The organism is Bacillus sp. UNC41MFS5, assembly GCF_000686805.1.
On record NZ_JMLP01000012.1, the window covers coordinates 173,015 to 230,685 of the forward strand.

Below are 57,671 nucleotides of genomic sequence, written 5' to 3' on the forward strand. Positions count from 1 at the left end.
GGAGGTAATCGTCCCATGTCCTATCTCTACACCCGTGTAGTTGCTGATGACTCCGAAGGCACCGAAAATTGCAATCAGCGCTGCTTTAGCGGTAATTCCGTGTTCATTATGTATAATTTGACGGAATGATTTCATCCTTGAGAGAAGAAACGCTACTATGATAAGAATACCAACACGTTCAAGCATGAGAGGCAATAATTCAATCATGGTATCTCACCTTTCGTCTATACTTCCCTACTACAGTACCAAAAAAATAAACCAACTGTCTCTAGCGAGTTTTTCCCGTAAAACTCCCATAATAAATATAACATTTTCGATCTTCATCAATCTCCCTTGAATCTAGGTTGAATTCCAACCACTTTCCATCTCTTTGGATGTAAATAAAATCGGAATGAAGAAGAGTCAGCACTTCTTCATGATTCCAAACTTCCTTTTGCTCGATAAGAACAGACCCGTTTCTTTGAAGCTCTCTCACCTCAAAACCTATATGTGAATAATTTTTCTCCGTGACATCCGTGTAGGCATCTTCTTTTTTTACATAAAGGACAGTCGTTCCATCAGGATCGATGGCAGTGGCCGTTACCACATACGTTTCTCCTTCTTTCACGAAGTATTCACATGACATTCTTGCTACAGCCTCACTCACCGTCAAGTGTTGATAATTCCAAAGGGCAGGAAACTTTTGATATTCGTCATCCTTTCGATATTCCAACCTCAAATTTCATCACTCTTTCTTTTTCTTTTCATTTTACCATTGTTTTCCCAAGGTTTGCTTTTATAATTAGATTATCAATTAAAAAAGGAGCGTGAAATGGTGAAGAAAACCCAATGGTTAGTGACTGGTGTCATCACTTCACTCGTAGCCGGCACCCTTTCTGGCTGTTCAAGCGATCGCCCGCCCAAGCCAGACGACAGCACCTGCCGAGACTGGGACTGGGACGATGATCAAGGGGTTTGGGAATGTGATGATACCCATTCGTCCCATTATGGTCATTATTTTTATGGAGGAAGTTATTATCGCAATAAATCATCACTCTTGAAATCCTCGGCTTATAAGTCCTACAAATCCTCATCGAGCTTTAAAGGTGGTTTCGGAAGTGGGTCAAAGGGTGGTTTCGGAGGATAAATATGTCGCAGTATTCACTGAAAAGAAGAAGTTTTTATTCGCAATTCCCAACCTTTTGGTCTGATTTATACGAAGGCGAGTACAGCCTATATCACGTTTATCCTATTTCTGAACAAACCAACAAGCGATTACATGAAGCAACGGAGCGAATGGGTATCGTTTTTTTCAAAACTGCTCGTCTTTTACGGAGTCTTACAGATGAACAACTCCTTGAATTTGGATTTCCACCGGCGAGTCTCCCATTTTTGAGGTTAAAAAATCTTTACCCTGAAACGATTATTGGCAGATTTGATTTTGTATTAACTGAGAATGGGTTCAAATTGCTGGAGTTCAACAGTGATACACCCACGTTTATTGTCGAATGTTTTCATATGAACGAACAGGTTTGCAAGGAATTTGGTTATCCGGATCCAAATGGCGGCGGAGAACGACTGCTTTCATCAGGAATTACACGTGCAGTGCTCGAGGCATCGAAAGGAAAACGAGATCCTAACGTTGTGTTCACAGCCCATTCTGACCATATTGAAGACTGGAATACCGTTCAATATTTAAGCAAGTTGTGTCAGGTTAACAATCGGACCGTACCATTGTCCGCACTTCGAATTATAGACGGTATCCTTGTTGATGAGGAGGATTATCCAATTGATGTATTGTATCGCCAAACCTATCCACTTGAACATCTGGTTAACGACCGGGACCCAATAACAGGAGATTTAGTTGGAATCGAATTATTACACCTGGTCAAGGCAGAGAAACTTTCCATGTTAAATCCTGTCTCCGCCTTTTTGCTGCAGCCAAAGTCAATCCAATGCTTAATTTGGGGGTTGGCGGAACAGGGCGCCTATTTTACAACGGAAGAGCAGGCGTGGATTAAAGAATATATGCTTCCCACGTACTTTGAAGCAGAGGAATTTTCCGGGCAGAGCGCTTATGTTCAAAAACCAACGTTCGGCAGAGAGGGAGACACGGTAACGATTTGGGATCAACATGCCAATGTAACTGCTCAAAATACCTTCCAAACCTATAAAGAGGAAGTTTCTGTCTTTCAACAGTATGTCCCTCTCCCTACTGTTTCACTGGAAACAGAAAAGGGAATCGAAGAACTTTCATTAGTATTCGGATCATTTCTTATTGCAGGTAAAGCCAGTTGTATCGGCATTCGCGCTGGCGGAAAAATTACAGGGAACGAATCTTATTTTTTACCAGTAGGTATTCAAAAACAGGGGGGAATGTAAATGACAAATTTCTTATTATATTTAGCCATTTCAATTGGTCTATTATTCGTAGGACTGGTTCTTATGGAAGTAACCACCAAGGTCAAGGAGTTTTCCTTAATGGCGAAAGGAAATAAGGCAGCGAGTTATGTCCTGGGCGGAAGACTTCTTGGGCTTGCCATTGTCTTGTACTCTACTGCTGCTAATTCCATTTCACTTATGGATATGGCGGTATGGGGAGGAATTGGAATTGCGGCCCAGATTGTGGTCTTTTACCTGGCTGAATGGCTGACACCTCGATTTAACGTAAGTCAAAGTATCGAGGAAGATAACCAGGCAGTTGGGCTTTTTCTCATGTTACTCTCAGTATCGATCGGTATCGTTATTGCTGGATGTCTAACCTATTAAAAAAACGCATCTCGAGGATGCGTTTTTTTGTTTTAAAGTGAATGATATGTATTCTTATCGCAGATCACAAACAACCGTGCCTCTTTAGGTATGGGTTCACTCCATTTTTTTAAAATATTTAAATCACTTCGATCGGCAATAAGCTGGGCACCCTTTTTCTTGAGGGACTCATAAGCATCTCCGTATGTCTTCCAGTCGAATCTTACTTCCACTTCCCATAAATCACTTCCCCCATCCCCATCCTTACGACTTAATAATTGTGTAAACAAATGGCTGGCCCCTTTTGTCTGCGCAGATTTTGCCATCAGGTTAGATACTGATTCATGAGAAAGAATAAATTCATCAATTTTGACATGTTTGAAGTTGCCGACATGCTTTTCATTTAGTATCTCTGCAATTGTATAAATATTTTTTTCCGTCCCTTCATCATATCGCTCGATCGAGGACGCGGTTAAAAGCGTTTTCCCATCTGCTAAATCCGCATTATTGATGCCATCCGGAGCAAAAAGCAGTACCGCTTTTGAACTTTCAATTTTCGCCCTTTTTAAGGTATCTTCATCCGTTGGACTCCCCTGAATATACAGAAACCTTTCATGTTCATATGGTGTCTTCTCTAATTCATCAATTAACACGACTTCCGTTTTGTTATCACCAATAAAAAGCTCCTTGATCGTGTTTTTACTTTTGGCGGTCCAGCCGACCACGACATAATGATTTTCTCCCCTAAAAGTCATTCTTCCTTCCTCCTTCATCCGTTTGTACTGTGTCACAGTATCGACAATCATCCCAATGACCACACCAAAAAGCCCAATTCCCGCTGTATAGACAATAACCATCGCCCAAATTCTTCCTAACTGTGTCGTTGGGTACACGTCTCCGTAGCCTACTGTGGTCATTGTCGTTAGAATCCACCAAACGGCATGGAAGGTGCTTTCAAATGTTGTCGGTTCAAGTACTTTCATAACTACGGCATTTATAAAAATATAAAGCGTTGTTACTAACAACACCGTCCGGTACCGATATTTAGATGCCGTTAGAAACAATCTTCGAAAAAATATCATCGCTAACCCTCCCCCATTACAATTGTTATAGAATTATATTTCTACTGTTTCACTTGATATTCCTTTAAACAAAAACAGTTGACACCAGCTCCAGATTACTGTAATATAAACATTTGTGCTTCACATTCATGTAACTTGTAATTTATTAGATAACGCAAAGTAAGAATTTTTTCTGGCATTCTGCTTATGTTTTAAAATAAAAACTTATTCACACTGGATCGGCTTCGGAGCCGTTAGGATGTAAGAGAGGTAGGGCTTACGTCGTTTAGGTATAAAACCTTCAGGTGGAAAAATAACCGCGGCAAACTTGTTTTTATAAACAATGATTATTTAAGTTTTTACTTGCGATAGCTGACAAGAACTACAGCAACCAATCACAAGTTACGATAAGAATTCTTTAATGAATTCAACAATGAAGGCAGAGGGATATTTATTCCTCTGCCTTCGCCCATTTTAGAATCTAAAAAAGTCCATGTGAAAAGGCCTGATTCCACATCAGACCTTTTCGTTCTTATTTTTTGATAACAATCGCTTGTTTCCCCATTTGCTCCCAAGCTTGGATAAAACTAGCTCGATTTAATTTCTGATTTTTTTCCCCATAAGGATTGTTAATATAAATATAATTTTCATCGTATCCCGTAATCACAACACTATGCTCACTAAAGGTAATATCGATTTTCCCCTGCGGTGTATCCCATGTTTGAAAAACAGACACTGGTGCGAAGCTTGATGTCGTGATAATCCAGACTGGAAGTCCTTGACCTACTTCTTCTAAAACTTCATCAAACGAATGATTAGTTAAATTAACTGCCCGATTACCAACGTATTTTTGCGCAAGTTCTAATACGGGACCATTATAAACCCCTAGTCCTGGACCATTCGCCATATCGCCGACAAACCCTGCATTAGGATTGCCCTTTTTCCCGTTACTATAAGTTAATGGGACAGTTTTAACCTTGTTAGCTAACTCATTTTTTGTCACTTCTATTCCGTGATAGTTAAGAATCATCGCCAGGCTGGTTATTTCACAGCCATTATAGAGTTTTGGTGCGTCCATTTGATTGATTAACGGCACATCCAGTTTGATACTATCAGGCACTTTCGGAGCCTCTTTGGCAAAGAGTGCAAGTGTCCGTGTTTTTAATGATGCAGCCTCGGTAACTTGTGCTGTTGCTGGACGTTCAAACCTTACCTTAAATATCGTTATGCCACTAATCACTATTATGAAGACAACGATTATAGAAATTACAATTTTTCTCATAAATGATTGTACCATTCCTTGTATTAGTCTTTGCTGGAGATTCTAGTAATATACTATTATATTACCTACTAAAATAGTTCAACGCAAGAAAGGAAAACATTTTCCAATTTATGATATCAATTGAATCTTAATTTTTTCTTAACTTAATTAAATTCCCCTTTAGTATATGACTAAAAGGGAATTTAATTAGGCTTTCACCTTATGTTGTCTAAATTTTTTCGTTATTTGATTAATTACCTCAGAGAAAACTAGCCCAAAGGCGATTGACCCCGCAAGCATGAAAACTTTTGCAGCCAATGTAACCGCTGAATAATAATCATTCTCCACAAAATTCCGCATCGCATCATAGGCGAGACCTCCCGGTACGAGCGGAATAATCCCTGCTACACTAAAAATGATTACTGGCGTTTTATAGAACTTTGCTAGTTCCTGACTAAGAACAGCTATAAAAATAGTTGCAGCCAATGTTGCTAAAATGGCATTATCTGAATAGTCTTCCAGGAGGAAATAAATTAACCAGCCACCCATTCCGATCAGCCCGCACTTGATTAGTGATTCTTTCGGGGCATTAAAAAGAATCCCAAAGGCGCCTGTAGCAATAAAACTGGTGATTGCTTGTGCAAGAACAGCCATGGTAAATCCACCTCACTTCACAAAAAAGATAATACGACGGCAATCCCTGCTCCAATCGCAAACGCGGTCAGAAATGCCTCAGCACCCTTAGATAATCCCGAAACTAGATGACCCGCCATTAAATCTCGGATGGCATTGGTCACTAGTAGACCTGGAACTAACGACATCACGGAGCCAATAATGATTTTATCTAATTGTTGACCAACTCCAAATTGGACAAACAAAAAAGAAAGTAAGCCAATCACAAACGATGCTAAAAACTCCGAGAAGAACTTAATCGGAACAAATCGATGAAAATAGACGAAACTAAGGTAACCCATTCCTCCTGAAATCATCGATGGTATAAAATCATTCCATCCGCCTTCAAACATGATCATAAAACAACCGCTTGCTAATGAGGCGGCAGCCACTTGGATCATAAATGGAAATGTTACATTGAGAGAATCAATTTCCTTTAAATGCTCCCAGGCCTCTTTCAAATTGATTTCACCACTGCTAATTCTTCTTGATATGCTATTTACCATCGAAACTTTTTTCAAGTCTGTTGAACGGTCTGAGATTCGAATCAGCTTGGTCTTCGTCGGTTCTGACCCCTCTGCTGAAAAAATAATTCCCGTTGGGGTTACATAACTATGCGTATGTTCAATACCAAAGGCAGCCGCCATTCGCATCATTGTATCCTCGACACGATAAGTCTCGGCCCCGCTTTGAAGCATGATTTTCCCCGCCAGTAAACAGACCTCCATAATTTCATATGTTTGTTCTACTTGATTTCCCATTGTTCACACCACACACAATTCTACATTTGTTACTTAGTTTAAATTAAAACTCACATTTAATCAAAATTGATTGGCCGTTTAGTTTATTAATTGATAATCTGTTTGTTTTTTCATAAAAAATAACCTATCCGCTATGTGAATAGGTCCAAAATAGTTCAACTATTTTTGCTTATAATAAGTAATCGCTAGTGCAAAAGCCAAGACGGTTCCTTTGACAATATCCATCGCATAATATGGGACCGACATCATCACAAGTCCGTTTTGTAGAATCCCAATCAGGACGGCTCCAACAAATGTTCCAAACGCATTGGCTTTCCCGGCCCCCAGTACAGAAAAGCCAATATAGGCGGCGGCCACTGAGTCCATTAGGTAAGGTGCACCAGAGTTAATTTCTGATGTCAACACCCTTGAAGCCAGTACAATCCCGCCAATAGAAGCAAACAATGCCGAAAGTAAGTACGCAGCCACTTTATATTTATTGACAGGAATTCCTGAAAGTCTGGCTGCTTCTTTGTTTCCACCAATCACATACATATAGCGACCATGCTTTGTATAATTCAAAAATATATGCACAAGAATCACCGTGACTGCCATAATAATGATAATCCATGGAACTTCGCCGATTTTTGTAAAAAATGGACTAATCAGACCTGTTGCCATCGAGCCATCAGACATAACCATATTTTGTGAAACGGTTGCTCCTTTTGTATAAGTCAGTGCGGTCCCTTGAATGATAAACATAGTTGCAAGCGTCATCAGCATGTCTGGAATTCTTAATTTCACAATCATAAATGAGTTTAATGCACCTACAACTAAGGATGCCGCTATTGCAGAAATGATTGCTACCAGGGTATTTTGCGAAAACCAAACAAACATCGAAATAACAATCGCGTTTGATAAGGAAGCGACTGACCCTACCGATAAATCAAAACCATCTACTGACAAAGATATGGTAATCCCAATCGCGATAATTGTTACAATCGAGATGGAACGTAAGATATTGATAATATTGCTGCCTTGGATAAAGGTAGGATTGGCAGCCGAGAAAATAATAATAAGTGCAAGAATCGTAATAATCGTTCCATACTTATATAAAAATTGAAATATCTCAAATCCTTTTTTGGCAGGGGCTTCCTGCTTCTTTGCTGCGATATTTGCTTCCATTCTATCTGCCCCCTGTTGAATAAAATAATAATTCTTCTTCGTTGGTTAGTTTTGTCTCAACTTCCTTAACGGACTTTCCGTCATATAAAACATAGACTCGATCGGTAATTCCAATAATCTCCGAAAGTTCGGATGAAGCATAAATAATCGCTTTGCCTCGGTTGGCCAACTCATTAATTAACTCAAAAATATCCTTCTTTGCTCCCACATCGACACCTTTAGTGGGTTCATCAAAAATATAAACGTCAGCCTCAGCTACAAGCCATTTTCCAATTGCTACCTTCTGCTGGTTTCCTCCAGAAAGATTCTGCACTTTTGTTTCTTCTGATGGTGTTTTAATTCCGAGACGGCGGACCAAGTGTTTAGCGGTCTCTTTTTCCTTTTTTCGATTTAAAAAGCTAAACACCTTTGTGAAATCCCCTAAATTCGCTGCCGTTAAATTGGTTTCAACAGATTCCAGTACAAGAATTCCTTCTTTTCTCCGTTCTTCCGGTACTAGAGCAATTCCCTTCTTAACTGCATCATAAGGGCTTTTTAATTTTAATGTGTGCCCATTAAGAATAACCGCTCCTGCTGTTATTTTCTCAGAACCAAATAACGCTTTGCACAATTCTGTTTTTCCAGCACCCACCAGGCCAGCAATGCCAATGATTTCTCCCGCTTTTACATGAATATGCAAATCCTTTATCTTTCCTTGGTCAGACAAGCCTTTTACTTCTAGGATCGTGTTTCCAATCTGATTGTTCTTAACGGGAAACTGTTCCTCCAATTTTTGGCCCAACATATACTCGACCACTTTGTCAGATGTTGTATCTACAATCTTCTTCTTTGCAACAAATTCACCGTTCCTCATGACGGTCACTTCATCACAGATTTCAAAAATCTCTGGCAAGCGATGGGAAATAAAGATAACACCTACATTTTGCTTTTTTAAATCACGAACAATCCTAAATAATTCGGTTGTTTCGGTATGACTCAAGGGTGCTGTCGGCTCATCTAAGATGAGAAACTTACATTGATTTGAAACCGCCCTTGCAATTAAAATCATTTGTTTCTCCGCTAATGTTAACTCACTGACAAGCTTCTTCGTTGAAAGGGAAATATTCATATTCGCTAATATTTCCGCTGCTTTTTGATGAAGATTCTTCCATTTCATCCATTGCTTTTTCCCCATGTTGTGTACGGTATCGAGCAGCAAAATATTTTCAGCAACTGTTAAATAAGGAATGAGTGCGGTATCTACCTCTTGATAAACGATTTGTATTCCTGCATCCTGTGCATTTTTTGGAGAACGAATCTTCAGATCCTGCCCATCGAGCTGGATTTCACCGGTATAGTGATTATAAGCACCGGAGAGAACCTTCATTAATGTTGATTTCCCTGCGCCATTTGCCCCAATCAAGGATTGGATTTCTCCAGTTTTCATTGAAAAATCAACTTGATTCAGTGCTTTCACTCCCGGAAATTCTATCGAGATGTTCTTCATCTCCAATGTTGCGCTCATTAAATTCCACCTCCGTAAGCAAACACTCTCTTAATCTATTGAAAAAGAGAGTGTCTAGTTGTAATCGACTATTATTTATAATGGTTCTTTAATGTCTTGATCCAATCCTCTTCAAATGCAGTCGATTGCCCCCAGCCAGGGATAATTTTTGCAAGATTAACCATGTTTACAGGGTCTTTAGACTTTTGAAGAATATCTTGTGAAACAAGTGATGCTTCTAAATCAAAGGTCTGAGGTGTTTCTTCACCTGCAAGTTTCTTCGCAAGGATCCTCATATCAACAGCACCGATTAGTTTAGGATCGACCGCCGCTGTATTTGTCCATGCACTGCCTTTTCTTTGTATTTCTTGAAGATCCGCATTGGAAACATCAATACCATAGATTTTTACTTCTTCACGACCTGCTTCTTTCAGCGCACGCGCTGCACCAATAGCGAAAGCATCCCAAGTTGCAAAAATGGCATCCAGTTTGCCTTTTGGATATTTATTTAACATTGCTGCAACAGCATTCTGCGTTTGAACACTTGTATCTGCAGCTGCCACACCAAAGCGTTCCACTTCTTTAAGACCAGGATTTTTTGAAAGCACATCTTGATAAACCTTATTACGTCTAACCATTGCAGGGAAACCATCAACCCATAAGTAGGCAATATTTGCTTTACCATTTGTATTCTTTACAAGTTGTTCGAGGGCTAATGTTGCTAACGCTTCATCATCCTGTGAAGTTAGTGTTACTCCGTCTACATTCGCTATATTTGGATTAGAGTCAAATGTAACAACACTTTTTCCCTTTTCAACTATCTTTTTTACATCATTAACAGTCGCTTCATCATCACCATGAGAAATAATAAATCCATCATAATCTTGGTTTAACGCTTGATTAATGGCATCATGGAATTTAGCAGTGTCACCATTTGCAGTAAACACGTCCACCTTAAAGCCCAGGGCTTCTCCTTCTTCTTTTGCTCCGGCTAAGAATTGAGCAGTATGATCGTCTCCGCCAATTTTACGAATAACCTTAATTTTCAGTTGGTCCCCATTCGTAAACTTTTCTGGTACACCTTCAAGCGTTACCTTTTTACCGCTAGCTTGTTTGGTTTCTTCCCCTGACGCACAGCCAGTAAGTAAAAGTGTGGCTGCCAGTGCGGATACGAGCGTACTTTTTAAGATATTTCTCTTCATTTTAAAAACTCCCCCTTTTTGATTTCTATCAATATTCCATTACTCCTATTGGAAAAGTTGGTTTTTATTAAAATAAAAAACCTCTCCAGAAAAGAGAGGTTTCATCACAAGTTAAGGGACTACTCCTCTCTTATCTTTCAAAACAAAAATTGTTTTGCAGGATTTAGCACCAATTCCAAACGGAACGGTTGCTGGGCGTCATCGGGCCAGTCCCTCTGCCACTCTTGATAAGAGAACGTAATATTCTGTTAAGTAATAAATTTGATTTTAGTCTCCTATTAACAAGTTGTCAATAGTGTTTTGAATATTTTTAATAAAGTTATTTTTCTCTATCTGGCAAGGTCACTGAATATTAGCAATGATTTTTCCCAACTTAAATGATAGGGTATCCCTTTCTAATTATCAGAAATTTCGGTATGATAATATTTAGAAAACCGAAATATATTTCAGAAAGAAGTGTTATTTATTGTGACTCAACAGGAACGGGCAAAACGTAATTTAATCATCATGTGGTTTGCGAACTTCTTTGTTGCCGGTAGTATGACGATGGTTATGCCGTTTATCTCGTTGTACATTGAGACATTTGGAGACTTTACGGAAAAATATGTCCAACATTGGTCAGGAATCACATTTGCAATTACGTTTATTTCCGCATTCGCCTTCTCTCCAATTTGGGGTCGAATAGGTGATCGGTATGGACGAAAAAAAATTCTTATCATTTGCGGATTAGGAATGGGGTTATCCATTTTTCTCATGGGTTATGTCCATTCTGTTTGGCAGCTGCTGCTCCTCCGTTTTTGCATGGGGTTCTTTTCGGGTTTTATTCCGATGTCGCAGGCTTTTATTTCTACGCAAACACCACAAGAGATTGCTGGACGCGTGCTAGGAACCTTACAAACAGGCAGTATTACAGGATCTTTATTAGGGCCTATGCTGGGCGGAATACTTGCAGATTCACTTGGCTATTCTACCACCTTTAAATGGACGTCCATTTCTATTATCATTTCTGCCTTGCTTGTCATTACAACAAAGGAATTTATGATTGAAGCTAAAAAAGGAACAAAAGTTCATTATTCAAGCAGAGAAGTGGCTAGACATATTATCCGCAATCCGGTTTTATTAACCGTGTTGCTCATCTCTGCCCTTGTACAGGTCGCCCATTTCAGCATCCAGCCAATTTTATCATTATTCGTTAGTGACTTGCATGGACCAGCAAATGTTGCCTTTTATTCAGGAATTGCCTTTTCTGCTGCCGGACTTGGCAATTTATTAATGTCACGAAATTGGGGAAAGATTGCCGATAAGTACGGCTATATTAAAATCCTAATCATTCTTCTTTTCCTAGCAGGAATCGTCTACCTGCCAGGTGCAGCGGTCACTAATTTTTGGCAGCTAGTTATTATCCGTATTGCTCTTGGTGTCACGATTGGCGGAATTATTCCTGTCAGGGTTGCCTACATTCGTCAGGAAGCACCGCTTACCATGCAAGGCGAAGTTCTCGGCTACAATACGAGTTTAAGATTTCTAGGAAATATCATTGGACCTATGCTGGGTGGATTTATTTCTGGATACTTTGGATTCTCAGCAGTTTTTATCTGCACCAGTGCATTATTAATTGTAAGCGGGATTATCTTGTACGTTTCCATGCATCGCCATCCGAAACTGGTTAAACACACCATTTAATCCGTTGACTAAATGTACAAAAGGCCCTTGACCAGGGCCTTTTCATTTTAATTTCTTATAATTTTATTCTCTTGACTAATAAAGTCTACCTCTTGGTAATAACTATTCTTCACTAAAATATTGGGACCAAGACATTTAACTGCTGGACAATGACAACTTAAATCCTTGGCTATAGAGGATGCCTGCCATGCTTGATAAGCATTTACTAGATTTGTAGTTTGGATATTGCCTAGTGGTGGGGTATCACCAAAATCAGTCACAATAATATCACCGTTAAAAATATTCACATTCAATCGCGAACGGCCATCTGGATCATTTCTGACAGTAACATTTTTACTATTATACAAACGTTGTAAAAGAGCTTGATCCTCTTGAATATCGCTGCAGGCATAAAATGGAAGTGTCCCAAACAACATCCAGACCCTCTCATCTCTTACATCCAGTAAGTGATGTATTGCTTCTCGAATTTCATTTAGTGATAAGGTTTCAAGATTGCTAGCAAAGTCACTTGGGTACATAGGATGAATTTCATGTCGCTGACAAAGCATTTCATCGACAATCTGACGATGGATTTTCTCTAAATGAGGTAGAGTGCGCTTGTTTAGCATCGTTTCAGCAGAAACCATCACTCCTGCTTTAACCAATTCTCTACTATTTTCTATCATTCTGTTAAAATATTTTTCCCGTTGTACATATTCTGGCTTCCGTTCCATTCTGGCAAAACCGCCCTCAACAAAATCATCCACCGTCCCCCAGTTATGTGAAATATGTAAAACATCTAAATACGGAACAATTAATTCATAACGGTCTAGTTCCAGGGTCAAATTGGAATTAATCTGGGTCCGAACGCCGCGCTCATGAGCATATTTTAAAATCGGTACCACATAATTTTTAACAGAGGATAAGGACAGCATCGGTTCTCCTCCGGTAATACTAAGCGAGCGTAAAGTTGGGATTTCATCCAACCTTTGAATTATTAGTTCAAGAGGAAGAGCCTGCGGATCCTTTGTTTGAAGTGTATAGCCCACAGCACAATGCTCACAGCGCATATTACAAAGAGTTGTAGTGGTAAATTCGATATTGGTGAGCTGCGGCTTACCATATTGCTCGATATCTAAATAGGCTTCCCATGGATCATATGAAGGGGTAATTTTTTTCAATGTCGACATAATATCTCCTTAAAATCAGTCTTCAAAAAACCTCTCTATTATATCTGATTTCCGGATGTTTTTGCTATTTTCAACCATTACAAAAGTTTATGTATGAAAAAATATAATTATTCTAAGCTTGTTTGATGAAAAATTTCCCTATCAATACATAACTGCTCCCTATTCGATAAAAAATAAACGGATATTATTTAATCGGATTGGTGGGAATAACAATATGGAAATGCAGCCTTTAGGAGAAGCAGAGAAACTCGCTCTAAAAAAGATGAAAATCTTTCGGCAAAGCATACTTCGTTATATTTTACGTGCAATGCTTGCAAGTATGTTTATTGGTTTTGGTGTCATCGTAGCCTTTAAAACAGGGAACTTCTTCTATATTGTGGATAACCCACTCGCCTATCCGATGGCGGCACTTACCTTCGGGGCAGCGATCATTTTAATTGCATATGGGGGCGGTGATTTGTTTACCGGAAATACGTTTTATTACACCTATGCCGCTCTTCGCAAGAAGATGAACTGGGCAGATGTCTTTAAGCTATGGGTTTGCAGTTACGGAGGAAATATTCTCGGAGCTGCAGTTTTTGCTTTTATTATTTTTACGACAGGCCTTTATGAAAGTTCAGAGGTTAACGGCTTTTTACTTCATGTTGTCGAGATAAAAATGCAGGTACCAACGACTGAGCTATTCTTTCGGGCCATTCTCTGTAATTGGCTTGTCTGTATGGCCTTCTTTCTTCCAATGGGATTGAAAGGGGATGGACCGAAGATGTTTACCATGATGCTTTTTGTCTTTTGTTTCTTTATTTCCGGCTATGAACACAGTATCGCTAATATGTGTACGTTTGCGATTGCCTTAGTTTTAAATCATCCTGGGACCATTTCTTGGAGCGGTGTAATACACAATTTGGTGCCTGTCACGATTGGGAATATGATTGGCGGTTCTGTTTTTATGGCAATGATGTACTATTATGCAAACAAGCCTTTCTTAGATGAATATGACAAAGAACAGGGCAGCTAAGTTTTAAGGGGCTCTGTTCTTTTTTATATTAAGTGGGATATCGACAAATTCCCGGGGAAATATCAACAAGATCAGAGGGCAATCGACAACTATTATGAATATTCTAAAAATAAAGATAATTATAATCTTTCATTTCAAGAATTACTTCTAAAGTGCATTTTAATATGATGGATTTAAAGAAGGCACACATCAGGTGAGATTCACTAATATGTGCCTTTTCTTATTTCTTTTTGCTAATAAAATATACATAGGCTTTAATCATAAAATAACTAACTTCATCTGGAAGCAGTTCCTTGATTGGTTTTAATCGCTCCCGGCCAGCTTCCGCCAAGGCATTTTCCAAAAGCGTCATATATTCGGTCGGAATATACTTCGTAAAATCTACCTCTAAACCATGTTGTGCACTTTGAAGCAAGTGATTTTCTACTGTGCTTACCGCTAAATCACGCTGCTCGGCAATCTCCTCAATTGATAAATTTTCCTGATGCAGTTTTAATGTCTCCAAATGCGAATCAGTTACCCCAGGTTTCTTGGCAGGCTTCTTTGGGGCTTTCTCAACAGGTGCCAATTCACTCTGATAGTCTGAATTGGTTTCGCAGAAGGTCCGGATCGCTTGAATAAATTCTAGACCATATTTTTTTAACTTCAGTTCCCCTACGCCGCTCACCTGTAAAAATTCTTCCGTCGTCTTAGGCAGCCTCGCACACATATCCTTTAAGGAAGCATCAGAAAAGATCACAAACGGCGGTACTTTCTCAGTTTCCGCAATTTGCTTCCGAACCTCTCTTAATACCTCAAATAATGGGTCATCTTTGGCTACCTGTTTCACTTGTACAGTTTCGCGGCGATGGACCTGTTGCTTACCTAAGAGGATATCTTTTCCTTTTGGAGAGACGAACAGGGTAGGAAATTGCCCTTGTTCGATTGCTATTAACTCCTGTGATATCAAAAATTCTATGAAGTCACTGACATCCTTTGAGCTTCTATCCTTCATGATTCCATAGGTTGGCAGCCTGTCGAAATTCATCTCTGTTACCTTTTTATTTTTCGACCCCGTTAGCACTTGGGCCGTAATGGTTTTTCCAAAGCGCTGCCCCATCCGAATGACGCAGGACATCACCATTTGTGCTTCCTTCGTTACATCGATGCTTGTCCTAGTATCCAAACAGTTGCCGCATCTGCCGCATGGCTCAGTCTCTGTTTCACCAAAGTACTTTAAAATGAATTCCTGGAGACAGTTTTCTGTATGGCAATAATCGACCATTAGTTGGAGTTTTTCTAATTCTTGAGTCATTCGGCTTCGATCACTGGACTGATCAATCAAAAAACGTTGTATCTGGACATCCTGTGAGGAATGGAGAAGAATACATTCGCTCTTCAAACCATCCCTGCCGGCACGGCCAGCTTCCTGATAATAACTCTCCATATTCTTTGGCTGCTGGAAGTGAATCACATAGCGGATATTGGATTTGTCAATCCCCATACCGAACGCAGAGGTCGCAACCATCACCGTTGCATCATCTGCTAAGAATCGTTCCTGCTCCCGGTTCCGCTCCACATCACCCATCCCGGCATGATAACGTGCTGCCTTAATATTAGCTTTTATAAGTCTTTCATAGAGTTGGTCGACATTCTTGCGGGTTGCAGCATAGATAATGCCTGCTTCTTTATCATTCCTCTTCAGATAGTCTTTGATAAATTTGTCCCGATCCTGACCCTTGATGACAGTAAATGATAAATTTTCACGTTCAAATCCGGTAATAATCGTATTCTCTTCATCAATGCCTAATAAATCACAAATATCTTCCCGAACCTTTGGTGTGGCTGTAGCAGTAAGAGCTAATACCATGGGTCTTTGTGGAAGGCTATTAATTAACTCTTGAATATGGCGGTAGCTTGGTCGAAAATCATGGCCCCATTGTGAAATACAGTGGGCCTCATCCACTGCAACTAATGGGATGTCCATGCTGTAAAGGTCTTCAAGGAAATCATGGGATTCCAATCGTTCAGGTGCAAGATATAAAAGCTTGTATTTTCCCTGGACAGCTTCATTCATCCGCTTATTTGCTTCTCCATAACTTAACGAACTATTAATAAATGTCGCGGGAATACCGACTTGAATGAGGGCATCTACCTGATCCTTCATTAAAGAAATTAGTGGGGAAATAACAATCGTGGTACCCGGTAAGACAAGTGCAGGAATCTGATAACAAATCGATTTCCCACCACCCGTTGGCATGACAGTGATTGTATTTTTGCCAGATAAAACGGAACGAATGGCCTGCTCTTGCCCTGTCCTAAAGGAGCTATAACCGAAGTGGGATTCTAGTAAGGGTAATGCTTTTTCAAACAACATTTTTTCCTCCTTTCATTTTTCAGCTTACTCTATTATACTGCTAGTCATTCGATTTTTAAAAAGCATTTATGCTATAAAAATAAGTAAATCTTTGCTAAATTTGCGACAAAAATAAGAAATTTATTTATAATCAAACTACTAAATAACTTTGTGAATCACAAGAATGGAGGAGACCATGGCCATTAAAGCTGTGATTTTTGATTTTGATGGAACAATTATTGATACGGAGACAATTTGGTTTCAGGTATTTGAGGAATTGTTAAAAGATAAATTCAATATTGATTTGCCGTTAGAGGAGTTTGCGATAAGTATCGGGACGACTGATTAAGCTTTTTTTCAATACATTGAAGTTCAGACAGGGATGAAGATTGATGAGAAGGAAATAAATCAATTAGCGAGGGAACGTTTTTTAGAAAAAAGGGGAATTTTAGAAGTGCGTGAAGGTGTTGTTGAAAAATTAGAGGAGGCAAAGGAGCTTGGTTACCGAATTGGACTCGCCTCTAGTTCCTCGAGAGAATGGGTAGAAGGATTCCTAAGGCAGTTTAATCTTTGGGAATATTTCTCTGTTGTTAAAACCAGAGAAGACGTTGTTAAAGTTAAACCCGATCCTGCGCTATATCTAAAGGCTTTAGAGGATATGCAAGTGGAGCCGCATGAGGCACTGGCAATTGAAGATTCCCTTAATGGAGCCATGGCTGCAATCGAAGCTGGAATGAAATGTATAGTGGTTCCGAATCAGGTTACATCTTTTTTAACCTTCCATGAAAAAGCGTTTCGGTCAGAAGCCTTTGGTGGTTTTAGCTTTAAGGAAATCAAATAAACCTGAAACTATTACAATTACAATTAATACTATAGAATAGACTGCCAATGTATCCTTGGCAGTCTATTTTCTCTTTTTATATTAAGATATTACTCAATATTTCATCTTTATGTTCGTTCTTTTGGGGCGGCGGGGCAATGGATTGCTGCTCCAGGTCACTGTGCATTTTTACTTGATAGTCTCCCCAGGATGAAGCAAAGATCAGTTCTTTTTCTCGGAAGTAGGGGTTGGTATCTAATTCCCCAATTTCTAGCACAGGGGCCATACAGCAATCGACCTTTTGGGCAAATTCAACCCACTCATAGAAGGTTTTCCTTTTAAAAAGAGCAGTGAGTTCCAGAAAAACAGGGTTAGTCTCATCTGTTAAGGAATAATGGGCTTGGATCCATTCTTCACGACCATGAGCCCGGCAAAAATTAATCCAAAACTTTGGTTCGAGTGCGCCAATGCTCATGAACCTCCTGTCGCTTGTTTCATATAAAGCATAAGACACAATGCTTCCGTTAAGTACATCAATGCCATTTCCTACTCCGGTTTCTTGTTCAACCAGGACATGGTTCCCTAATAACGATACAAGTTGGTCGGTAATGGAGATAGAATGATAACTTCCTTTTCCGGTTAAGGTTCTGGAAACGAGCCCAGCTAAGATCCGTTCATTAGCCGCGAAGCCCCCTAAATAATCGCCCAAAGTAATCGAAGGATGGACAGGTTTGCCTACTTTGTCTTTAAACTGGGCCAAAACCCCGCTTAACGCCATATAGTTGATGTCATGATTACCCAGTTTACTTAATAGCCCTTTCTGTCCATAACCGGATATCGAGCAGTAGACAATATCCGGCCTTACCTTTTGAACCGCCTCATATCCTAAACCGAGCTTCTCCATTACTCCTGGTCTAAAGCTTTCGAGGACGACATCAGCATGAGCAATTAATTTAAGTGCGGTGTCGTACCCATCCTTCTCCTTTAAGTTAAGGATAATGCTTTTTTTCTGACGATTGTTAGCTAGAAAAACGAAGCCGTCCCCCTGCTTAGAGATCCCTGTATGTCGTGCAGGATCCCCTTCGGGCGGCTCCACTTTAATGATATCTGCACCCAGTTCCGCTAATCGTAAGGTTGCGAATGGGCCTGGCAAATAGTTTGTGAAATCAATGACTTTAATACCTTTTAACATATTAGGACCCTCTTTTACGAATTTGTAGTGCCTGGAGTAAAAAGCTCCTCCAATTGTTTTCTTAAAATGAATTTCATAATCTTTCCACTGGCATTTCGTGGCAAAGCCTCACAGAATATATACTTTCGCGGACGTTTATAATTAGCGAGCAGGTCACTATTTTTGCAGTATTCATCCAGTTCCTGCTCCGTGACCTTTGCATCTTTTTTGACAACAAACGCCGTAACTGTCTCACCCCAGCGGTCATTCGGCTGGCCAACAATTGCCACATCCAGGACACCAATGTGGGCATGTAAGACGTCTTCCACTTCCCTTGGATAAATATTTTCACCGCCGCTAATAATCATGTCATCGACACGGTCATTGACATAAAGATACCCCTCGTCATCAAGATAACCGATATCTCCGGAATGGTACCAACCCTTATACAATGCTTTTTCCGTCGCTTCTTCAAGTTTGAAATAACCAACCATCATACATGGTCCTTTCACAATAATCTCACCGGTTTCTCCGACTGGTACAATGTCATCTGGATCTGATGGACCGTCTTCTCTCGTACGAACCACCCGAATGTCATGGCTAAGGGCTGCTTGACCAGCAGAACCTGCTTTCCTCAATTGGTCAGTCTCTGAAAGGAAGGTAATGGCTGGGCCCATTTCAGTCATTCCATAGGCCTGAATTAATGAGATTCCTAGATTGTCATGGAGCGCATGAACAAGTGCTGGTGCCATTGGGGCCGCACCGTATAATCCAAGTTGTAGACTTGATAAGTCATACTTGCCTAGGTCCTCTTGAAGGAGCATATTCCACATGGTGGGCGCGGCAAAGAATTTTGAGATTTTTTCTTGTTCAATTAACTGGAGAATCGCTTTTGGATTGAATTGATGCAAAATGACATTACTGGCTCCTGCATGAATCCTTGGCAGAAAGGCGCAATGTAGTTCAGCGCAGTGGAACATCGGTGCTGTGACGAGACCTACATCTTCTGCTCTAAGTTTGCATGATGCAATACAGAATACGCTTTGGTCTACCATATTACGGTGGGTGTGCATGACTCCTTTGGGCCTTCCCGTTGTCCCGCTGGTATAAATAAAGGCATACAAATCGGTTTCCTTCACGTCTGCTTGAATATTTTCAGTTGAAGAGGCGGCCAGTTTTTCTTGGTAGCTTTGTGCGTACGTTGGCGTTCCTTCATCAATAAACCAAAAGGAGGTTTTCTCAAAGCGACTGGCGATTGCTGAGATGACTGGCTCTAACGCCTTTTCAAAAAGAACGGCTTTTGGAGTTGCATCTGAAAGAATATAGGCAACTTCTTCTGACGTTAATCGGAAATTAATAGGATTGAAGATAGCCCCGATTTTTGCACAGGCGAAAAAAGCTGTCCCTAATTCTTCGGTATTAAACATGAAGGTAGAGACACGGTCGCCTTTTTGCACTCCTTCTTTTAAGAGGGCATTAGCAAGTCGATTCACCTGCTCGCTCCATTCCTTATACGTATAGCGGACATTTTTTCGGACATCGTAAATAGCTTGTTTGTTCGGATACTTTTTCACCGTCAAATCAAAGATTTTACCAATCGTTGTCGTCATTGGATTGCCTCCGTTACCGAATTTAATTTGGTTTATCAGCTATTTCTACTGGTCTATCGGCGAATTTTGCTGGGCTATCAGCGAATCTTGCTGGCCTATCAGCGAATTTTCCTCTCCAATCAGCGAATTTTGCCGGCCTATCAGCGAATTTTGCCGGCCTATCAGCGAATTTTCCTCTCCAATCGGCGAATTTTGCCGGCCTATCAGCGAATTCCCCTGTTCTATCAGCGAATCTAAAAATCTCTTAATCTAAACGCTCAATAATCGTGGCATTTGCCATCCCATGACCTTCACACATAGTTTGCAATCCGTAGCGCCCGCCAGTTCGCTCCAATTCATGCATCATCGTCACCAATAGACGTGCACCGCTGCCGCCTAGTGGATGTCCGAGGGCTATCGCTCCGCCATTGGGATTTAGTTTCGCAGGGTCTGCACCTGTCTCTTTCAGCCAAGCAAGTGTGACAGGGGCGAAAGCTTCATTGACTTCAAACACATCAATATCATCAATGGATAAGCCGGACTTTTCTAGTGCCTTTTGTGTAGCTGGAATCGGTCCTGTCAGCATCAAAGTAGGATCTGAGCCGACCACCACGCGTGTGTGAACACGGAAGCGCGGTTTCAATCCAAGTTCTTCTGCTTTCTCAAGAGACATGAGCAGTACCGCTGCTGCCCCGTCACTTATTTGGCTGGAATTTCCGGCATGAATCACTCCATCCTCTTTAAAGGAGGTACGAAGTCCAGCCAATGCCTCTAAAGATGTTCCTTTTCTCGGCCCTGAATCATCCTTGATAACGGTGGAGGTTCCGTCTGGAAGCTTTACCTCAATCGGGAAAATCTCCCTTGAAAAATACCCCTCTTCCTGTGCTTTTAGTGCTTTTTGATGGCTTTCGAGGGAAAATTGATCAAGTACCTCACGGGTAAACCCATATTTTTCTGAAATCCGCTCGGCTGATAGTCCCTGATGGATCATTTCATACTTTGACCTTAAATTAGGGCTAAAAGGATCCTCAGCCCCTTTGTAGTTGGAACCCATTGGAACACGCGACATGCTTTCTACACCGCCGGCTATCACCACGTCCATATCACCGGCCAAGATTGCTTGTGCAGCAAAATGTACGGCTTGTTGACTTGAACCACATTGACGGTCAATCGTTGTCCCCGGGACTTCAATTGGGAAGCCCGCGATTAACGCAGCCACTCTGGCAATATCCCCTGCTTGCTCCCCTGCTTGAGTCACACACCCCCAAATGACATCATCCACAAGCGCTGGGTCAATCCCCGCTCGATTGACTAGTTCCTTTAACGTCAACCCTGATAAATCATCCGGACGGATATCTTTTAGGACGCCATTTCTTCTTCCAACTGGTGTACGGACACCTTCCACAATTACTACTTCACGCATCTTAATCTCCCTCTCTATAATCCTAGATTTTTGGCAATAATGGTTTTCATTATTTCGTTAGTTCCGGCGTAAATGCTAGAAACAGGAATATCACGGAATCGTCTCGCAATCTCGTATTCTTCCATATATCCATAACCGCCATGGAGCTGCATGCATTCTGCGGCAACCCTTTTTGCAATGTCGGTTAGTTTCCATTTGGCCATTGAGACCTTGGTAACAACGTTTTTCCCTTCAATATGTTCAGCAATTAACTGATCCAAAAAGGCTCTGCCCATTTCAATTTCCGTAGCCATTTCTACGATTTTGAATTGGGTGTTTTGGAACTGGCTGACTGGTCTTCCAAACGCTTCTCTGCTTTTTACATAGTCAATAGTCATTTTCAGCATTACTTCAGCCGCCGTTTGCGCCCCAATTGCTACAAGTAGACGTTCCTGTTGGAGTTTTTCCATTAAATAGAGAAAGCCTTTGCCTTCCTCTCCGAGCAGGTTTTCCTTCGGGACACGGCAATCTTCGAAGATCAATTCGGCTGTATCTTGGGAATGAAGACCGACTTTGTTTAACTTTCTCCCCCGTGAAAATCCAGGTGCATCTCTCTCAATGACGAGCAGGCTGACTCCTTTATGCTTTGGCACAGCATTTAGGTCCGTTTTAACGGCGACAACAATGAGGTCAGATTGGATTCCATTGGTAATAAACGTTTTTTGGCCATTAACAATATAGTGGTCACCGTCAAGTTTAGCGGTTGTTTTAATGTTCGCTAGGTCAGATCCTGTGCCTGGTTCCGTCATGGCAATCGCAGTAATGATTTCACCTGTCACACATTTCGGCAGCCAGCGCTGCTTTTGTTCTTCTGACCCATAGGCAGTGATGTAAGGGACGACAATATCATTATGGAGGCCAATCCCGACTAAACCTGAGCCGACTCGTTCCAGCTCATCATTAATGACCACCGCAAATCCCCAGTCGACCTCACTGCCTCCATACTTTTCATCGATATCTGGGCAAAGAAAACCCTGTTCGCCCATCTTCTTCCAAAAGGAGCGCGGAATCATCCGGTCCTCCTCCCACTTCTCATAAAAGGGATATGCTTCTTTGTCCAAAAACTTTCGCAAGGATTTGCGAAATATTTCATGTTCTTCATTTAAGTAAGGATGCTTCATATAAAAAAACCTCTCTTTCTAAGTGGTAACGTTTACATTTTTTTAAAGTACGCCGAGTTTTTTTAGGAAATTACGATTTTTTACGTAAACTTAGACTTTTTTTACAAAATTACGTTTTTTTAGACGTAAACTCGGATTTATTTTACAAATCACAGATGCTTTTATACAGTTATTAGAAAAATTCCCCAAACACATCTCTAAATCGTTACATTTCTCATCTTCTCACGCAGTTGATATTTAAGGACTTTACCCGAAGCATTCCGCGGCAGCTGCTTTTCTATAAAAATTCTCCGAGGAACCTTATATCCTGCTAATTTTTGACGGCAGAAGTTTCTTAATTCCTGTTCATCAATTATTGAACCTTCCTTCGGCACAATAATTGCACAGACCGCCTCGCCCCAAACCTCATCGGGCAACCCAATAATGGCAGCGTCAAGTACATTTGGATGTTCAAAAAGAACCGATTCCACTTCAACAGAGTATACATTTTCACCGCCTGAGATAATCATGTCTTTTTTACGATCCACTAATGTGATATACCCATCTTCATCAATTGTTGCTAAGTCACCGGTATAGAGCCAGCCATTTTTCAACGTACTCTTCGTTTCCTCCGGTTTTTTATAATACTCCTTCATCACCATATCGCTCCGAACGATAAATTCGCCAATCACCCCAGGTAATACATCCTTGCCTTCTTCGTTGACAACTCTTGTTTCTGTTAAGAAAATGGGTTTCCCACCTTTACCAAGATGGAATTCGTGACCTTCTGGATCAAGAAGAATTCCGCCTGGACCTGCTTCTGTCAAGCCGCACAGGTTATAAAACTGATCGGTTTTAAAGAGCTGAATACTCTTTTTAACCAGTTCCGGTGCCATTGGCGCGGCCCCGTAGCCGACTCTTTTTATAGAAGATAAATCATAATCTGCTGCATTAGGAACTTGTAGAAGGAAGTTATACATGGCTGGAACGGCAAAAAGGTGAGTGATTTTGTGTTCTTGTATCGCTTGGAGTGTTTTGACTGGATGAAAATCGCGATGGATAATGTGTTTGGCACCAAGTGCTACGCCTGAAATAAGAAAAAGGTTTAATTGGGCTGAGTGAAAAAGTGGAGCGAGATGGAGAATTCGTTCATGTTGCCGAATCCCCATGTTGATAACGACAGCAATTCCTACTTTAAAAATTTGACTATGATCAAACAATGCACCTTTCGGACGTCCTGTTGTCCCTGAAGTATACAGGATTTCTAAATCATCCTGCTCAGACACCTGCACATCCGGTTCCAACTTGTTTTCCGATAAAATTCCTTGATAAGAATAGTAGCCTGTGGTTTCTGGTTCCCCAACGGTAATAACCAACCGGACATCCGTACCTTGTTTCGCCGCGGCAATGATGGGTTCGAATTCCTTATCACACACAACCAACGACGTATCAGATTGGTCTAAAATGTAGTGAACCTCTGAAGCAGTGAGGCGGAAGTTAACTGGGACGGCAACGGCACCAATCCTTGCAGCAGCAAAAAAGGTAAATACAAAGTGATCTGAATTCTTCATCATCAATGCGAGCTTGTCACCTTTATTGACGCCCTGCTTCAACAACCCGTTAGCAAGTTGATTTACTTCCTCATTAAATTGGCGATACGTATAGCTTCGCCCTTCACATTCAATCGCTAGTAATTCAGGGAACTTGCGGGCATTTTGGGCTAGTAAGCTTCCGATATTCATAAATGAATCCCCCTTTTAAAAAAGACTACTCTAGTGTTTATGCAATATTTATGCCAATATATTAGAAATCATGTTGTAGTTCAGTAGTCCTGAAAAAGCGTCAACTTTCAATAACGAGATGTGTATCTTCCAAACATAGCGGACAATATAATGTCCATTTTCTGGACACTCTTCTTCCTATGTAGGCAGTTTATATTTTTTAATTTTTTCATATAAACCAGATCTGCTGATTCCTAGTAATCTAGCTGCTTGAACCTTATTTCCTTGGACCTGGACGAGTGCCTTTTTAATTGCTTCTAGTTCAGCGTTTTCAACTAATGATATATTTTGAGAAGGATTTATCATAGCGACCTGCTTTACTAAATAATCGGGAAGGTCCTCAAGCATGATTTTCCCATTTTCGGCAAAGGTCATGGCCCGTTCCATCACATTCCGTAATTCGCGAACATTTCCAGGCCAAAGATAACTTAGCATCGCTTCTCTTGCTCTAAGATCCACTCCCGTAATGCTGGTGCCTAATATTTGATTTAATTCAATCATAAACCGCTCAATTAAATGATCTATATCATACAGTCGATCGCGAAGTGGCGGGACATATAATGAAATGACATTGAGACGATAATATAAATCCTCTCGAAACAGGCCCTCTTTAACCATTTCTTCCAGGTTCCGATTAGTGGCAGCAATGATCCGGACATCCACTTGAATTCTTACCGTTCCACCAACCCGATAGAATTCTCGTTCTTGAAGCACGCGGAGGAGCTTGGCTTGTAAAGAGATGGACATATCGCCAACTTCATCGAGGAAAAGGGTTCCCCCATTAGCCAAATCAAACTTTCCAAGTTTGCCTTTTTGCCTTGCACCCGTAAAGGCACCTTCGTCATAACCAAAAAACTCCGATTCTAACAAATCCTCTGGAATTGCTGCACAATTTACGACAATAAACTTTCCAGTACTTCTTGCACTACTATTATGAATAGCTTGGGCAAACAACTCTTTACCCGTGCCGCTTTCTCCGCGAATAAGAATGGTGGATCGGCCCTTTGCAGCTTTGGCTGCACTTTTCTTCAATTTTTCCATATAGGGATCAACCGTTAAAAGGTGCTCCCAGGTAAATCTAGCAGACTCCGACTTTTGAAATTGCTGATGGTAAAAGCTCGCCCTATTTTCCGCTTTCTGTAGCTTTTTAAATAATTCACTGACCTCGTTTAATTGTCTGAACACTATTTTTCCAATCGCTCCGATGACTTTTCCATCCTCTAAGATAGGTATTCGATGGACCATATATTTAATGCCATTAATCTCTAGAAAACCACTAATTTCAGCCGTTTCTGTTTGATAGACATTGTCGAGATGAAGCGCCGGCAATATTTTGGCAACTGGTTTGTAGAGAACGGATTCTAGTTTAAGATTAAAAAATTCGAGTAGAGGAGGACTGACCATCTGGATATTTTTCTTTTCATCCGTCATAACTATTCCGTCATAAGCATGGTCTAAAGCAGTTTCTAATGTTCTTTTTAAGGTTTTAACTGTTTTTAATTCTTGTGAGGTTTGCATCAGGGACATGACCATATCTGTTTTCGTGAGGATTCCGACAACATGGTTTTGATGATCGGTAACCACACCGGTACCCACTAGGCTTTTTTTTACAATTTTTTCGATACTTTCATAGGGAGTGTCAATCGACAGTGTTTCAACTTGTTCTTTTATATAAGTTTTGATAGGGGTAGATAGGGGCTGCCCTTCCAGGACCATTTGAAATAAGCCGCTTCGCGTAAAAACGCCCGCCAGTTTACCGCTCGTGTCTATAACTGGCAACAGGTTCCACTTTTTGTTGTTCATTAAACGGACAGCCTCAGATAGTGGCGTATCCTCGGTGACCATGCAGTCGACTGGCGTAATCAGCTCGTTAAATTGGACCATGTCGTCCCCCCTTTTCTTCATATTCTTATTGTAACAAAAGCGAGGGATATTTTTGAATATTTAAACAATATCTATTTTTCATGGAATCTTTTAGTCTGATTAATCGTAAATAAAAAGAGGAATTTATTTGAGGAGTGAGATTATGAGTCAAAAAGGTTGTATTAAATGTGGTAGCAGCGATACAGGAACAAAAGATGTAGCCATGACAGGAACCGGTCTGTCAAAGATGTTTGACCTTCAACACAACACATTCACAGTTGTCTTTTGCAAGAACTGTGGATACTCAGAGTTTTACAACAAAAAAACATCCACTGCTTCAAATATCATTGACCTCTTCTTTGGAGGTTAATTGATTATAGGGGATTCTTAATGGAATTTGCAAAATCGGAAAAGAAGAGAGAATATATAAACAGATAAAAAAGGTCAGTCCTCATTAAAATGAGGTCCTGACCTTTTTCTTTGCCACAACGTCTTCTCGTAATCCAGATCGCTTTTTTCTTTCCATGATTAAAACCATGATAATTGCCGCTAAGAGAAAAAGACTCGCAACCCGAAAAATGGATGCCGTGCTAACAAATTGGGCGGCGACACCAAATATTATCCCGCTTAAACCCAGCCCTAAATCAATGGACGAGAAGATCATTCCGTTCGCCACACCTCGCCGATGAGATGGTGTCATGAGTAATGCCCAAGATTGCAGTGTAGGTATCAAGCAGCCAAATCCTAAACCAAATAAGGCACCTGAAATGGCAATCAGCAAGTTGGAATGGGCAAAAGAAAGGACCCACATCCCAACAAACGTAGAGAATGTGCAGAACAAAACAAGACCAATCGGACCTTTTTCATCAAACCATCTTCCGGCAAAAGGTCTTCCCAATGTTGCCATTATTGCGTTGAAAATATAAAACAAAAAGATTTGTTCAATGCCGCGCTCTACACCAAAAATAACAATAAAGGTTACAACTGAGCCATATCCTAGATTGATAATAATGGTGATAAAGGCTGGAAACCAACTTGATTTTTCAACCGAAGATCCTATATAAGAAAACTTCAAATCTTCTTTACGTGTATTGATCACTGCTTGAGGAGTTTGATAGCGTACTGCTGTAAGCAGGATAATTGAAATAGCCCCTAAGATCGCCGATATAAAAATAAGATTTGCAAAAGTGGTCAGATTGTAAATGAAGATTCCTAGACTAGGAGCAACAATGTAGGCGATGGTCATGGAGAGCCCGAAGTAACCCATCCCTTCCCCCAGCCGCGAATTGGGGATAGCGTCTACTGCTGCAGTGCCATTCACGGTTGTGGACCATCCCCATGCAAGACCATGAGCGAAGCGGAATAACAGAAAAATCACCACAATCTGTGAAATTGGATAAAGAATTGTAACTAGGAAGAGCATCAAAGCTCCTAATACAACAAGCGACTTTCTTGGCTTATACTCAAGCAAAAAGCCGATAAATGGCCGGCTAATCACCGCTCCAATCGAAAATAATCCTGTCACTAAGCCTATCTCCAGTCCTGAAGCTCCAATTGATTTTATATATGGCGGCAGAGTAGGAATGAGCATTTGAAATGACAAAAATACAAAAAGATTTCCCACCATGAGCATGATAAACGACTTCGTCCACAATCGCTCTTTCAAACCGTCCCCTCCCTTCACTTCGTCAAAAAATGTTCAACAAGTCAATTCACTTATCTAAATTTACTTCGTATCACTAAATAATAGCACAGATACTGGAAAAAGAATATTAGCATTCTGGAAAAACATTGCAACAAAAATCTTATCTTTTATTTTGATTTCCGTTATCATTAACTAGAGTAAACATTGTCTGAATGGAGGAATCCTCATTGATGAAAAAAATGGTTATCACTCGTAATATTGATCAAGATCACATTTCACAAATCAAAGATATCATTCCTGATTGGGAATTGATTGTTGGCAAGGATAAGCAAATTTGGCAGGAGCATGTAAAGGATGCGGAAATTATCGCTGGCTGGAGTAAGGGCTTAGCTGAATACTGTCTCGACCCACAATCCAAACTCAAGTGGTTGCAATCATGGAGTGCTGGTGTTGATTCTTTACCTCTTGAAGAATTAAATTCTAGAAATTTCCTCTTAACTAGTGCCAATGGCGTTCACGCCTATCCCATCTCCGAGACGATATTTGCATTGATGCTGGGTTTAACACGCAAAATCCATACATACGTCAAAAATCAACAGAAAAAAACTTGGCATCATGCCCATATGGGCCAAGAAATCCATGGAAAAACAATCGGCATCATTGGAGTTGGAACGATTGGGGGAGAAACAGCAAAAATAGCGAAAGCCTTCGGCATGAAAGTTCTTGGTGTCAGGCACTCGGGAATGCCTGCCCACAATGTCGATGAAATGTATACTCCAAATCAATTAGGTGAATTTCTTCCTGCCTGTGATTATGTGGTGGTTACATCGCCGCTCACAAAGGACACTTATCAAATGTTTGGGACGGAACAATTTAAGCAAATGAAGGCTTCTGCATTTTTTATTAATATCGGCCGGGGTGAGATTGTAGTGGAAGCTGACCTTATCCAGGCTCTAACAGAAGGAATGATTGCTGGAGCTGGGCTTGATGTGTTTGAGAAGGAACCGTTAAGTAATGAAAGCCCATTATGGGAGTTGGAAAATGTGATCGTCACTCCACACACATCTGGCTCAACAGAACATTATAATCAGCGGGTAGTTGAAAATATTCTAATTCCTAACCTAAAAGCCTATCTTTCAGGTAAGGTTCCACCAATTAATCTTGTAGATTTTTCGAAAGGTTATTAACATGGAATGACACTCTTTTTCCTGCATTATCCATTTAATAAATTAGGGTGCCTCAAACTCGAGGCACCCTTTCTTGTTCAATCATTTTTTATATTTTCCAGGTGTATACTTTTCACTGGCTTTAAAGTTATAAACTGGTTTAATAAATCCTGCAATCTCCACGGTTTCCTCAACCTTTTCTAAAATTTCATTCATAGACTTATAGGCCATTGGCGCCTCATCTAAGGTTTCTTCTGAAACAGAAGTCGTCCAGACGCCTTCCATGGTTTTATGGAAATCATCCATATTAAGAGTTTTCATCGCTTTTGTCCGGCTCAAAACGCGGCCTGCTCCATGCGGGGCCGAGCAATTCCAGTCATCATTCCCTTTACCTACTGCCAAAATCGACCCGTCTCTCATATTAATTGGAATGATAAGACGCTCCCCTCTTTGTGCAGAAACTGCCCCTTTTCGTAAAATTAGGTTCTCGGTGTCAATATAATTGTGTACGGTATCGAAACGGTCCTGCTCCTCAAATCCCATATTTCCTGTAATCGCTCTCGCAATCTCTTCGCGGTTTGCTTTTGCAAAAGCCTGCGCTAGCTTCATGTCATGCATATAGTTATGAAAATCCTCACCTTCCAAATACGCTAAATCATTAGGAATAACTGGATTCTTTTCTTTATAGCTCTGGATCATGGCTTGGATTTCTTTTTGGCGTCCTTCTTCCTTTAATTGGTCAATAAGTCCTGAAAGATCCTGCTGACGAAGTTTTGAGATAGCTACCTTTTGATAGTAGGTGGCTATCTTCGCTCCTACATAACGGCTTCCAGTATGAATCGTTAAATAGTGGTAACCATCGGAATCAACCGAAACTTCAATAAAATGATTGCCGCCGCCTAGTGTCCCTAAGCTATAACGGCTTCGGTTTTCACTTAAGATGTGCTCTGCTTGGAATTCTTGAATGGCGGGAAAACTCGTGTTAATAAATCCGACTGTCTCATCACTATGCACTTCCTGCCCACTTGGGACATACGTACGGATTACTTGATCCAGTCTATTAAAATCAACCTTTTTATCCTGAAGCTTGACGGTCAGCACTCCGCAGCCGACATCCACACCAACCAGATTAGGAACAACCTTATCCTTTAGCTGAATGGTCGTTCCAATTACACAGCCTTTGCCCGCATGATAATCTGGCATGATACTAATCTTTGTATCCTTTAAAAATCCTTGATTACAAAGCTCTTGGATTTGCTCAAGGGCTGTTTCTTGAGGATAGTTTGAAAATACGTTTGCTTCTGTTTGTGTACCCGTTACCTTAATCACTTGTTTTCCCTCCTTTAAAGCAGATTACCAATAGGCTACCATCTTATGGGCTTTGGGGCAACCGATTTTCGTCCGACATTTTTTTCTATATGAATAAAGGAAGATGCCATTTGACATCTTCCTTCTTCACCGTTATTAATAAACAGTTTGCATGCCTTTTCCGGCCACGGTCATCCACTCAAACTGACGCAATCTAACCTCAAACAAGGTTAATGGATCACGGAACATCTCTGGGTTGGCATTCATATTCGTAAGCATTTCTTGGTTCGCCTGTATTCCAGCTTGCGCCTCTTCTGCTGAATGATTTAATAACTGCAATGGACTCTTGACAAACAGGGTTACATCGCGCTCAAGTGATTTTTCAAACAGTTCAAATTGCTGGAAAAACTGTTGATTCACTGCAGAGATAGCTTCAGCATAATCCTCATTTTCCACAAATGCTTTGTACTTATTAAAAAGCATCGCTTTATTTTGTGATATGGCTCCAAACAATTTCCCAGCGCTTTTCAGTATAAATTGCGACGGGGTGTTGCGCAGCAGGATGTTAACAGTTTCCAATTGGAAGCGACTTGTCATCCGGTCGGTGTCGCGGTGCCAATCGTCAATTACCTTAAAATCACAATCAAGCGCGAGGCGGTCTTCTCCATACATACGATTAAAGCTTTCACCAATTTCATTTAGAAAATCTTGACTTTGCACAAACTCCTCTTTGCACCCATCAATCCATTCTTGCAATAAGCGGTAATATTTAGGCAGCACCGTCTGGTCTAAGTACTCCTCTAGTTTTTTGTTCATCACTTCATTAAGTTCTATATGAACCTTGCTAAAATTACTGTCTTCATTGATGAAGGTAGAACATTCTTGAAGCATTTTTGGAACCGTCTCTGAAATATCTTTTGCAACCGTATTTTTGATGGCACGGTAAGACTGTACCACAGCTTTTGATTTTTGATTTTCTGTATCCTTCAGTTGATTGATTGCACCCGTTAATTTCTGGAGCATTTCTTCATTCCAACGGACTGATTCGATCAATTGATTTTCAACATCCACCCGTTTTTGCATCAGGCTGGCAATCGTTGTGCGAATATAGAACAATAACTTTGCCAAACGTTTATCTTCCATATTTCTTGTATTTTTAATGGAGTGGATAAACTCTTGTAAGTCCTTTAACTGCTGGCGATTCTCATATTGCGATGAAAAGGCAAACACGGATGCATCCGGTATATACGATTGAATCCTCGCCCTTGTTTCATCAAAGACACTAATTGCTTCCTGCTCATTGGCAATCGTGTCCATCTTACTGAGCAGAAAATGCACGGGAATGTCAGGTGCTAACTCTTGAATTTTTGCAAGAACAGACCGTTCTTTATCAGTAAACGGTGCATTTGCATCAAGTACGAAGAGGACCGCATCAGCCAATTGCAGATTCTTCAACACTTCATAAGAATCATTATAGTTTCCTTTTAATCCCGGTGTATCTATAAGTGCAACCTTATTTCCCTGCAAAAAGGCATTTGGACACTTAAATTCAATGATAGATTCCAACGCGTTACGGCGGCGATCCATTCGTTCTTGGAAATCAGAAAAGCCGGATAAACTAGTAATCTCTCGATCCGTAATTTCCGTGATTTCTTCATCTGCGGAGTCTTTAAACATGACCAGTGAAGAAGTAGGGCTATCTTGCAGGTCTTCACCAAGAATTGCATTAACAAACGTCGATTTTCCGCTGCCGCTTAATCCGGTAATAAGCAGATGTTGTGTGTCAAAATTCACTAATTGCTGAACAATCCATTTTACACGATTATTCTCACCCATCTCATTGGCTTGGGCCCAATTAATAATCGCATCAAAGAGTGTCAGGCACTCCTCAAGTTCGTCCATATCTGTTTCCGTAATACTAATTAGTTTCTCAGCCTCATTAACGATTGACATACTTAAACTCGCTGGAAACAGTTCATTCCAAGAAAGAACGGCTGCTGCTGAAAGGACGACATTTTTAGTGTCAGCGAGACGCAGCCAATTCGTTAGAAAGTCAGGAATAAAATCCTGGAGAGTTTTAATGTAGTATCTACCATCGATAAAGCTAAAAAATGCTTCTTTATGGAGATTTGAAAGCTCTGCTAAGTAGTCATCTTGACTGATATCAAGGCTTAATAACAAATGGTTCATTTCCCTTATCCAAGTGAAATAGACTTCTTCATTGTTATAGCTGTTCCAAAGAGTGGAAATAAGCTGCTCGAATTTTCGTTGATCTAGGCTAAACAGAAAATGGACAGCCTGGGAAAAGTAACTAGGCGCATGACTACTAGTCACTCCCTTTTCCACATACGAAATAATCATATCAAACCACTCTAATGAACCCGTTCTGATGGCTTCGTTTACGGCAAGTTCTATGGCATGATTCCAATCTTGATGCTCTTCAAAAAAAGTACGAGCAATTTCCGTCACATTTGGATAATCTGGGTTTGCATCAATGGTTTTCTTTATCACTGATAATGCCAGGTCTAACTTTCCTCGCTCGATATACAACGAAAATAACTGTAATGCTACTTCGGTAGTTAACGTAAGATTATCACTTGTAATCGCACAATAAAGATCTTCAGCGGTAGAAAGCAGGCCTAACTGATAATAAGCATCAGCTGTGTTTTTTTTCGCCCATGGTTCGAGCTCATTAATAATATTTTCCCATTTAAAAATGGCTGCTTCATAATCCTTATGATGGAAATACACTTCCCCCTGTGCAAAGCGAATCGATGATAGATTCGGCAGATCCTTACAAGCTTCCTCTTGAAACAGTTCACCAAGGACCTCAATCGGATGAATATTTTCATGTTCATTGATGAACATTTTATAATACGTTTTCAGTTTTAATTGCGTCTCTAATGTCATATCTTTCCCTCCAATTACAACACTCTCTGTCATTCATATGGAAAAGAGCCATAATTATTCTCTATACTATTCGACGGATTATCTGATTTTAAGTCTCAATTATTACGATTCTACCAGAGCAATTTTTTAAAAGGATGTCAGTTGTATTTCATTTTGAAGACAAAGTAGAACTTATTTCATATTTTTCAGGACTTACGACGTTAACTGGATAATAATTGAAAATCGCGAAAATTTCATGATACTTATTACATATTTTTAGGAAGTTATTACATATTTCTGGACTCTTATTACATATTTTACGAAATTTATGATATTTGCTGGATAATAACGGGAAACAACCAGATGAATCAAGCAAAAAATAAGCCTGCCAAGAATGAGTGGCAAGCTTAATAGACGTCATTCTCATCCAACAGACACAGTCTTCTCACTCTTTGAATTCAAGACAATCTCAGAAAAATAATTCACTGTCCTCATTTCTTCATTGAACAAATAAGAGGATTTCCATGTTTCCTCTAGAAAAATCTCCATTACCTTGACTGAGCGCGGATCACCGCTTGCTGCCTGCTCAAGAGCCACAATGCTTTCAAAAATTTTCACCATAAGTTCGGCAGCCTTTTTCGAATGAAAAGTCTTTTGATCAGCCGATGCCGTCCGTAAAGATTTTGATAAGTTCTGTAACTGAATTAACTTATTTTCTACTAAATACGTCCATTCAGATGGCAAATGGGCGACACCTCGTAGACGCTGGCTCATCTCATCTAAAAACAGTTCATCCGCTTTGAACTTCTCCATTAAACGCAGGACCTCTAACCCGAGAATATTGGCCGTCCCTTCCCAGACAGTCAGAACCTGAGCATCCCGTAACAATCTTGGAGTTACAAAATCTTCAATATAACCATTGCCGCCATGCAGTTCGATTGCTTCATGTGAAAAATGAATCGCTTGTTCAGCCGTTTCTTTTTTCAAAAGTGCAATGTAAAGACGATTAAGAATAGTCTCCTTTTGACTCGCTTGATTGTGCATGACCCGTTCAAACAATGGAAGATATGTAAAAACGGTGCGTGTTTCAATTTTCAACTTTACAGCGAGCCTTGACAGTGTATCCTTGACCATTGGATAGTTAGCGAGTTTACTGCCGAACGCATCCCTTCTAAGGGCATATTCCTTAGCTTCATGATAGGCCCTCCTCATAATTCCTAATGAGGCAACGGCATTGCACACTCTTGAGAGATTAAGAGCTTCCATCATATAGTAGAAACCCTTCGAAGGATCTCCCACCACAAAAGCATCGGCACCATCGAATTCCACTTCAGCCGAAGGGACAGCTCTGACTCCGAGTTTATCCTTTAAGCGGCGAATCCGGATTCCATTTAGCCTGCCATCTTGATTCCGCCATGGTACGGCAAATAAAGTCAGCCCCTTTGTTCCGGCGGGTGCGCCTTCTTTCCGTGCTAAGACCATCGCCACTCCACACATACCGGCATTGGAGGCAAAGTACTTTTCACCATAAAGTTTGAAATGTTCTCCGTGTTCCACAGCCCTCGTCTCATTCGCTCCGACATCTGAGCCCCCCTGACGCTCTGTAAGGAATGTCGCTCCCTCATAAAGTGGAACTTCTCCTGTTGAGAGGACATGCGGCAAAAACCGTTCCTTCATTTCTTCAGATGCATACTGGTTTAGTAAATAAGCGGTGGCCATCGACAATGTGACTGGACAGTAAAACCCTGGTTCTGTTTGTGAGAGCAGATAGCCTTGGGCATAGGAGTAAATATAATTCCCCTTCTCACCGAGCGAGGGGATTTCTTTATGAACATAGCCGACAATTCCGGTATTATAGGTATCTTCCACCGTTCTACGATAACCTTCGTTCACCCATACTTCAGAAACATCTTCACCATAAGCATCATATTTAATTAAGCGCGGCTGTCCCTCCCTATCCGTAAACCTGGCCCGTGATTCAATTTCGGTAGCACATTTCTCACCAAAGGCTGTCAGCTCCTTGTCAGCATACTCGAAAAAGGATGGATCAAGTAACTCTTTAAGCAAGGCTTGAAACGCCAAATCCTCTTTATAAAAATTCATCTTGGATAACACCCTCTTTTTCAGAATAATCAATAAATTTAGTATATCACTTTCTTATCCTGATAAAAATAAATTTAGGATATTTTTGGACATCTTTCCTTTTTATCCAACTCCGAAGTATAATTGGTTCAAATACATTAAGGGGAAATTTTCATTGGAAAAGGAACAAGCTATATTTTTAGCTAACTTTATAGAAAACTCAGCTTCTACGGTCTTTGAGATACAAAAACTTAAAACTACGGGCGGCCGTTTGGTGAAGTTTCATCAATGGACAAACGGGAAGCCCACACTCGCCGCTTTTGAGATTACAAAGCCGGATAGTGATACTGGCTATTACTTTGTATTCATTGATTGGCATCGAAATGACAACTATTATTTAGTCGTTTACGCACATGATCGTTCAACGACCTGTGCAGAGATACGGCAAATTCAAGAAATTGACGGAGCACCACATCTTATCTGGACATATAAGCCTTTTAAACGAGACGGAAAAAATGATCAAAGAAAAGCTTATTTTAAGCAAATGTTTGGCTCGACAACCATACAAATTAAACTGCCCTCCTCAGCCCTTGAGGTGGAAGAATTTTTAGGACATGTATTTAAACTATGTCAAAACCGGCTAAAGGCGGACCGGATTGTTGAAATATTTAAGCTTGAATAAAAGAATAAAAAGGAGGCTTCCGCCTCCTTTGGTGTTATAAAACTTTACTTAAAAATGCTTTGGTCCGTTCTTCTTGCGGATGATCAAATAATTCGCTTGGAACATTTTCTTCAACCACCAAACCACCGTCCATAAAAATAACACGGTCACCCACTTCTTTAGCAAAACCCATTTCATGAGTCACGACTACCATCGTCATTCCTTCCTTTGCAAGGTCCTTCATAACCTCCAGTACCTCACCGACCATTTCAGGGTCTAGTGCTGACGTGGGTTCATCAAAAAGCATAATCTTCGGCTCCATTGCCAGCGCCCTTGCAATTGCAACCCGCTGCTTTTGTCCGCCGGATAAGGAATCAGGATAGGCTTCTGCCTTATCCTCTAAACCAACTTTTCGTAAAAGCTCTAACCCCTTAGCCCTAGCCTTTTCCTTAGGAGTATTTCTTACTTTCATTGGTGCGAGCATAATATTTTCAATTACAGTTTTATGCGGAAATAGATTGAATTGTTGAAAAACCATGCCCACTTCTGTTCGTACTTTATTAATATCGGTATTCTTGTCAGTCAAATCGACACCTTCAATATAGACATGGCCCCCAGTAATCGTTTCGAGCATATTAATACAGCGAAGAAACGTCGATTTCCCAGAACCTGAAGGACCAATGACCACGACTACCTCTTTATTTTTAACGGTAACGTTAATGTCCTTGAGGACCTCATTTTGCCCAAAGGATTTTTTCAAATTCTTCACCTGGATCATTCAGTAGCCAACCTCCTTTCAAGACGAGTAAGCAGGAAGCTTAAAGAAAGTGTTAAGACGAGATAAATAACAGCTGCTGCAAGATATGGTTCCCATACACGGAAATATTGTCCTTGCATAGCTCGTCCCCAATACATTAATTCAGGGGCAGCAATGAGAGCCGCTAATGATGATTCTTTTATTAGAACGATAAATTCATTGCCTAGTGGTGGAATCATTCGTTTGAAAGCTTGCGGCAGAATAACATGGCGCATGGCTTGTACATGATTCATCCCTAATGAACGTGCAGCCTCCATTTGCCCGCGATCAATGGATTGAATCCCCGCACGAAAGATCTCAGCAATATAGGCGGCAGCATTTAATGATAGAGTAAGAATAGCAGCTAAAACGGGACTGGTTTCATCAAGAAAAAGAGGTACAACAGCAAAATGGATTAATAATATCTGAACAAGTAAGGGTGTCCCTCGAAAAAAAGTAATGTAAATAGTAAACGGCCAAGCGAGGAGCTTATTTTTCATCATTTTTCCTAATCCGATGAATAAGCCAAGAATGGTACCAATCAAAATACTTGCGATGGAAAGCCCGATAGTCAGAACCGTTCCTTTTAGGAAAAATGGAGCGTATTCAACTAAAATATCCCAACGAAAATCCATACAATAAATCCCCCTATTAAACAACAAGCTAATTATTCTAATCTAACTAGCAAAAATTGCGTAACTGCTTGGTTAAGAGTTACGCAATTCATTCAGCGATTTTTACTTCTGTTGATCTTTTAAGATTTGTGTATCTGGTTCTACTTTAAACCACTTCTTGTATACTTCTGCATAGGTTCCGTTATCGATGACTGCTTTTACAGCCTGATCAAAGTCTGCTTTAATCTTGCTGCCCTTTGGAAACATAAGTCCGTAAAATTCTTTAGCAAATGCAGCTGAATCTTCAATAACAACAAAATTATCTTTAGGATTGTTTTTTGCATATTCCTCGATAACAGTGTTATCTGCAACTACAGCATCAGCTCCACCGCTTTTCAATTCCAAGATTGCTAGATTATTATTTTCAAATTTTTTGATTTTATCACTATTTTTGCCTAATAGACCTTCAACAGCTTCTTGTCCTGTTGTCGCATTCTGAACGGCAATCGTTTTATTATTTTTTAGATCAGCTGCGCTCTTAATGTCACTATCTTTTGGAACGAGGATTTTGTTGGTTGATAAAAAGTATGGCACTGAAAAATCATAGGATTGTTTTCTTTCATCGTTAATCGTAATGGCAGATATACCGATGTCAGCAATTTTTTTATCTAATTCAACAAAAATTGGATCCCAGCCGACATGCTCAACCTTCACTTTATAGCCTGCTTCTTTTGCCACTGCCTTGATAAAATCAATATCAAAACCGACAACTTCGCCTTTATCCTGGTATTCAAACGGTGCATAGGCAGCATCTGTTACCACGCGCAGTGTTTTCTTTTCAGTGTCTCCTCCTGCTTTTGTACCTGTGCTTGTACTTTTACTAGTACCGCAAGCTGACAGAATTAAAAGCAGTGCGACCATTAAAAAAGTTGAAACTAATTTAAATTTCTTCATTTTTTCAGACCTCCAATGTTTTTTCTAAAAAGTATTTTTTAAAAATTTTGATAATATTTTGAATATAAATGATTATAACCTGTTTTAATTATATATTCAATATTTTAAATATTTTACTATATTAGTACTGTAATTAACTAAAGTGTTAACATTGTAGAATAATTTTTGCCCGCCTTCATTCAATACGGAAGGCGGGTAATTTTTTGGTCAATGCCCCCTTTTCCACCTGTCACATTCCTGTCATTGATTAACGGGAGTTGTTTATTTATATTTAACTAATTGAGACATATAGGGGGTAAATAAAATGAACGAATCATTTAAAGCATTAGTAGTAGACAAGACTGAAAGCGACTTTACTGTAAACGTAAATGAAATAACCTTACAAGACCTTCCAGCAGGTGATGTCCTTATCAAGGTCAGCTATTCGAGTGTGAACTACAAGGACGGATTAGCGAGTACGCCGGATGGAAAAATTGTCAGATCCTATCCTTTTATTCCAGGCATTGACCTTTCAGGAGTTGTTGTTCGTTCGAACGATTCTCGCTTTGAAGAGGGCGATAAAGTGATTGCAACTAGTTATGAGATTGGGGTCTCCCATTATGGCGGCTTCAGTGAATATGCCCAGATTCCTGCTGATTGGGTGGTGCCATTGCCGGAAGGGCTGTCTTTAAAAGAAGCAATGATTTACGGAACAGCTGGGTTTACAGCGGCTTTATCCGTTCAACGCTTAGAAGAAAATGGATTAACTCCTGATAAAGGCAAGGTGCTTGTGACGGGCGCTACAGGAGGGGTTGGAAGTATAGCAGTAGCCATCCTTGCCAAACGGGGCTACCATGTGGTCGCAAGTACAGGTAAAGAAGCGGAACATGACTTCCTTGTTGAACTTGGTGCAAGCGAAATCCTTTCCCGTGAGGATGTTACAGGTGAAAAAATCAGGGCGTTAGATAAGCAGCTTTGGGCTGCAGCAGTCGATCCTGTTGGCGGCAAAACACTCGCCTCGATTCTTAGTAAAATTACTTATAATGGCTCGGTAGCAGTCAGCGGTCTAACAGGCGGCGGAGATGTACAAACGACAGTATTCCCATTCATTCTTAGAGGGGTCAATTTGCTTGGTATTGATTCCGTATATTACCCAATGGAAACGAGGGTCACCTTATGGAAGCGCATGGCCACTGATTTTAAACCAGATTGTTTATTAGAAGTGATGAATAAGGAAGTAACGCTAGGAGAATTACCAAATTATTTATCATCGATCCTAAAAGGTGAAGCACGGGGCAGGACAATTGTAAAACTTTAAAACGCATGATTTTGAGATGACTCTGATCATCTCATTTTTATTTTATAGGGCTAAATATCTAATAAGACAATCCCTATCTATAGGCATTCGCCGTTACTCCTTACCAATACCTACATAATCTATAGGGTATTTACAACATAAGGAGAGATGCCTAAATGAATCCGTATGGTCTTTATCAAACGCCTCAAATGCCGATGGAATATAACGCCTATGTTCAACCTGAATCAATGAATTACTATGGTCAACCAGAACAAGTGAATTACTATGAACAACCAGAACCATTTAATCCTTATCTACCAGAACAATATGATCCGGCAAGACAACCACAACAAGTTGAGCGCAGACTGAATCAATTGGAGCGGCAAAATGAGCGGCAAGAAAGAGAGATCAATCAACTACAACGTCAAGTAGCACAACTCGACCGCAGACTTCAACGAGTAAATCAACGTCTTCGTGCTGTTGAAAGAAGATTCAACTTCCCATTCACTCCATTTGATGGAGAATATTAAAAAAACTTTCGAAGAACCGGGCAGATGTCCGGTTCTTTTACATAACGAATGAAAAATTGGTAAGGTTTTTTACCAATTTGAAGGATGATATTAAAATCCTGTTAGGATATCTTACAAATCCACTGACAAGGAGCGAAAATTCAGTTAACTTTTCTATATAAACCACAAGAGAAAGGAAGATTTCATATGTATCGAAGAAATGATATTAAACTCGCTGAAAGAATCCTTCAATTAGATAAATTAAGAGATGAGTTGTATGAAGAACTCATGAAAACAATGGGCTCCCAAGCGAACGAACTTTTAAGGAGATTACAAAATTATTAATTTCCATTTGAAAAGGGGGAAGAAGGATGACAACACGCTTAAGGAAAGGACTCGAACGCCTTAGACGGTTTTATCTAAGAAAGTTGTTAGAATCAGGAGCCACTGATTTTTCACATCAAGAACTACACTCCCTTACCTTCTCAGAACTGGAAAGATTGTACAACAAAACATTCTCCTCAGCAGACTCAAATTAAATTACTCCATAAATACTTATTTTGACAAACAAGCAAAATAGTATGATAACCTAGTCCTATGTAAGGAAATCTAACATAATATAATATTATGAAAAAGAAATAATAACTATCTGTTAACAATAGGGTGTGGTGAGCGACAATAATGGGAAAAGACATCTCTTATAAAGATAAAAAGGTAATAACAATAGGCATCGTCAGGGATCTCACAGGTCTATCCGAACGGCAAATCCGTTACTATGAGGAACGAAAATTGATTTTTCCGGAAAGATCTGCCGGTGGAAGCCGCAAATTTTCCTTTTCAGACGTGGAATTGCTGATGGAGATTGCTAATAAGATTGAAGATGGCATTCAAACACATGATATCAGGAAGGAAATGCTGCGTGAACAAAAGAAACACAACGAAGAACAGATCCGCAGACAGATGATCCAAGGACAATTAAATGCCCAATTCGGTTTACGAAAAAAGTAAGGAACTAACCAATATGATCCCATTCCTTCAATAAAGGAATGGGATTTTTCATCCTTTCTCGGTACATCAATCTATCTATAACTTAAGGCAAATGACCATTTTTTAAAATCCATGTTAGATAATCTCCCAAACTTATAGAAACCACTCTAAAATCATGTAAAAATACTAACATAAACAATGTTAAGAATATTAACATCATTTAAAAGGGGGAGAAAAAATGGATACTACATTCTTAATGAATAGCCTATGGGTAATGGTGGGAGCTGTACTCGTTATTTTAATGATTGGTGGTTTTATCCTCTTAGAAACAGGTTCAACTCGAATGAAAAATGCAGGACATATTGCAGGGAAAACAATCCTAACCTTCGGAATCGGCTCGATCGTATTTTGGGCTGTAGGGTATGGACTAATTTTTGGTAAAGGAAATCCGCTGATTGGTTTCTCCGATTTCTTTTATTCAGGCTATGACATCGATGGATTGCCACTGTCTGGTGCCGTATTCTTTTTATTCCAATTAGCTTTTGCAGGGATTTCGTTAACGATTGCGTTCGGCGGTTTTGCAGAACGAGCTAAATTAGGTGCCTATCTTGTATTTGCTTTACTTTTCTCAGTCATTGTCTATCCACCAATTGCTCACTGGATTTGGGGCGGCGGCTGGTTAGCAGAGCACGGGAAACAAGATTTCGCTGGTTCTACTGTTGTTCACTTAACAGGTGCCATGGCAGCTCTGGCTGCTACGATTCTATTAAAACCACGTATTGGGAAATTCAACAAAGATGGCTCAGCCAATAATCTTGCTGGTCATAACCAAGTATTCACTGCTCTAAGCGTATTGCTATTATGGGTTGGCTGGTTTGGGTTTAACGCTGGTAGCACATTAACTGTTGATAAAGCGTTCTTTGGATTTGTTGCTGTTAATACTAACTTAGCCGCAGCGGCCGGAACGGTAGCAGCGATGATCGTATCTTGGATAGTACTTGGAAAAGCTGATGTTCCAATGATGTTAAACGGAGCCTTGGCAGGTTTAGTCGCTATCACTGCTTCTTGTGCGTTTGTAGATACATGGGCCGCTGTCTTAATCGGCTTTATCGCAGGAATTCTTGTTTTTTACAGCATTCGCTTCTTTGAAAACAGAGGCATTGATGATCCCATCGCTGCCTTATCCGTACATGGTACAGCTGGTGTCTGGGGAACTTTATCAACCGGATTCTTTGCCACTAAAGAATTAGCCACAGTCGGTAAGCCAGGATTGTTTTACGGGGGCGGCCTTCACCAACTCGGTGTTCAAGCACTTGGAGTATTCACATGTGCTGCATTTGCCTTTATTGTCTCCTTCATCCTCCTTGCCCTTATGAAAAAGTTTATGAAAGGCTTGCGTGTTACAGAGGAAGAAGAGATTATTGGATTAGATATGAGTGAGCACGGAAGCTATGGTTATCCAGAATTAGTAAAGGCAGAACAAACAAAAGCTTTTTAAATATTTATGAAAGGTGCAAGTCCTTTCTGGCTTGCACCTTTCTAGATTTTTTAAGTGGAGGTGAACAGAAATGAAGCAAGATACCTATTCTGCGATTGCTGAATACAGAAATACCCACATGAAAGAAGCGGCCAAAGATCACTTTCAATTGAACCAACTCCACGACAACATAATCAAAAAGGTTTTGGAAATCTCCATGAAGGAAATCCAAATACGGTATGGACCTATTCCCTCTCCTTTCTCTTTCATTGTCATGGGGAGTGCAGGCCGATTCGAACAATCGGTTTGGAGTGACCAAGACCACGGCATCATTTACCTTGATTCGTCTCCAGAAGCAAAAGCATATTTTTTGTCATTAGGAAAGGAAGTTTCAAAAGGTCTTTATCAGGTTGGGTATCCTTATTGCGATGGCGGCGTAATGTCAGGCAATCCATTCTGGTGCAAATCACAAGCCGAATGGGAGAAACAAATTTTGAACTGGGCAGACGAAGCGTCATGGGAATCGTTACGTTATCTATTAATTTTTATCGACGGACGCTCTATTTATGGCCATCATCAACTCATAGAACAACTAAAATCATTTGTTTATCTAGCCGTTCAAAAAGAACAGATTCTTCCAAGGATTTACCATAATACTCTTCATTTTAAAAAAGGAATTGGTGTCTTAGGTCAGCTTTTAGTGGAGACGCACGGAATTCATGCTGGATCTCTAAATATAAAGGAGACTGCCTTCTTCCCTTACATCAATGCCGCTCGCCTATTGGCAATGAAAGAGCATATCTTAGAAACTTCTACCCTCTTAAGACTCGACAAACTACAAATTCATGACAAGGACCTCTATAAAACTTTGTTTTTAAAACTGTTAACCTATCGTCTTCAATTTTCTACCCATACTGACTATGAATCGGGACACTATTTACCAGCTGATAAACTAACAAAAGAGCAAAAGAATGAGCTGAAAGAAATCATAAAGAACGGTGTCGCACTGAACCAATACGCCGGAAAACTTATCGAAAAGGAGGGATAAAATGAAAATAAATGATTTAGCACAATACCTTAGACAAATTTCCGGCAGGGTTAGTTCCAATATCTATGCAGGCATTCAAGGACAAGCCAATCCACAACAGCTTTCCTTCGTCCGACAACTTCAAAAAGAAATGAAAGAAAAAAATAACTTGTCCACCCCCCTTAATGAATTAGAAGTGGTCGTATTCGATTTAGAAACGACGGGGTTCTATCCAGAAAAGGGTGATTATGTCCTTTCAATCGGAGCAGTGAAAATGGTCGGTCCTCATATAAGGAATCATGATACTTTTTATTCGCTCATAAAATCAGACCTTCCTTTATCAGCTGAAATTTCAACTTTAACGAACATTCAGGAGGGGCAATTACGTGATGCTCCCACTGCAAGAGATGTCTTACTCCAATTTTTCAACTATTCACAAAGTCAAATTCTTGTCGCGCACCACTCCAATCACGAAAAGTCCTTTATGCAGAAAATGACATGGGACCTCTTAAAGACACGATTTGAACATCGAATCATCGATACATCCTTCTTAATTCGACTTTCCGACACCTCCATGAAATCATTACCCCTTGAAGATGTTTGTCATCAATGTGGGATTGCCATACAAGATCGTCACCATGCACTTGGCGATGCCATGATGACCGCACAAATTTGGGGGAGCTATTTACAACAAGCTCAAATAAAGGGGTATAGTAATTTACAGGAAGTGTATGAACATCTTGCAAAGCTTTAAGACCGAAAACACTATTTCAAACTAGTGTTTTTTTGTAAATCTCTAAAATTTTAAAGCGCGAAATCATCTCGACTTTGCAACACCTCTAACTTACTTACCTCTAATTATCTGCCCCGTTACAATCCCTAGCACAGACAAAATAACCTAAAAATAAAAAAATTTTAAAAAACTTTTTTTCGCTGTTTTCCTTATCACTACAATAATGTAAACGCTAACAATAATTTTGATTTATTTGAATTGTCAGATTTTTATATTGACCATGTTTTCGATTGGTTGTATGATTATCGAAAATAATCATTCAATTCATTAAGTGCCATCGCTCCCCATCATTTGGAGAAGGGTATGGTAATTCTTTTTTAAAAATTTTTTAGTCATTTAAAGCGGTCTATCACAAAAGAGGAGTGGTTAAGTTGGGGAGTCAATGGATTTTCCTTGACGGTGAATTCGTCAAGAAAGAGGATGCTGTAGTTTCAGTTTTCGATCATGGTTTTTTATATGGTGATGGAGTATTTGAAGGCATACGTGTTTATAGCGGTAACGTCTTCCGACTCGATGCACACCTAAAGAGACTATTTGAATCAGCACAATCCATTATGCTGAATATTCCTTACACACAAGAGGAAATGACGCAATTAATCGTCGATACAATCAGAAAAAATCAGCTAGAGAGCGCCTATATTCGTGTCGTTGTTTCTCGTGGTAAAGGGAATCTCGGCTTAGACCCTTCATCCTGCTCCAGGCCAAGTGTCATTATCATTGCTGAAGAATTAAGAATGTATCCTAAAGAGTTCTACGAACGCGGGATTAAAATTGCATCTGTTGCGAGTCGAAGAAATCGCCCAGATGTTCTAAGCCCACAGGTTAAATCGTTGAACTACTTAAATAATATTCTTGTCAAATTAGAGGCTAATCAAGCTGGGGTAGAGGAAGCATTAATGCTGAATGACCAAGGTTATGTTACCGAAGGCTCCGCTGATAATATCTTTATTGTGAAAAATGGTGCTATCTATACCCCGCCTGTATATTTGGGGGCGTTAGAGGGTATTACCCGGAACGCCATCCTTGATGTCGCAAAGGCCAAGGGTTATGAGGTTAGAGAATCTCCGTTCACAAGACATGATGTATATGTAGCTGATGAAGTGTTCTTAACTGGGACAGCTGTAGAGGTTATTGCTGTTATTGAAGTTGATAAACGTAAGATAAATGATGGTAAACCAGGTGAAGTTACGAAAGATTTATTAGAAGAATTCAGGAAAATTGTAACAACAGACGGTGTGGCTTGTTACCCAGAAGGTGCAAACCATGCAATCGTTAGTTAGGAGCTAAAAACATGCGTAGCGATATGATTAAAAAGGGTATTGATCGTGCACCCCACCGCAGCCTTTTATATGCAACCGGGGTCAAAACGAGTGATCTTGAAAAACCGTTTATCGGCGTTTGTAACTCGTTCATTGAAATTATCCCAGGACACAAACACCTTAATCATTTCGGTGAGATTGTAAAAGAGGCTATTCGTGAAGCAGGCGGTATTCCTTTTGAGTTTAATACAATCGGTGTTGATGATGGGATTGCGATGGGACATATTGGGATGCGCTATTCCCTCCCTAGCCGCGAATTGATCGCCGATAGTGCTGAAACCGTAATTAATGCACATTGGTTCGATGGTGTTTTCTACATTCCCAACTGTGACAAAATTACACCAGGTATGTTAATGGCAGCAGCAAGAACGAATGTCCCTTCTGTCTTTGTCTCAGGCGGGCCGATGGAAGCAGGCGTTTCACCATCGACTGGAAAGAACCTTTCCCTCACTTCTGTTTTTGAAGGTGTTGGGGCTTACCATAACGGAACCATCAGTCAACAGCAGTTGCTAGACATTGAAACAAATGCCTGCCCTACTTGCGGCTCATGTTCCGGGATGTTTACAGCTAATTCGATGAACTGTCTAATGGAAGTATTAGGAATGACTGTTCCTGGAAATGGAACAATTGTGGCAACTTCTGAAGAAAGACATGAATTAATTCGTCAAGCCGCAAGGCATTTAATAGAACTAGTGAAAAAAGATATCAAACCGCGTGACATTATTACTAGAGAGGCAATTGATAATGCTTTTGCCCTAGATATGGCCATGGGTGGTTCAACAAATACCGTACTTCATACATTGGCAATTGCCCATGAAGCTGGGATTGACTACGACCTCCGTGAGATTAACAAAATTGCTGAAAGAGTTCCTTATTTGGCAAAAATTATGCCAGCATCCGATTATTCAATGGAAGACATTCATCATGCAGGCGGCGTAAGTGCCATTATAAATGAACTTTATAAAGTTGAAGGCGCCTTACATGATAACTGTTTAACCATTACTGGAAAAACACTTTCAGAAAATGTGAAGGAAGCAACAATCACAAATGAAACGGTCATCCGGACCAAAGACAATCCATATAGCCCTGTTGGTGGACTATCCATCCTATATGGAAACATCGCTCCAGATGGCAGTGTAATCAAGGTAGGTGCTGTTGATCCTTCAATTAAAACATTCTTGGGTGAAGCAATCGTTTTTGAATCCCAGGATGAGGCACAAGAAAATATTAATAATGGGACGGTTCAAGCTGGGCACGTGGTTGTTATCCGCTATGAAGGTCCAAAAGGCGGACCAGGAATGCCTGAAATGCTTGCTCCAACTTCCGCAATTATGGGACGTGGATTAGGTAAGGAAGTTGCCTTGATTACGGATGGACGCTTTTCTGGAGCAAGCCGCGGAATTTCCATCGGTCATATTTCACCAGAAGCAGCAGAAGGCGGACCAATCGCTCTTGTGGAAAATGGTGACAAAATTTTAATCGACCTTGAAGCACGCTCCATAGAACTTCTAGTTGATGATGAAGTTTTAGCAGAACGACAGAAGGCATGGGTGAAACCAGAGCCTAAAATCAAAACTGGTTATCTTGCAAGATATGCAGCACTAGTTACATCTGCCAATACCGGTGGGATAATGAAAATATAGAAAATATCCATGGGAATGAATTAGTACCCCTCCCCTTCCTTAGGAAGTTAAGGTGCTAAAGCGTTAAATGAAGATCATTTGACAAATAAATATCAATAAATCGATGACGGGAATAAAGGAATAAGAATTCGTATTTTCAGAGAGCTGGGGTTGCTGGAAGCCCAGTAATACAACTTATTCTGACATCATCCCTGAGTGTTAAGCCGAACAATCATAACTAAGTAGGCTTAATCGGGTGTCCATATTTGAACACCTGTTACAAAAAGAAGCGTTCTTCATATCTTAGACGACGCTTCATAAGGCAGTATTCGTAAGGATGCTGTAAAAACGGGTGGTACCGAGAAAATGGAAGGCCTTTTCTCCCCGATTATTCTGCTTTTGATGTTCTTGACTGCAGTTTATTCTGGGAGAATAGGGCCTTTTTTACTATATTTCTATTAATACCGTAGCTTAAAGGAAATTTAATAAAATTCAATCATCCGCAAGGAGGGATTACAAAGTGAAAGTAGAAGCAAAAAAGCTTGAGGTCCAAACAACTACAGAGCCGAGAACCGGTGCAGACCTTCTCATCGACTTACTAAAAAAAGAAGGTGTGGAAACGCTGTTTGGATATCCCGGGGGTGCCGTTCTTCCTATCTATGATGCCATTTACCGCGCCCAGGGTACAATCAAGCATGTTCTCTTCCGGCATGAACAAGGAATGATCCATGCAGCTGAAGGCTATGCCCGAGTTACAGGTAAACCTGGAGTCGTTCTTGCCACATCAGGACCTGGGGCTACCAACCTAGTGACAGGAATAACTGATGCGATGATGGATTCGCTGCCACTTGTTATATTCACAGGGCAGGTTGCAAGAAGCGTCATCGGAACAGACGCCTTCCAAGAGGCTGATGTTATGGCGATTACAACACCCATTACCAAACATAACTTTCAAGTTCAATCCATTGAGGACTTACCACGCATCGTCAAGGAAGCTTTTCATATCGCTTCTACCGGACGGCCAGGGCCAGTTTTAGTCGATGTCCCTAAAGATATTTCCGCAGGATTTTTAACGGAGGAACCTGAAGAAGCAAGCATTAATTTACCTGGATACCAGCCAACTACAAAGCCAAATCCATTTCAAATAAAAAAACTTGCTGATTCGATTTCAAAGGCTTTCAAGCCGGTAATTCTTTCAGGCGCAGGTGTTCTCCATGGAAAAGCATCAGCCGAGCTGACTGCTTTTGCAGAAAAACATCAGATCCCGGTGGTTACTACTTTACTTGGACTTGGTACTTTTCCGGCAGATCATTCCCTTTCGCTAGGAATGGGTGGAATGCACGGAACCTATGCAGCGAACATGGCCATTTACGAATGTGATTTACTTATCAACTTTGGAGCCCGCTTCGATGACAGACTAACAGGCAATCTTAAACACTTTGCCCCGTTTGCGAAGGTGGCCCATATTGATATCGATCCAGCCGAAATTGGAAAAAATGTACCAACACAACTTCCAATCGTTTCTGATACGAAAGAGGCACTTAGCGAACTGCTTAATCAAGAAATTGAATCACCAAATGCTGGTGAATGGCTGCAAAAACTGAGCCAAGACAAACAGGAATATCCGCTATGGTATAAACATGATCCAAACGGAATGTGTCCTCAATGGGTAATTGAAGCAGTCCATAAAGTTACGAACGGTGACGCTATCGTGGCAACGGATGTTGGTCAACACCAAATGTGGGCAGCGCAGTATTACACCTTTAAACAGCCTCACCGCTGGATTACTTCAGGTGGACTTGGAACAATGGGCTTTGGGTTCCCTGCCGCAATTGGCGCACAGATTGCCGAGCCAGATAGTACAGTCGTTGCGATTGTTGGGGATGGCGGTTTTCAAATGACACTTCAGGAATTATCGATTATTTATGAACGAAACCTTCCTGTAAAAATCATTATTGTCAACAACGGCGCATTAGGAATGGTTCGCCAATGGCAGGAACTTTTACACGGAAACCGTATTTCGGAATCGATTCTTCATACTCAACCTGATTTTGTCAAACTTGCCGACAGTTATTCAATTAAGGGTTATCAAGTTAACAATCAGGAAGAACTGATTACCGTGTTGCCAGAGGTATTTGCTCATAATGGTCCAGTATTAGTTGATTGCCGTGTACTTCAGCAAGAAAAAGTATTCCCAATGATTGCCCCTGGTAAAGGAATTCATGAAATGATAGGGGTGAAACCATGAAACGGATCATCACAGCAACAGTTCAAGACCGAAGCGGAGTCCTAAACCGTGTCACCGGCCTCTTACAAAGACGCCAGTTCAATATTGAAAGTATTTCAGTTGGTCCATCTGAAACCGAAGGAATTTCAAAAATGACTCTAGTGGTCGAGGTTGAAGACGAACAGCGACTTGAACAGGTGACGAAACAATTAAACAAGCAAATTGATGTTTTAAAAGTTTCCGATATTACGGATAAAGCAATTGTCGCCCGCGAATTGGCCCTAATTAAAGTAGCTTCAAGCAGCCATTTGCGTAGTGAAATCCACGGGATTATTGATCCGTTCCGTGCCCTAATTATTGATGTAAGTAAAGACAGTCTCGCCGTTCAAATTACAGGACGTCCTGATAAAATCGATGCATTGATTGAAATGCTCAGGCCTTATGGCATTAAGGAAATTGCAAGAACCGGTTTGACTGCCCTCCAGCGCGGGCACCAGCCGCAAGTAAACGATCCAGCAACATATTCACTATTAAAATAACAATATATCTGAGAGGATGATTCATAATGGTAAAGGTACTTTATAACGGAGATATTCAAGAAGAGGTTTTACAAGGAAAGAAAATCGCAGTAATCGGATATGGATCTCAAGGTCATGCCCATGCCCTTAATTTAAAAGAAAGCGGCTTTGATGTAGTGGTTGGATTAAGACAAGGAAAATCTTGGGATAGAGCAGTTGAAGATGGTTTAGAAGTTACCTCTGTTGCTGAAGCAACTGCAGCTGCTGAGGTAGTTATGGTTCTTCTTCCAGATGAAATGCAGCCAAAAGTATATGAAGAAAGCATTAAATCTAACCTTCAAGCAGGTAATGCATTAGTATTTGCACATGGTTTTAATGTTCATTTTAGCCAAATCGTTCCTCCTGCTGATGTTGACGTATTCTTAGTAGCTCCAAAAGGTCCAGGACATTTAGTTCGTCGTACGTTTACAGAAGGTGCTGGAGTTCCTGCCCTATATGCGGTTTACCAAGACTACACTGGTCAAGCACGCGATGTTGCTCTTGCTTATGCAAAAGGAATCGGTTCTGCTCGTGCCGGAGTATTAGAAACTACTTTCCAAGAAGAAACAGAAACAGATTTATTCGGAGAACAAGCAGTTCTTTGCGGCGGTACTACTGCCCTAATCAAAGCAGGCTTCGAAACACTAGTAGAAGCAGGTTATCAGCCTGAAGTTGCTTATTTCGAGTGTTTACATGAATTGAAATTAATCGTTGACCTTTTATATGAAGGTGGCTTAGAAAACATGCGTTATTCTATCTCTGACACTGCTCAATGGGGAGATTTCGTTTCCGGACCACGCGTAGTTAACGAAGATACAAAAGCACGCATGAAAGAAGTATTAAAAGATATTCAAACTGGTAAATTCGCACAGGGCTGGATCTTAGAGAATCAAACAAACCGCCCGCAATTCAACGCGATTAATCGTGCTGAAAATAATCACCAAATTGAACAAGTAGGCCGTGAGCTTCGTGCATTAATGCCGTTTATTAAAAACAAACCAGTAAATGCAAAGAAGGAAGTGGTGGTAAATGGTTCACGTTAACATCTTCGATACGACATTACGCGATGGCGAACAGTCCCCTGGTGTTAATTTAAACCAGTTGGAAAAATTGGAAATCGCACGACAACTTGAACGGTTTGGGGTTGACATTATGGAGGCCGGCTTCCCGGCTTCCTCCCAAGGCGATTTTGAAGCAGTAAGAGCAATCGCCCGGAATATTAAAAATGTATCAGTCACAGGCCTGGCAAGAGCGACGAAATCGGACATTGACATTGCGTGGGATGCGTTAAAAGATGCAGCAGAACCAAGGTTGCATGTATTCCTTGCCACCTCCCCTATCCATATGCAATATAAATTGATGAAAACACCTGAGGAAGTTACACAAATTGCGGTAGACATGGTGTCTTATGCGAAAAGGAACTTCCCGCATATCGAATGGTCAGCGGAAGATGCATCCCGCTCTGACCTGGATTTCCTTGTTCAAATTATTACGAAGGTCATTGATGCCGGTGCGACAGTCATTAATCTTCCTGATACAGTCGGTTATACCACACCGGAAGAATATGGACGTATGTTCCGCTATATCCGGGAAAACGTTCCGAATATTCATAAGGCCGCATTATCTTGCCATTGTCATGATGATTTAGGAATGGCGGTTGCGAATTCGTTAGCTGCGATTGAAAACGGTGTAACCCAAGTCGAAGGTACAATCAATGGAATTGGAGAACGTGCTGGGAATGCTTCTTTAGAGGAAATCGCTGTTGCCTTAAACATTCGAAAAGATAAGTATCCTTATACTACGAATTTAGTTTTAAAAGAAATTAAACGCACGAGTGATCTAGTCAGCCGCTTTACAGGTATGATGGTTCCACCTAATAAAGCCGTGGTTGGAAAGAATGCTTTCGCCCATGAATCAGGAATCCATCAGGATGGCGTCTTAAAAAATACATTAACCTATGAGATTATTACCCCTGAATTAGTGGGGGTCAAATCTAATGATCTAGTTCTAGGCAAACATTCCGGCCGCCATGCCTTCAAAGATAAAATTGAGCAGATGGGCTTTGAACTTTCGGATGAAAATTTGATTGAAGCTTTTACTGCTTTTAAACAGTTAACAGATCGTAAGAAAGAAGTAACGGATGAAGATCTTTTTGCTATTTTAACCGATATTCAAACTACAGCTGTTGATATCAAAAAATATGAACTTGTTGCCTTCCAAGTCCATTACGGCTCAGCTAACTTGCCGACAGCGACGGTGGCATTAACCACTCCAGAAGGTATTCGAGTTGAGACGGCCCGTACAGGTTCTGGAAGTGTTGAAGCTTTAATGAACACTTTGGAAGCACTAATTAAAGAAGAAATCCATCTTACTGATTTTAGATTAAGTTCGATTGGTCAAGGACGTGATGCACTTGCTGAGGTCCATGTCAAAATGACCGTGAACGGTACCCCTGTAACTGGACGCGGTTCCGCACAGGACGTACTGGAAGCTTCTGCAAAATCATTCTTAAACGCTGTTAATCGTGTGTTTTTCAACCAAAATACGGCTGTAAAAGAAACGGTAGTCTAATAAACCACAAACAATAAATGAGGAGGTTGCTTCTAATGAAAAAACGTATTGTCTTACTTCCCGGTGATGGCATTGGCAAGGAAGTTATTAACTCAGCAAAAGATGTGTTAAATGCAATTGCTGAAGAATACAATCATACTTTTAGCTTTGAAACCCATGAAATCGGAGGAGCAGCCATAGACCTTTACGGCACTCCCCTTCCGGAAACAACCGTTGATGCTTGTAAGCAAGCCGATGCGGTATTGCTTGGTGCTGTTGGTGGACCAAAATGGGATAACAATCCCTCACATTTACGTCCTGAACGAGGCTTGCTAGGAATCCGTAAGGCACTTGATTTATATGCAAACTTAAGGCCGATTAAAGGTTTTAAAAACCTGCTTCATGCCTCACCTCTAAAGGAAGAAGTAGTCTCTGGAAGCGACCTCCTTATCGTACGTGAATTAACTGGCGGCCTTTATTTCGGAACACCAAGTGAACGTCGTGATAACGGAAGTTCTGTTGTAGATACGCTTGTCTATTCCCGACAAGAGATTGAAAGAATTGTTGATAAGGGATTTCAAGCAGCCCAGCAAAGGCAGGGTCATCTTACTTCGGTGGATAAAGCAAATGTACTGGAATCTAGCAAACTATGGCGCGAAATAGTTGAAGAGAAAAAAGCTCAATATCCAGATGTAGCTGTGGAACATGTATTAGTTGATGCTGCCGCTATGAAACTAATCACGAACCCTAGCCAATTTGATGTCATCGTTACCGAGAATCTATTCGGCGACATCTTAAGCGATGAGGCCTCTGTTATTACGGGATCACTTGGGATGCTCCCTTCTGCTAGCTTAAATGAAAATGGAGTAGGCCTATATGAACCTGTTCACGGCTCTGCCCCTGACATCGCTGGTAAAGGTGTAGCCAATCCCGTTGCGATGATTTTATCGGCAGCTATGATGCTAAGATACTCTTTTCAATTAAATGACGAGGCAAAAGTGATTGAGGATGCAGTTCAATCGGTTTTAGATGCCGGCTTCCACACAGGCGACCTTCAAATTCCAGATGGACGTCTTGTTGGAACAGCAGAAATGACGAAACGGATTGCAGATTATATCAAATCACAAAATGCCTCAAAGTGCATCGCCAGCTGTTATTTTTAAATAATTTTGGAGGGTAAACCGTCTTGTTCGGCGGTTTACCCCTAAATTTATCCAAAGTATTAAAATTCATTTACGTGAGGAAGGACGCTATGCAAACACCAAAAAATATTATCCAAAAGATTTGGGAAAAGCATGTGGTACATCAAGAAAACGGAAAGCCAGATTTATTATATATCGATCTACACCTCGTTCACGAAGTAACCTCTCCTCAGGCATTTGAGGGTTTACGAATGAATGGTCGTAAAGTCCGCCGCCCTGACCTTACCTTTGCGACGATGGACCATAATGTTCCAACCCGTCAACGTCTTGTAATCAATGACCCTGTTTCAAAGAAACAAATTGATACCTTACAACAAAATTGTCAGGATTTCGGGGTTCCACTTGCTGATATTCATCACCCTGATAACGGGATTGTCCATGTAATTGGACCTGAACTTGGACTTACTCAGCCTGGTAAAACCATTGTGTGCGGCGATAGTCACACCTCTACACACGGAGCATTTGGTGCGCTCGCTTTTGGGATTGGTACAAGCGAGGTTGAGCATGTTCTTGCAACCCAAACCCTTTGGCAGGCACCGCCTAAAACCTTAAATGTCAAGGTCAATGGAAAATTAGGTACTGGTGTTACAGCTAAAGACTTAATTCTTGCCATCATCGGTAAATTCGGTGTCCAATTTGGAACAGGTTATGTGATGGAATACACAGGTGAAGCCATCCGTTCGCTCTCTATGGAAGAACGAATGACAGTTTGTAACATGTCGATTGAAGCTGGTGCAAGAGCTGGTCTCATCACTCCAGATGAAACGACTTTTGAATACTTACGCGGCAGACGTCATGTACCTCAAGGAGAAGCTTTTGAACAAGCCGTTGCTGAGTGGAAGGCTCTAGCTTCTGATGAAGGGGCAGCCTATGACTTAGTCGTTGAGATTGAAGCAGCCGAAGTTGAACCACAAGTAACCTGGGGAACAAATCCAGGAATGTGTATTCCAATTACGGCAAATGTTCCAAATCCAGACGAAACCGAGAAACCTAGTGAAAAGGACGAGATCCAGCGTGCGCTTGAATACATGGGCCTTGAAGCTGGTCAGCCCATCTCAAATGTGAAAATTGACCATGTTTTCATCGGTTCTTGTACGAATTCGCGCTTAAGCGACTTACGAAGTGCAGCTGAGGTAATCCGGGGCAAGAAGGTTAGCCCTTCTGTAACTGCTATCGTTGTTCCTGGTTCGTTTAGTGTTAAACTTGCTGCCGAAAAAGAAGGTTTGGATAAGGTCTTTACAGAGGCTGGTTTTGAGTGGCGTGAAGCCGGCTGCAGTATGTGTCTGGCCATGAACGATGACATTGTTCCTCCAGGGGAACGCTGTGCCTCCACTTCCAACCGAAATTTTGAAGGCCGCCAAGGGAACGGGGCAAGAACCCATCTTGTCAGCCCTGAAATGGCAGCCGCTGCCGCTATTGCAGGTCACTTCGTAGATGTCCGACAATTTGCTGCTGCACAGGAGGTAAGATAGAATATGGAACCATTAAAAATTCATCAAGGCCTTGTTTATCCATTAAACCGGTCGAACATTGACACAGACCAAATTATCCCGAAGCAGTTTTTAAAGCGGATTGAACGCAGTGGTTTCGGCCAATTCCTTTTTTATCATTGGCGTTTTGATGATGAAGGAAATCTTCGACCGGATTTCTCATTAAATGATCCGAAATATAAAAATGCTTCGATTATAGTTGCCGGTGAAAACTTTGGCTGCGGATCTTCACGTGAGCATGCTCCGTGGGCGGTTCAAGATTTTGGCTTTAAAATCGTCATCGCCCCAAGTTTTGCAGACATTTTTAAAAACAATTGCGTGAAAAATGGGATTCTTCCAATTCAGGCTAGTAATGAACAAGTTCAGTACATTATTAAAAAGGCAGAATCTGAAGAATATCAATTAACTGTCGACCTTGAAAATCAGGTGGTTTATGATAATGAAGGTTTCAAGGTTACTTTCGACATTGCTCCATACCCTAAAGTCATGCTGCTAAATGGCTGGGATGAGATTGGTGTTACTTTAACCTATGCGGATAAAATTGAGCAATATGAGTTGGCGCGTAAATAACCATTAAAAAAATGAGCTTGGAAACCCAAGCTCATTTTTTATTGGTTGTCACAGCTCGTTTAAAATATTTCTATTCTCGGATTCTTCGTTAAAGGTCAAGACTTCTTCAACCGGCTCATATGATTCACCATAAAAATGATGATCTTTATAGGTGTGAATCATATCATATGTTTTTTTCATGGATTCAAAAATCATTTCTTCTGATTCTTCATTAGGAGTCCAGTAGAGGATTTCCATCTTATTAACCTCGTTTGTCGCTAATGATTTTCTCTCATAACCGATAGAAGCGGCGTGCTCAAATCTTTCACGTTTATAAAAATGAAGCCGTTTTTCGGAATCGCTATCTTCATAGTTGACTGGTTCTACTTCAAGGATAATAGGCTTTCCTTTTCGTTTTAACTTTTCCAAAAGTTTATGGCCAAGTCCCTGGCCACGTGCATTTTTTGAAACAAATAGATAATCAATAAACACAAAATTGTCTAATTCCACATACATCAAAACATGATTTGGCCCCTCATCTTTATGATAGATGTTTGAACGTTCTTTCAGTAAGGTTTCCATGTGAGCCCTTGATTTCATTTCTTCAACAGGAAAATACTGATTCAACTTTTCATACCAATGCATGGAAATACTCCTTTATGTGATACTTAGTTTTTTCATTAAAACTCAGGTAATTGATCAAGATTATTTTCTTTGATACCGTCTGGTTCACTGCGGATAATGTCTCGACCATATTTATGGAATACATCCACATGAGCAATCATTCCAGCTTTTGCTTCATTTAAGGCCGTAATATAATCTAACTCACGCCCCATACTTGTTTTAAAAGCGATAATATCTCCATCATCGTTTTTCCTAACCGACACGAACTCTTCTTTGCCATCAGGATTACTCTGACCCGCTTCCAGTTGGGCTTGCTGCTGACTGGCCTGCTTGTACTCCTCATAAATTTTTTCAAAATCTTTTTGTTCCATTTCATCCACCTCCGAACATTTGTTAGTATTTTTCTTTTTAAATAAATTATCCTTGCTTAGGAAAGTTTCAAAATTTCTTGAAATTCGTCCTTAACAAAAGTTAAAAAATGACCCTTCCAAACCTAAGTAGGAAGGGCCTTCAATATAATAATCTAGGCGTTATGAAGTTTTGCCCCTGGTCTTTTGCATACTCATCAAAACCACTAATAAATAAGGAATAATGGATATTGCCTTCATCATTATAATTATTAACTAATGCCTTGGTATCTCTGCTTTTAGTCTGCAGATAATAAATAAAACCTTCCACATATTTTATACGCCATTCCAAATAACTTAATAAATGTTGATGGGTTTTATCTAAATTCTTATCTGGTAATGGATAGTCAATTGCGATTTCATATGCTTGGAAGAATGCCTTTCTTGTTTGACGATATTGTTTAATGGTAGAGGTATCATTTGAATCTTTTAATGCCTGATCAATGGGTATGGCAAATTCTTCTGTGTACCATCTATAATACTGATTGTAAGGAGTAACTTCCCTCGGTTGGAATGAAGAGAACAAAACTAAGAGTAGTAAAAAAAATACGAGAATATACCCTTTCCTCCCCATCCCATCCATCCCCCTCAACTACATTTTCTCAATTATATGAGTAAGCT

The 57,671-nt window shown here is 40.5% G+C and carries 52 protein-coding genes, 1 pseudogene and 1 riboswitch (1 of these 54 cut by a window edge); of the genes and pseudogenes, 26 read left to right on the forward strand and 27 right to left on the reverse strand.

What is annotated here, in order from left to right; all coding sequences use genetic code 11:
- Positions 1-207 carry the 5' portion of a sensor histidine kinase gene (locus tag BR30_RS0107575; protein ID WP_026564493.1) on the reverse strand. 1,545 nt of this gene lie to the left of the window's left edge, so 207 of the gene's 1,752 nt are visible here — the first part of the coding sequence; it begins with the start codon at positions 205-207; its stop codon lies beyond the left edge, outside the window.
- Positions 208-268: 61 nt separating this feature from the next.
- Complete coding sequence (locus BR30_RS0107580) at positions 269-718, reverse strand: hypothetical protein (RefSeq protein ID WP_026564494.1); 450 nt, start codon at positions 716-718, stop codon at positions 269-271.
- A 96-nt stretch (positions 719-814) separates the two neighbouring features.
- Between BR30_RS0107580 and BR30_RS0107585 the strand changes: the two genes are divergently transcribed.
- Genes BR30_RS0107585 through BR30_RS0107595 form a run of 3 tightly spaced genes read left to right on the forward strand, consistent with a single transcriptional unit; the run spans position 815 to position 2,748 of the window.
- Positions 815-1,126 carry a hypothetical protein gene (locus BR30_RS0107585; RefSeq protein WP_026564495.1) on the forward strand — a complete coding sequence of 104 codons (312 nt, stop codon included), beginning with the start codon at positions 815-817 and terminating at the stop codon, positions 1,124-1,126.
- Between the two features lie 2 nt (positions 1,127-1,128).
- Positions 1,129-2,361: a glutathionylspermidine synthase family protein gene (locus tag BR30_RS0107590; RefSeq protein ID WP_026564496.1), complete on the forward strand. Its 1,233-nt coding sequence runs from the start codon at positions 1,129-1,131 to the stop codon at positions 2,359-2,361.
- On the forward strand, positions 2,362-2,748 hold the full coding sequence (locus BR30_RS0107595) for a DUF350 domain-containing protein (RefSeq protein ID WP_026564497.1): 387 nt from the start codon (positions 2,362-2,364) through the stop codon (positions 2,746-2,748).
- 32 nt (positions 2,749-2,780) lie between these two features.
- Here the strand turns inward: BR30_RS0107595 and BR30_RS0107600 are convergent, their stop codons facing one another.
- The 7 genes from BR30_RS0107600 to BR30_RS0107630 form a co-directional block, all read right to left on the reverse strand.
- Positions 2,781-3,809, reverse strand: coding sequence for an ion channel (locus BR30_RS0107600; RefSeq protein ID WP_026564498.1), 1,029 nt, complete (start codon positions 3,807-3,809; stop codon positions 2,781-2,783).
- A 511-nt stretch (positions 3,810-4,320) separates the two neighbouring features.
- Positions 4,321-5,070: a C39 family peptidase gene (locus tag BR30_RS0107605; protein ID WP_081825378.1), complete on the reverse strand. Its 750-nt coding sequence runs from the start codon at positions 5,068-5,070 to the stop codon at positions 4,321-4,323.
- Between the two features lie 186 nt (positions 5,071-5,256).
- Positions 5,257-5,703 carry a threonine/serine exporter family protein gene (locus tag BR30_RS0107610; RefSeq protein ID WP_026564500.1) on the reverse strand — a complete coding sequence of 149 codons (447 nt, stop codon included), beginning with the start codon at positions 5,701-5,703 and terminating at the stop codon, positions 5,257-5,259.
- A gap of 17 nt (positions 5,704-5,720) precedes the next feature.
- Positions 5,721-6,482, reverse strand: a complete 762-nt coding sequence (locus BR30_RS0107615) for a threonine/serine exporter family protein (protein WP_026564501.1) — start codon at positions 6,480-6,482, stop codon at positions 5,721-5,723.
- Positions 6,483-6,641: 159 nt separating this feature from the next.
- On the reverse strand, positions 6,642-7,646 hold the full coding sequence (locus tag BR30_RS0107620; RefSeq protein WP_026564502.1) for an ABC transporter permease: 1,005 nt from the start codon (positions 7,644-7,646) through the stop codon (positions 6,642-6,644).
- A gap of 1 nt (position 7,647) precedes the next feature.
- Positions 7,648-9,150, reverse strand: a complete 1,503-nt coding sequence (locus BR30_RS0107625; protein WP_026564503.1) for a sugar ABC transporter ATP-binding protein — start codon at positions 9,148-9,150, stop codon at positions 7,648-7,650.
- A 71-nt stretch (positions 9,151-9,221) separates the two neighbouring features.
- Positions 9,222-10,331 carry a sugar ABC transporter substrate-binding protein gene (locus tag BR30_RS0107630; protein ID WP_026564504.1) on the reverse strand — a complete coding sequence of 370 codons (1,110 nt, stop codon included), beginning with the start codon at positions 10,329-10,331 and terminating at the stop codon, positions 9,222-9,224.
- A gap of 127 nt (positions 10,332-10,458) precedes the next feature.
- Positions 10,459-10,565, reverse strand: a riboswitch (SAM riboswitch).
- Between the two features lie 273 nt (positions 10,566-10,838).
- On the opposite strand from BR30_RS0107630, the gene BR30_RS0107635 reads away from it, so the two are divergent.
- On the forward strand, positions 10,839-12,014 hold the full coding sequence (locus tag BR30_RS0107635) for an MFS transporter (RefSeq protein ID WP_035445215.1): 1,176 nt from the start codon (positions 10,839-10,841) through the stop codon (positions 12,012-12,014).
- Positions 12,015-12,061: 47 nt separating this feature from the next.
- Here the strand turns inward: BR30_RS0107635 and yfkAB are convergent, their stop codons facing one another.
- A complete protein-coding gene (yfkAB, locus tag BR30_RS0107640; protein WP_026564506.1) occupies positions 12,062-13,183 on the reverse strand; it encodes a radical SAM/CxCxxxxC motif protein YfkAB in 1,122 nt (373 codons plus the stop codon).
- 214 nt (positions 13,184-13,397) lie between these two features.
- Between yfkAB and BR30_RS0107645 the strand changes: the two genes are divergently transcribed.
- On the forward strand, positions 13,398-14,198 hold the full coding sequence (locus tag BR30_RS0107645) for a formate/nitrite transporter family protein (protein WP_026564507.1): 801 nt from the start codon (positions 13,398-13,400) through the stop codon (positions 14,196-14,198).
- 220 nt (positions 14,199-14,418) lie between these two features.
- Here the strand turns inward: BR30_RS0107645 and recQ are convergent, their stop codons facing one another.
- A complete protein-coding gene (gene recQ / locus BR30_RS0107650) occupies positions 14,419-16,551 on the reverse strand; it encodes a DNA helicase RecQ (protein ID WP_026564508.1) in 2,133 nt (710 codons plus the stop codon).
- 178 nt (positions 16,552-16,729) lie between these two features.
- Here recQ and BR30_RS32830 point away from each other — a divergent pair.
- A pseudogene (locus BR30_RS32830) lies at positions 16,730-17,374 on the forward strand (HAD family hydrolase).
- Positions 17,375-17,450: 76 nt separating this feature from the next.
- On the opposite strand, the gene BR30_RS0107660 reads toward BR30_RS32830, so the two are convergent.
- The 6 genes from BR30_RS0107660 to BR30_RS0107685 form a co-directional block, all read right to left on the reverse strand.
- Complete coding sequence (locus tag BR30_RS0107660) at positions 17,451-18,545, reverse strand: CaiB/BaiF CoA transferase family protein (protein ID WP_026564509.1); 1,095 nt, start codon at positions 18,543-18,545, stop codon at positions 17,451-17,453.
- Positions 18,546-18,559: 14 nt separating this feature from the next.
- Complete coding sequence (locus BR30_RS0107665; protein ID WP_026564510.1) at positions 18,560-20,134, reverse strand: fatty acid--CoA ligase; 1,575 nt, start codon at positions 20,132-20,134, stop codon at positions 18,560-18,562.
- A gap of 244 nt (positions 20,135-20,378) precedes the next feature.
- Positions 20,379-21,536, reverse strand: a complete 1,158-nt coding sequence (locus BR30_RS0107670) for a thiolase family protein (RefSeq protein WP_026564511.1) — start codon at positions 21,534-21,536, stop codon at positions 20,379-20,381.
- 14 nt (positions 21,537-21,550) lie between these two features.
- Complete coding sequence (locus BR30_RS0107675) at positions 21,551-22,696, reverse strand: acyl-CoA dehydrogenase family protein (RefSeq protein WP_026564512.1); 1,146 nt, start codon at positions 22,694-22,696, stop codon at positions 21,551-21,553.
- A gap of 197 nt (positions 22,697-22,893) precedes the next feature.
- The gene (locus BR30_RS0107680) at positions 22,894-24,417 is read right to left on the reverse strand and encodes a long-chain-fatty-acid--CoA ligase (RefSeq protein ID WP_026564513.1); all 1,524 of its coding nucleotides are present in this window, start codon (positions 24,415-24,417) and stop codon (positions 22,894-22,896) included.
- 177 nt (positions 24,418-24,594) lie between these two features.
- A complete protein-coding gene (locus BR30_RS0107685; protein ID WP_026564514.1) occupies positions 24,595-26,340 on the reverse strand; it encodes a sigma-54-dependent Fis family transcriptional regulator in 1,746 nt (581 codons plus the stop codon).
- A 142-nt stretch (positions 26,341-26,482) separates the two neighbouring features.
- Here BR30_RS0107685 and BR30_RS0107690 point away from each other — a divergent pair, with 142 nt between their 5' ends.
- Positions 26,483-26,689: a zinc ribbon domain-containing protein gene (locus BR30_RS0107690; RefSeq protein WP_026564515.1), complete on the forward strand. Its 207-nt coding sequence runs from the start codon at positions 26,483-26,485 to the stop codon at positions 26,687-26,689.
- An 84-nt stretch (positions 26,690-26,773) separates the two neighbouring features.
- Here BR30_RS0107690 and BR30_RS0107695 read toward each other — a convergent pair whose 3' ends face one another.
- The gene (locus BR30_RS0107695; protein WP_026564516.1) at positions 26,774-27,985 is read right to left on the reverse strand and encodes an MFS transporter; all 1,212 of its coding nucleotides are present in this window, start codon (positions 27,983-27,985) and stop codon (positions 26,774-26,776) included.
- Positions 27,986-28,194: 209 nt separating this feature from the next.
- On the opposite strand from BR30_RS0107695, the gene BR30_RS0107700 reads away from it, so the two are divergent.
- Complete coding sequence (locus BR30_RS0107700) at positions 28,195-29,151, forward strand: D-2-hydroxyacid dehydrogenase (protein WP_026564517.1); 957 nt, start codon at positions 28,195-28,197, stop codon at positions 29,149-29,151.
- Between the two features lie 81 nt (positions 29,152-29,232).
- Here the strand turns inward: BR30_RS0107700 and BR30_RS0107705 are convergent, their stop codons facing one another.
- From BR30_RS0107705 to BR30_RS0107715, 3 genes are all read right to left on the reverse strand, one after another.
- Complete coding sequence (locus BR30_RS0107705; RefSeq protein WP_026564518.1) at positions 29,233-30,459, reverse strand: RNA-splicing ligase RtcB; 1,227 nt, start codon at positions 30,457-30,459, stop codon at positions 29,233-29,235.
- Between the two features lie 135 nt (positions 30,460-30,594).
- The gene (locus BR30_RS0107710; protein ID WP_026564519.1) at positions 30,595-33,348 is read right to left on the reverse strand and encodes a dynamin family protein; all 2,754 of its coding nucleotides are present in this window, start codon (positions 33,346-33,348) and stop codon (positions 30,595-30,597) included.
- A 402-nt stretch (positions 33,349-33,750) separates the two neighbouring features.
- Positions 33,751-35,430, reverse strand: a complete 1,680-nt coding sequence (locus BR30_RS0107715) for an acyl-CoA dehydrogenase family protein (RefSeq protein WP_026564520.1) — start codon at positions 35,428-35,430, stop codon at positions 33,751-33,753.
- A 154-nt stretch (positions 35,431-35,584) separates the two neighbouring features.
- Here BR30_RS0107715 and BR30_RS0107720 point away from each other — a divergent pair, with 154 nt between their 5' ends.
- Positions 35,585-36,091 carry a hypothetical protein gene (locus tag BR30_RS0107720; RefSeq protein WP_026564521.1) on the forward strand — a complete coding sequence of 169 codons (507 nt, stop codon included), beginning with the start codon at positions 35,585-35,587 and terminating at the stop codon, positions 36,089-36,091.
- A gap of 34 nt (positions 36,092-36,125) precedes the next feature.
- Here the strand turns inward: BR30_RS0107720 and BR30_RS0107725 are convergent, their stop codons facing one another.
- From BR30_RS0107725 to BR30_RS0107735, 3 genes are all read right to left on the reverse strand, one after another.
- Positions 36,126-36,848 carry an amino acid ABC transporter ATP-binding protein gene (locus BR30_RS0107725; protein ID WP_026564522.1) on the reverse strand — a complete coding sequence of 241 codons (723 nt, stop codon included), beginning with the start codon at positions 36,846-36,848 and terminating at the stop codon, positions 36,126-36,128.
- Positions 36,845-37,501: an amino acid ABC transporter permease gene (locus BR30_RS0107730; RefSeq protein WP_026564523.1), complete on the reverse strand. Its 657-nt coding sequence runs from the start codon at positions 37,499-37,501 to the stop codon at positions 36,845-36,847. Before BR30_RS0107730 ends, BR30_RS0107725 begins: the two co-directional genes overlap by 4 nt.
- Before the next feature lie 102 nt (positions 37,502-37,603).
- The gene (locus BR30_RS0107735) at positions 37,604-38,434 is read right to left on the reverse strand and encodes a basic amino acid ABC transporter substrate-binding protein (protein ID WP_026564524.1); all 831 of its coding nucleotides are present in this window, start codon (positions 38,432-38,434) and stop codon (positions 37,604-37,606) included.
- Positions 38,435-38,738: 304 nt separating this feature from the next.
- On the opposite strand from BR30_RS0107735, the gene BR30_RS0107740 reads away from it, so the two are divergent.
- The 17 genes from BR30_RS0107740 (at position 38,739) to leuD (ending at position 56,040) form a co-directional block, all read left to right on the forward strand.
- Positions 38,739-39,731 (forward strand): NADPH:quinone oxidoreductase family protein, encoded by a 993-nt coding sequence (locus BR30_RS0107740; RefSeq protein WP_026564525.1) that lies wholly within the window; start codon positions 38,739-38,741, stop codon positions 39,729-39,731.
- A 155-nt stretch (positions 39,732-39,886) separates the two neighbouring features.
- Positions 39,887-40,240, forward strand: coding sequence for a hypothetical protein (locus BR30_RS0107745; RefSeq protein ID WP_026564526.1), 354 nt, complete (start codon positions 39,887-39,889; stop codon positions 40,238-40,240).
- Positions 40,241-40,426: 186 nt separating this feature from the next.
- Positions 40,427-40,564 (forward strand): hypothetical protein, encoded by a 138-nt coding sequence (locus BR30_RS37290; RefSeq protein ID WP_166256179.1) that lies wholly within the window; start codon positions 40,427-40,429, stop codon positions 40,562-40,564.
- Between the two features lie 26 nt (positions 40,565-40,590).
- Entirely contained in the window at positions 40,591-40,758 is a 168-nt protein-coding gene (locus tag BR30_RS36540) for a hypothetical protein (protein WP_155928474.1), read from the forward strand.
- A 142-nt stretch (positions 40,759-40,900) separates the two neighbouring features.
- On the forward strand, positions 40,901-41,227 hold the full coding sequence (locus BR30_RS0107760) for a MerR family transcriptional regulator (RefSeq protein WP_026564527.1): 327 nt from the start codon (positions 40,901-40,903) through the stop codon (positions 41,225-41,227).
- Between the two features lie 217 nt (positions 41,228-41,444).
- The gene (locus tag BR30_RS0107765) at positions 41,445-42,704 is read left to right on the forward strand and encodes an ammonium transporter (protein WP_026564528.1); all 1,260 of its coding nucleotides are present in this window, start codon (positions 41,445-41,447) and stop codon (positions 42,702-42,704) included.
- 70 nt (positions 42,705-42,774) lie between these two features.
- Positions 42,775-43,731 (forward strand): DUF294 nucleotidyltransferase-like domain-containing protein, encoded by a 957-nt coding sequence (locus BR30_RS0107770; protein WP_026564529.1) that lies wholly within the window; start codon positions 42,775-42,777, stop codon positions 43,729-43,731.
- Position 43,732: 1 nt separating this feature from the next.
- Positions 43,733-44,464, forward strand: coding sequence for an exonuclease domain-containing protein (locus BR30_RS0107775; RefSeq protein ID WP_026564530.1), 732 nt, complete (start codon positions 43,733-43,735; stop codon positions 44,462-44,464).
- Between the two features lie 410 nt (positions 44,465-44,874).
- Positions 44,875-45,783, forward strand: coding sequence for a branched-chain-amino-acid transaminase (gene ilvE / locus BR30_RS0107780; protein WP_026564531.1), 909 nt, complete (start codon positions 44,875-44,877; stop codon positions 45,781-45,783).
- 11 nt (positions 45,784-45,794) lie between these two features.
- Positions 45,795-47,465 (forward strand): dihydroxy-acid dehydratase, encoded by a 1,671-nt coding sequence (ilvD, locus tag BR30_RS0107785; RefSeq protein ID WP_026564532.1) that lies wholly within the window; start codon positions 45,795-45,797, stop codon positions 47,463-47,465.
- A gap of 499 nt (positions 47,466-47,964) precedes the next feature.
- Positions 47,965-49,692: a biosynthetic-type acetolactate synthase large subunit gene (gene ilvB / locus BR30_RS0107790; protein WP_026564533.1), complete on the forward strand. Its 1,728-nt coding sequence runs from the start codon at positions 47,965-47,967 to the stop codon at positions 49,690-49,692.
- Complete coding sequence (gene ilvN, locus BR30_RS0107795; protein ID WP_026564534.1) at positions 49,689-50,210, forward strand: acetolactate synthase small subunit; 522 nt, start codon at positions 49,689-49,691, stop codon at positions 50,208-50,210. Before ilvB ends, ilvN begins: the two co-directional genes overlap by 4 nt.
- A gap of 26 nt (positions 50,211-50,236) precedes the next feature.
- Positions 50,237-51,271: a ketol-acid reductoisomerase gene (ilvC, locus tag BR30_RS0107800; protein ID WP_026564535.1), complete on the forward strand. Its 1,035-nt coding sequence runs from the start codon at positions 50,237-50,239 to the stop codon at positions 51,269-51,271.
- Complete coding sequence (locus BR30_RS0107805) at positions 51,258-52,799, forward strand: 2-isopropylmalate synthase (RefSeq protein WP_026564536.1); 1,542 nt, start codon at positions 51,258-51,260, stop codon at positions 52,797-52,799. Before ilvC ends, BR30_RS0107805 begins: the two co-directional genes overlap by 14 nt.
- Before the next feature lie 35 nt (positions 52,800-52,834).
- The gene (leuB, locus tag BR30_RS0107810; RefSeq protein WP_026564537.1) at positions 52,835-53,941 is read left to right on the forward strand and encodes a 3-isopropylmalate dehydrogenase; all 1,107 of its coding nucleotides are present in this window, start codon (positions 52,835-52,837) and stop codon (positions 53,939-53,941) included.
- An 89-nt stretch (positions 53,942-54,030) separates the two neighbouring features.
- A complete protein-coding gene (gene leuC / locus BR30_RS0107815; RefSeq protein WP_026564538.1) occupies positions 54,031-55,452 on the forward strand; it encodes a 3-isopropylmalate dehydratase large subunit in 1,422 nt (473 codons plus the stop codon).
- 3 nt (positions 55,453-55,455) lie between these two features.
- The gene (gene leuD / locus BR30_RS0107820) at positions 55,456-56,040 is read left to right on the forward strand and encodes a 3-isopropylmalate dehydratase small subunit (protein ID WP_026564539.1); all 585 of its coding nucleotides are present in this window, start codon (positions 55,456-55,458) and stop codon (positions 56,038-56,040) included.
- 48 nt (positions 56,041-56,088) lie between these two features.
- Here leuD and BR30_RS0107825 read toward each other — a convergent pair whose 3' ends face one another.
- The 3 genes from BR30_RS0107825 to BR30_RS0107835 all read right to left on the reverse strand — a co-directional run bounded on the left by BR30_RS0107825 (position 56,089) and on the right by BR30_RS0107835 (position 57,624).
- A complete protein-coding gene (locus BR30_RS0107825) occupies positions 56,089-56,664 on the reverse strand; it encodes a GNAT family N-acetyltransferase (RefSeq protein WP_026564540.1) in 576 nt (191 codons plus the stop codon).
- 35 nt (positions 56,665-56,699) lie between these two features.
- Positions 56,700-57,014 (reverse strand): DUF3892 domain-containing protein, encoded by a 315-nt coding sequence (locus BR30_RS0107830; RefSeq protein WP_026564541.1) that lies wholly within the window; start codon positions 57,012-57,014, stop codon positions 56,700-56,702.
- 139 nt (positions 57,015-57,153) lie between these two features.
- Positions 57,154-57,624 carry a hypothetical protein gene (locus BR30_RS0107835; protein ID WP_026564542.1) on the reverse strand — a complete coding sequence of 157 codons (471 nt, stop codon included), beginning with the start codon at positions 57,622-57,624 and terminating at the stop codon, positions 57,154-57,156.
- Positions 57,625-57,671: the final 47 nt, after the last annotated feature.

Bases quoted from the DNA above. Each gene is read 5' to 3' on its own strand.
- BR30_RS0107610 (WP_026564500.1), bottom strand. From the start codon at position 5,703: ATGGCTGTTCTTGCACAAGCAATCACCAGTTTTATTGCTACAGGCGCC.
- BR30_RS0107740 (WP_026564525.1), top strand. From the start codon at position 38,739: ATGAACGAATCATTTAAAGCATTAGTAGTAGACAAGACTGAAAGCGAC.
- BR30_RS0107730 (WP_026564523.1), bottom strand. From the start codon at position 37,501: ATGGATTTTCGTTGGGATATTTTAGTTGAATACGCTCCATTTTTCCTA.
- BR30_RS0107685 (WP_026564514.1), bottom strand. From the start codon at position 26,340: ATGGTCCAATTTAACGAGCTGATTACGCCAGTCGACTGCATGGTCACC.
- BR30_RS0107635 (WP_035445215.1), top strand. From the start codon at position 10,839: ATGTGGTTTGCGAACTTCTTTGTTGCCGGTAGTATGACGATGGTTATG.
- BR30_RS0107625 (WP_026564503.1), bottom strand. From the start codon at position 9,150: ATGAGCGCAACATTGGAGATGAAGAACATCTCGATAGAATTTCCGGGA.
- BR30_RS0107675 (WP_026564512.1), bottom strand. From the start codon at position 22,696: ATGAAGCATCCTTACTTAAATGAAGAACATGAAATATTTCGCAAATCC.
- ilvN (WP_026564534.1), top strand. From the start codon at position 49,689: ATGAAACGGATCATCACAGCAACAGTTCAAGACCGAAGCGGAGTCCTA.
- BR30_RS0107700 (WP_026564517.1), top strand. From the start codon at position 28,195: ATGAAAAAAATGGTTATCACTCGTAATATTGATCAAGATCACATTTCA.
- BR30_RS0107735 (WP_026564524.1), bottom strand. From the start codon at position 38,434: ATGAAGAAATTTAAATTAGTTTCAACTTTTTTAATGGTCGCACTGCTT.
- BR30_RS0107745 (WP_026564526.1), top strand. From the start codon at position 39,887: ATGAATCCGTATGGTCTTTATCAAACGCCTCAAATGCCGATGGAATAT.
- BR30_RS0107620 (WP_026564502.1), bottom strand. From the start codon at position 7,646: ATGGAAGCAAATATCGCAGCAAAGAAGCAGGAAGCCCCTGCCAAAAAA.
- BR30_RS0107660 (WP_026564509.1), bottom strand. From the start codon at position 18,545: ATGTTAAAAGGTATTAAAGTCATTGATTTCACAAACTATTTGCCAGGC.
- leuC (WP_026564538.1), top strand. From the start codon at position 54,031: ATGCAAACACCAAAAAATATTATCCAAAAGATTTGGGAAAAGCATGTG.
- BR30_RS0107715 (WP_026564520.1), bottom strand. From the start codon at position 35,430: ATGAATTTTTATAAAGAGGATTTGGCGTTTCAAGCCTTGCTTAAAGAG.
- BR30_RS0107835 (WP_026564542.1), bottom strand. From the start codon at position 57,624: ATGGGGAGGAAAGGGTATATTCTCGTATTTTTTTTACTACTCTTAGTT.
- leuB (WP_026564537.1), top strand. From the start codon at position 52,835: ATGAAAAAACGTATTGTCTTACTTCCCGGTGATGGCATTGGCAAGGAA.
- leuD (WP_026564539.1), top strand. From the start codon at position 55,456: ATGGAACCATTAAAAATTCATCAAGGCCTTGTTTATCCATTAAACCGG.
- BR30_RS0107595 (WP_026564497.1), top strand. From the start codon at position 2,362: ATGACAAATTTCTTATTATATTTAGCCATTTCAATTGGTCTATTATTC.
- BR30_RS37290 (WP_166256179.1), top strand. From the start codon at position 40,427: ATGTATCGAAGAAATGATATTAAACTCGCTGAAAGAATCCTTCAATTA.
- BR30_RS0107770 (WP_026564529.1), top strand. From the start codon at position 42,775: ATGAAGCAAGATACCTATTCTGCGATTGCTGAATACAGAAATACCCAC.
- BR30_RS0107680 (WP_026564513.1), bottom strand. From the start codon at position 24,417: ATGAATATCGGAAGCTTACTAGCCCAAAATGCCCGCAAGTTCCCTGAA.
- BR30_RS0107710 (WP_026564519.1), bottom strand. From the start codon at position 33,348: ATGACATTAGAGACGCAATTAAAACTGAAAACGTATTATAAAATGTTC.
- ilvD (WP_026564532.1), top strand. From the start codon at position 45,795: ATGCGTAGCGATATGATTAAAAAGGGTATTGATCGTGCACCCCACCGC.
- BR30_RS0107605 (WP_081825378.1), bottom strand. From the start codon at position 5,070: ATGAGAAAAATTGTAATTTCTATAATCGTTGTCTTCATAATAGTGATT.
- BR30_RS0107760 (WP_026564527.1), top strand. From the start codon at position 40,901: ATGGGAAAAGACATCTCTTATAAAGATAAAAAGGTAATAACAATAGGC.
- BR30_RS0107805 (WP_026564536.1), top strand. From the start codon at position 51,258: ATGGTTCACGTTAACATCTTCGATACGACATTACGCGATGGCGAACAG.
- BR30_RS0107600 (WP_026564498.1), bottom strand. From the start codon at position 3,809: ATGATATTTTTTCGAAGATTGTTTCTAACGGCATCTAAATATCGGTAC.
- BR30_RS0107615 (WP_026564501.1), bottom strand. From the start codon at position 6,482: ATGGGAAATCAAGTAGAACAAACATATGAAATTATGGAGGTCTGTTTA.
- BR30_RS0107645 (WP_026564507.1), top strand. From the start codon at position 13,398: ATGGAAATGCAGCCTTTAGGAGAAGCAGAGAAACTCGCTCTAAAAAAG.
- BR30_RS0107630 (WP_026564504.1), bottom strand. From the start codon at position 10,331: ATGAAGAGAAATATCTTAAAAAGTACGCTCGTATCCGCACTGGCAGCC.
- BR30_RS0107690 (WP_026564515.1), top strand. From the start codon at position 26,483: ATGAGTCAAAAAGGTTGTATTAAATGTGGTAGCAGCGATACAGGAACA.
- yfkAB (WP_026564506.1), bottom strand. From the start codon at position 13,183: ATGTCGACATTGAAAAAAATTACCCCTTCATATGATCCATGGGAAGCC.
- BR30_RS36540 (WP_155928474.1), top strand. From the start codon at position 40,591: ATGACAACACGCTTAAGGAAAGGACTCGAACGCCTTAGACGGTTTTAT.
- BR30_RS0107775 (WP_026564530.1), top strand. From the start codon at position 43,733: ATGAAAATAAATGATTTAGCACAATACCTTAGACAAATTTCCGGCAGG.
- BR30_RS0107665 (WP_026564510.1), bottom strand. From the start codon at position 20,134: ATGACGACAACGATTGGTAAAATCTTTGATTTGACGGTGAAAAAGTAT.
- ilvC (WP_026564535.1), top strand. From the start codon at position 50,237: ATGGTAAAGGTACTTTATAACGGAGATATTCAAGAAGAGGTTTTACAA.
- BR30_RS0107590 (WP_026564496.1), top strand. From the start codon at position 1,129: ATGTCGCAGTATTCACTGAAAAGAAGAAGTTTTTATTCGCAATTCCCA.
- BR30_RS0107830 (WP_026564541.1), bottom strand. From the start codon at position 57,014: ATGGAACAAAAAGATTTTGAAAAAATTTATGAGGAGTACAAGCAGGCC.
- BR30_RS0107825 (WP_026564540.1), bottom strand. From the start codon at position 56,664: ATGCATTGGTATGAAAAGTTGAATCAGTATTTTCCTGTTGAAGAAATG.
- BR30_RS0107765 (WP_026564528.1), top strand. From the start codon at position 41,445: ATGGATACTACATTCTTAATGAATAGCCTATGGGTAATGGTGGGAGCT.
- BR30_RS0107670 (WP_026564511.1), bottom strand. From the start codon at position 21,536: ATGCGTGAAGTAGTAATTGTGGAAGGTGTCCGTACACCAGTTGGAAGA.
- BR30_RS0107725 (WP_026564522.1), bottom strand. From the start codon at position 36,848: ATGATCCAGGTGAAGAATTTGAAAAAATCCTTTGGGCAAAATGAGGTC.